General features: G+C 70.9%; 35 protein-coding genes (1 of these 35 running past the window's edge). 22 read left to right on the top strand and 13 right to left on the bottom strand.

Features of this window, described 5'->3' with window-relative positions; all coding sequences use genetic code 11:
- The 6 genes from AB0J58_RS17965 to AB0J58_RS17940 all read right to left on the bottom strand — a co-directional run.
- Positions 1-372, bottom strand: a 372-nt coding sequence (locus AB0J58_RS17965; RefSeq protein WP_364216745.1) for a hypothetical protein, incomplete at its 3' end; no start/stop codon positions are given.
- Between the two features lie 90 nt (positions 373-462).
- Positions 463-1,140 carry a uracil-DNA glycosylase gene (locus tag AB0J58_RS17960; RefSeq protein ID WP_343975768.1) on the bottom strand — a complete coding sequence of 226 codons (678 nt, stop codon included), beginning with the start codon at positions 1,138-1,140 and terminating at the stop codon, positions 463-465.
- Positions 1,141-1,222: 82 nt separating this feature from the next.
- Complete coding sequence (locus AB0J58_RS17955) at positions 1,223-2,101, bottom strand: carbohydrate ABC transporter permease (RefSeq protein WP_343975765.1); 879 nt, start codon at positions 2,099-2,101, stop codon at positions 1,223-1,225.
- Complete coding sequence (locus AB0J58_RS17950; RefSeq protein ID WP_364216742.1) at positions 2,098-3,558, bottom strand: ABC transporter permease subunit; 1,461 nt, start codon at positions 3,556-3,558, stop codon at positions 2,098-2,100. Before AB0J58_RS17950 ends, AB0J58_RS17955 begins: the two co-directional genes overlap by 4 nt.
- Before the next feature lie 12 nt (positions 3,559-3,570).
- Positions 3,571-4,881 (bottom strand): ABC transporter substrate-binding protein, encoded by a 1,311-nt coding sequence (locus AB0J58_RS17945; RefSeq protein WP_364216739.1) that lies wholly within the window; start codon positions 4,879-4,881, stop codon positions 3,571-3,573.
- A gap of 105 nt (positions 4,882-4,986) precedes the next feature.
- Positions 4,987-6,243 (bottom strand): ABC transporter substrate-binding protein, encoded by a 1,257-nt coding sequence (locus AB0J58_RS17940; protein WP_364216737.1) that lies wholly within the window; start codon positions 6,241-6,243, stop codon positions 4,987-4,989.
- Between the two features lie 140 nt (positions 6,244-6,383).
- Between AB0J58_RS17940 and AB0J58_RS17935 the strand changes: the two genes are divergently transcribed.
- Genes AB0J58_RS17935 through AB0J58_RS17925 form a run of 3 tightly spaced genes read left to right on the top strand, consistent with a single transcriptional unit; the run spans position 6,384 to position 9,996 of the window.
- The gene (locus AB0J58_RS17935; RefSeq protein ID WP_364216751.1) at positions 6,384-6,881 is read left to right on the top strand and encodes a PadR family transcriptional regulator; all 498 of its coding nucleotides are present in this window, start codon (positions 6,384-6,386) and stop codon (positions 6,879-6,881) included.
- A complete protein-coding gene (locus tag AB0J58_RS17930; protein WP_364216734.1) occupies positions 6,878-7,621 on the top strand; it encodes an ABC transporter ATP-binding protein in 744 nt (247 codons plus the stop codon). The genes AB0J58_RS17935 and AB0J58_RS17930 overlap by 4 nt, the downstream gene beginning before the upstream one ends.
- Entirely contained in the window at positions 7,618-9,996 is a 2,379-nt protein-coding gene (locus AB0J58_RS17925) for an FtsX-like permease family protein (RefSeq protein ID WP_364216731.1), read from the top strand. The genes AB0J58_RS17930 and AB0J58_RS17925 overlap by 4 nt, the downstream gene beginning before the upstream one ends.
- A gap of 42 nt (positions 9,997-10,038) precedes the next feature.
- Here the strand turns inward: AB0J58_RS17925 and treS are convergent, their stop codons facing one another.
- Together treS and AB0J58_RS17915 are read right to left on the bottom strand one after the other, a co-directional pair.
- On the bottom strand, positions 10,039-11,742 hold the full coding sequence (gene treS, locus AB0J58_RS17920; RefSeq protein ID WP_364216748.1) for a maltose alpha-D-glucosyltransferase: 1,704 nt from the start codon (positions 11,740-11,742) through the stop codon (positions 10,039-10,041).
- Positions 11,743-12,216: 474 nt separating this feature from the next.
- The gene (locus tag AB0J58_RS17915) at positions 12,217-13,887 is read right to left on the bottom strand and encodes an asparagine synthetase B family protein (protein WP_364216728.1); all 1,671 of its coding nucleotides are present in this window, start codon (positions 13,885-13,887) and stop codon (positions 12,217-12,219) included.
- A gap of 71 nt (positions 13,888-13,958) precedes the next feature.
- Between AB0J58_RS17915 and AB0J58_RS17910 the strand changes: the two genes are divergently transcribed.
- The 7 genes from AB0J58_RS17910 (at position 13,959) to AB0J58_RS17880 (ending at position 23,696) form a co-directional block, all read left to right on the top strand.
- Positions 13,959-15,866 (top strand): glycosyltransferase, encoded by a 1,908-nt coding sequence (locus tag AB0J58_RS17910; protein WP_343975744.1) that lies wholly within the window; start codon positions 13,959-13,961, stop codon positions 15,864-15,866.
- Between the two features lie 30 nt (positions 15,867-15,896).
- Positions 15,897-16,553 carry a DALR anticodon-binding domain-containing protein gene (locus AB0J58_RS17905; protein WP_364216725.1) on the top strand — a complete coding sequence of 219 codons (657 nt, stop codon included), beginning with the start codon at positions 15,897-15,899 and terminating at the stop codon, positions 16,551-16,553.
- Positions 16,554-16,596: 43 nt separating this feature from the next.
- Complete coding sequence (locus AB0J58_RS17900; protein ID WP_364216722.1) at positions 16,597-17,409, top strand: neutral zinc metallopeptidase; 813 nt, start codon at positions 16,597-16,599, stop codon at positions 17,407-17,409.
- Positions 17,410-17,548: 139 nt separating this feature from the next.
- Entirely contained in the window at positions 17,549-18,931 is a 1,383-nt protein-coding gene (lysA, locus tag AB0J58_RS17895) for a diaminopimelate decarboxylase (protein ID WP_364216719.1), read from the top strand.
- Between the two features lie 60 nt (positions 18,932-18,991).
- On the top strand, positions 18,992-20,284 hold the full coding sequence (locus AB0J58_RS17890) for a homoserine dehydrogenase (protein ID WP_364216716.1): 1,293 nt from the start codon (positions 18,992-18,994) through the stop codon (positions 20,282-20,284).
- 820 nt (positions 20,285-21,104) lie between these two features.
- Positions 21,105-22,553, top strand: coding sequence for a methyltransferase domain-containing protein (locus AB0J58_RS17885; protein WP_364216713.1), 1,449 nt, complete (start codon positions 21,105-21,107; stop codon positions 22,551-22,553).
- Between the two features lie 336 nt (positions 22,554-22,889).
- A complete protein-coding gene (locus AB0J58_RS17880; RefSeq protein WP_364216710.1) occupies positions 22,890-23,696 on the top strand; it encodes a polysaccharide deacetylase family protein in 807 nt (268 codons plus the stop codon).
- A gap of 115 nt (positions 23,697-23,811) precedes the next feature.
- Here AB0J58_RS17880 and AB0J58_RS17875 read toward each other — a convergent pair whose 3' ends face one another.
- The 4 genes from AB0J58_RS17875 to AB0J58_RS17860 are packed head-to-tail and all read right to left on the bottom strand — an operon-like array spanning position 23,812 to position 29,718.
- Positions 23,812-25,620, bottom strand: a complete 1,809-nt coding sequence (locus AB0J58_RS17875) for a glycosyltransferase (protein ID WP_364216707.1) — start codon at positions 25,618-25,620, stop codon at positions 23,812-23,814.
- On the bottom strand, positions 25,617-27,539 hold the full coding sequence (locus tag AB0J58_RS17870; protein ID WP_364216704.1) for a glycosyltransferase: 1,923 nt from the start codon (positions 27,537-27,539) through the stop codon (positions 25,617-25,619). Before AB0J58_RS17870 ends, AB0J58_RS17875 begins: the two co-directional genes overlap by 4 nt.
- A complete protein-coding gene (locus AB0J58_RS17865; RefSeq protein ID WP_364216701.1) occupies positions 27,539-29,248 on the bottom strand; it encodes a glycosyltransferase in 1,710 nt (569 codons plus the stop codon). Before AB0J58_RS17865 ends, AB0J58_RS17870 begins: the two co-directional genes overlap by 1 nt.
- Complete coding sequence (locus AB0J58_RS17860; RefSeq protein WP_364216698.1) at positions 29,245-29,718, bottom strand: hypothetical protein; 474 nt, start codon at positions 29,716-29,718, stop codon at positions 29,245-29,247. The genes AB0J58_RS17865 and AB0J58_RS17860 overlap by 4 nt, the downstream gene beginning before the upstream one ends.
- Positions 29,719-29,931: 213 nt before the next feature.
- Between AB0J58_RS17860 and AB0J58_RS17855 the strand changes: the two genes are divergently transcribed.
- Complete coding sequence (locus AB0J58_RS17855; RefSeq protein WP_364216695.1) at positions 29,932-31,068, top strand: glycosyltransferase family 2 protein; 1,137 nt, start codon at positions 29,932-29,934, stop codon at positions 31,066-31,068.
- Positions 31,065-32,804, top strand: coding sequence for a glycosyltransferase (locus tag AB0J58_RS17850; protein WP_364216692.1), 1,740 nt, complete (start codon positions 31,065-31,067; stop codon positions 32,802-32,804). Before AB0J58_RS17855 ends, AB0J58_RS17850 begins: the two co-directional genes overlap by 4 nt.
- Positions 32,805-33,332: 528 nt before the next feature.
- Here the strand turns inward: AB0J58_RS17850 and AB0J58_RS17845 are convergent.
- On the bottom strand, positions 33,333-34,892 hold the full coding sequence (locus AB0J58_RS17845) for a glycosyltransferase (protein ID WP_364216689.1): 1,560 nt from the start codon (positions 34,890-34,892) through the stop codon (positions 33,333-33,335).
- A 236-nt stretch (positions 34,893-35,128) separates the two neighbouring features.
- On the opposite strand from AB0J58_RS17845, the gene thrC reads away from it, so the two are divergent.
- The 10 genes from thrC to AB0J58_RS17795 all read left to right on the top strand — a co-directional run.
- On the top strand, positions 35,129-36,187 hold the full coding sequence (gene thrC, locus AB0J58_RS17840) for a threonine synthase (RefSeq protein ID WP_343975704.1): 1,059 nt from the start codon (positions 35,129-35,131) through the stop codon (positions 36,185-36,187).
- A 280-nt stretch (positions 36,188-36,467) separates the two neighbouring features.
- Complete coding sequence (locus AB0J58_RS17835) at positions 36,468-37,454, top strand: homoserine kinase (RefSeq protein WP_364216686.1); 987 nt, start codon at positions 36,468-36,470, stop codon at positions 37,452-37,454.
- Between the two features lie 466 nt (positions 37,455-37,920).
- On the top strand, positions 37,921-39,939 hold the full coding sequence (gene rho / locus AB0J58_RS17830) for a transcription termination factor Rho (RefSeq protein ID WP_364216683.1): 2,019 nt from the start codon (positions 37,921-37,923) through the stop codon (positions 39,937-39,939).
- Positions 39,940-40,069: 130 nt separating this feature from the next.
- Complete coding sequence (locus AB0J58_RS17825; RefSeq protein ID WP_364216680.1) at positions 40,070-41,389, top strand: sensor domain-containing protein; 1,320 nt, start codon at positions 40,070-40,072, stop codon at positions 41,387-41,389.
- Between the two features lie 12 nt (positions 41,390-41,401).
- Positions 41,402-42,046: a response regulator transcription factor gene (locus AB0J58_RS17820; protein ID WP_364216677.1), complete on the top strand. Its 645-nt coding sequence runs from the start codon at positions 41,402-41,404 to the stop codon at positions 42,044-42,046.
- A 195-nt stretch (positions 42,047-42,241) separates the two neighbouring features.
- Positions 42,242-42,460 carry a 50S ribosomal protein L31 gene (rpmE, locus tag AB0J58_RS17815; protein ID WP_343975689.1) on the top strand — a complete coding sequence of 73 codons (219 nt, stop codon included), beginning with the start codon at positions 42,242-42,244 and terminating at the stop codon, positions 42,458-42,460.
- 110 nt (positions 42,461-42,570) lie between these two features.
- Positions 42,571-43,623 carry a peptide chain release factor 1 gene (prfA, locus tag AB0J58_RS17810; protein ID WP_343975686.1) on the top strand — a complete coding sequence of 351 codons (1,053 nt, stop codon included), beginning with the start codon at positions 42,571-42,573 and terminating at the stop codon, positions 43,621-43,623.
- A 9-nt stretch (positions 43,624-43,632) separates the two neighbouring features.
- Positions 43,633-44,487, top strand: coding sequence for a peptide chain release factor N(5)-glutamine methyltransferase (gene prmC, locus AB0J58_RS17805; RefSeq protein WP_364216674.1), 855 nt, complete (start codon positions 43,633-43,635; stop codon positions 44,485-44,487).
- 98 nt (positions 44,488-44,585) lie between these two features.
- Positions 44,586-45,251 (top strand): L-threonylcarbamoyladenylate synthase, encoded by a 666-nt coding sequence (locus tag AB0J58_RS17800; RefSeq protein WP_364216671.1) that lies wholly within the window; start codon positions 44,586-44,588, stop codon positions 45,249-45,251.
- A 108-nt stretch (positions 45,252-45,359) separates the two neighbouring features.
- Positions 45,360-45,824 carry the 5' end (the start) of a hypothetical protein gene (locus AB0J58_RS17795; protein ID WP_364216668.1) on the top strand. The gene runs 1,602 nt beyond the window's last position, so only the first 465 of its 2,067 coding nucleotides appear in the window; the start codon lies at positions 45,360-45,362; its stop codon lies beyond the right edge, outside the window.

Raw genomic sequence — 45,824 nt, 5'->3', positions numbered from 1 at the left:
GGCGAGCATGAACATCTCGACCTTGTGCTCAACGGTGTTCGGCATCTCGGTTCTCCTCTGGGGGTAGGGGGTCAGGAGTCGTGCTGCGGGTGAATCGACGCCCAGCACGGCCTCGCGGGGCTCGATCTGCTCGACGTGCTCGATCAAACCCAGGACGTGGTCCGGCTCGATCAGCCACTGCAGCGCCGTGGCGCCGGTCTCGTCGGCCGAGACCAGTTCGGCCTGCTCCTTGCGCTCGTCGTCGTCCAGGTCGGCGTCAGGGTGGTTGATCTCCTTCAGCGCGGCGGCCTGCAGGGAGGCGATGTCCTGCACCTCCACGGTCAGCTCAACAGTCAGACGCAGATAGCGTTCAGTGCCCGATTCATCACTCATGGTGGAAATCCTAGTGCCTGGTAAGGGTCGGACAGGGCCTGCGCCCTGTCCGTTGGATCTTTTGCCCGCCGCGAGATCCGCGGGACGGGGCTAGGGGAGCTTCCACTCCACGGGGGTCGCACCCTGCTGCTGGAGAAGCTCGTTGGTCTTGCTGAACGGGCGGGAGCCGAAGAAGCCGCTGCGGGCCGACAGGGGGCTGGGGTGGGCCGACTCGATGGCCGGGATGTCGCCGAGCATCGGGCGCAGGTTGCGGGCGTCGCGCCCCCACAGGATCGCCACCATCGGCTGCTCGCGCGCGACGAGGGCCTTGATGGCCTGCTCGGTGACCTCCTCCCAGCCCTTGCCCCGGTGCGAGGCGGGCTTGCCCGGCATGACGGTGAGCACCCGGTTGAGCAGGAGCACGCCCTGCTCGGCCCAGGGGGTCAGGTCGCCGTTGCTCGGCATCGGCAGCCCGAGATCCTCGGTGAGCTCCTTGTAGATGTTGCGCAGGCTGGCCGGGATCGGGCGTACGTCCGCGGCGACGGAGAAGCTCAGACCGATGGGATGACCCGGTGTGGGGTACGGATCCTGTCCCACGATCAGCACTTTGACCTGGTCAAAGGGCTGTTGGAAGGCGCGGAGCACGTTGGCCCCGGACGGAAGGTACTGCCTGCCCTCCGCCACTTCCCTCCGGAGGAACTCGCCCATCTCGGCGATCTTCTCAGCAACGGGTTCCAGGGCCTTGGCCCACCCGGCTTCCACGACTTCGTTCAAGGGACGTGCGGCCATGTGCAGGACCCTATCGATGTTTTAGGCCCGGTACGGCGCGTGCCGGAAATCGGCGCGCGCCCTACCGGGCCTGCCCCTGTCGTTACTTCACCGAACCGGCCATCATTCCCTGCACGAAATACCTCTGGAAGGCGAAAAAGAGGATCAATGGGATGATCAGCGACAGGAAAGCGCCTGGCGCAAGAATGTCCACATTGGTTCCGAATTGCCGCATCTGGGACTGCAGGGCCTTGGTCATCGGCTGGTTCTCGGTGTTGGCGAAGACCAGGGCGACGAGCAGGTCGTTCCAGACCCAGAGGAACTGGAAGATGCCGAGCGAGGCGACCGCGGGCTTGGCCAGCGGGAACACCACGGTCGAGAAGATCTTCCACTCCCCGGCGCCGTCCATCCGCGCCGCCTCGAGCAGCGAGCGGGGGATGCCCGCGAAGAAGTTGCGGAGCAGGAAGATGGCGAACGGAAGCCCGAAGGCGACGTGGAAGAGGACGACGCCCGCGATGGAGCCGAAGATGCCGACCGTGCCGTAGAGCTTCGCGATCGGGATCAGCGCGATCTGGATCGGCACCACCAGCAGGGCGACCACCACGAGGAAGAGCGCGTCCCTGCCGGGGAACTCCATCCAGGCGAACGCGTACGCCGCCATGGCCGCGATGCCGATCACCAGGAGCGTCGCGGGCACCGTGATGAACACGGTGTTCCAGAACGACGCGGTGAACCCGCTCGCCAGCAGGTCGGTGTAGCTCTTGAGGGTGAACTCGGCGGGTTTGGTCAGGGCGGTCCACCAGCCGGTGGAGTTGTTGGCCGTCTCCTCGCGGAGCGAGACCACGAACAGCCCGAGGGTCGGGACCAGCCAGAAGACGCCGATCAGCACCAGCACCGCCTGGACCAGGCCGCCGCCGATCCGGTCGACGACGCGGCCCGCCACGCTGCGCGGTGGAGCGCCGAGGGTGGTGGAGGTGGTCACTGGTTGTCCCTCCTGAACCGGCGGATGTTGAGAATCATGAAGGGCAGCACGAGGACCAGCAGGAAGATGGAGAGCGCGCTGCCCAGCCCCTGGTCGCCTCCACCGCCGAAGGAGACGCGCCACATCTCCAGCGCGATCACGTTGGCCTGCGGCTGCACCGATCCCGGCGCGATGACGAAGACCAGGTCGAAGACCTTCAACGTGTTGATGATCATCGTGACGAACACGACGAGCAGCACCGGGGCGAGCAGCGGGACGGTGATCTTCCGGAACACCTGCCACTCGGTGGCGCCGTCGATGCGGGCCGCCTCGAGCGCGTCACGCGGGATGGCGGCCAGGCCCGCCGCGATCAGCACCATGGCGAATCCGGCCCACACCCAGATGAACGCCCCGATGATCGCCGGGGTGATCAGCGTCGGTCCCAGCCAGGAGATCCCGTTGAAGGGCGCCTGGAAGTTCGACGCCGGCAGCCGCACCTGGTAGTCGCCGGGGGCGAGGCCGGTGAAGCGGAAGGTGCCGTCGGCCTCGGTGTGGGCGGTGGCCTGGACGGCACCGTCCCTCACCGCCTCAACGGTCACCCCGACCAGACCTTTCTCCTGGGGGTCCACCTGGTTGACCGCTCCGCCGCCGCCCTGGGTGAAGTCCACCCACACCGTCCCGGCCAGCTCGCCGGGACCCGGCTGGGCCGCCTTCGCCGGCGCGGCCGAGGCGAGGGAGTCCGGTTTCACGCCCACCAGCGGGACGAGCACCGCCTTCCCCGGGGCGGCGGGCTGCCTGCTCACCACCGCGCCCTGCGAGGCGGCGACCGGTGCCTGGTCGTTCTCCCTGGGACGGGCGTCCGGGTAGCCCTGGTCGGAGCCGAAGAGGCCGCTCACCGAGGTGATCACGGCGTTGGCCACGCCCCGGTCGGGAGCCTGCTCGTACACCAGGCGGAAGATGACGCCGGAGGCCATCAGGGAGACGGCCATCGGCATGAACACGATCAGCTTGAAGGCCGTCGCCCAGCGGATCCGCTCGGTGAGCACGGCGAAGATCAGACCCATCGCGGTGACCAGGAGGGGGGCCACCACCACCCAGATCAGGTTGTTCCTGATCGTGATCAGGGTGGCGGAGTCACTGAAGATCGTGGCGTAGTTCCCCGCGCCGACGAAACCGTCACCGTTGGCGTCGTAGAGGCTGCGGAAGATCGAGTAGACGATCGGGTAGATCACCATCACGCCGAGCAGGAGCGCTCCCGGCAGCAGGAACCAGATCGCCATGCTCGGCGGCGGTCCCAGCCGGGCGGCCTTCTTCGCCGGCTTCAACGGCGCGGCGTCCCCGGCGGGGGCGTCGGGTGGGGGGGTGCGGACCTCGGGGCCGGCGTCGGGCGCCGGTCGCAGGGTGTCGTTCGGTCCGGGGGAGGACCCGCCGGCGGTGTCGCCGTGCGGGTCCTGCGGGCCGTCTAACCGGTTGGTCACGGCCTTGCTCCCTTACTTCCAGGCTTTCTTGGCCTCGGCCTCAAGCTTGGTCTGGATGCCCTTGATGTCCGAGGGATCGCGCACGAAGTCCTGCAGGAGCTTCCACTGGCCCTTGCCGTCCGTGCCGCCGAAGGCGCTCGGCGCCAGGTCGGACATGTCGTAGCGGACCGCGTCACCGGCGGAAATGATCGTCTGGGCGAGCTGCTTGGTCAGCTCGGCGGGGTAGTTGTCGGGGGAGACGTTGCGGTTGGGGGAGAGGTAGCCGGGAAGCTTCGCCCAGATCTCGCCGCCCTCCTTGGAGGCGAGGAACTCCAGCAGGGCCATCGCGCCCTTGGAGTCCTTCAGCACCACCGCGATGTCGCCGCCCAGCACGACCGGCTCGGTGTCACCGGCCTTCGGGAACGGGAAGTACTTGGCCTCCTCGCCCAGCTTGGCGCCCGACTCCTCGGCGGTGGTGCCCACGAAGTCGGCCTCGATGACCATGGCGGACTTGTCCTGGCCGTAGACCTGGGTCACGCAGGTCGGGAAGTCGGTCTGCAGGGCGCCGGAGGAACCGCCGAGCAGGAACTCCTTCTTGCCGACGAGCTGCCCGATCTTCTCCAGCGCGGTGGTCACGCTGGGGTCGGTCCACGGGATCTCGTGCTTGGAGAGCTTGGTGTAGTTCTCCGGGCCCGCGCTGGACAGGTAGACGTTCTCGAACAGGTCGGTCAGCGTCCAGCCGGAGGCGCCGCAGAGGGAGAACGGCGGGGTGCCGGAGTCGGCGATCGTCTGGGCGGCCTTGACCAGGTCGTCCCAGGTGGCCGGAGGCTGCACCCCGGCGTCCTGGAACGCCTGGTCGCGGTACCAGATGAGCGACTTGTGGGCCGCCTTCACCAGCACGCCGTAGGACTGGCCGCCCGCCGACCCGAGCTCCTTCCAGTACGGGGTGTAGTTGTCGTCGATCTGCTTCTGGACCTCGGCGGTGAGCGGCTTGAGCGCCTTCTGGTCCGCGTACTGCTGGACCAGGCCCGGCTGGGGCAGGATCGCGATGTCCGGCGGGTTGCCGCCCTCGATGCGGGGACCGAGGTAGGCGCCGGTGTCCTCACCGGTGGAGGCGTAGGTGACCTTGGCGCCGGTCTTCGCCTCGAACGCCTTGAGCACTTCCTGGAAGTTGGTCTGCTCGGCGCCGGTCCACTTGGCGGCGACCTCGATGGTCACCCCTTCGAGGGTCTTGGCGGCGGGCGCGGACGCGCCACCGGCCGGTGTGGTGGGGGTCGACTCGCCGCACGCGGCGAGTGCCAGGGCGAGTCCTGCCGTGGTCACCGCTGCAATGGTTTTACGCATGCCGGGTAGACCTCCTGAGGTATTGAGGTTTTGAAATGGGGATATATGGGGACTTGCCAGCACTTGAGGTGGGGATGACGGCTCGCTCCGAGGGGTGGCCCCGGGTCAACGAACCCGAATGATCTCGTCGAGCTGGCCTTTCATGGAGGCGACAACGTCGTCGCCGGCCTCCTCGAAAGGGGGAGTGAGCGCGTTGGAGACCGCGCTGGCGATCACCAGGCTCACCTGGTTGTAGTTGGCGCTCGCCGGTCTGGGGCGGGCGGAGAGGATGCTCTGCTTCAGAACCGGCAGGTAGGGGAAACGCTTGATCAGACCGGGGTCGTCGTACAGCTCGGCCCACACGGGCGGGAACGAGCCGTCGGCGAGCACCCGCCGCTGGTTCTCCAGGCTGGTGAAGTAGCGGATGAACTCGGTGGCCGACTTCTGCCGCTTGGAGAAGGCGCTCACCGCGAGGTTGTAGCCGCCGAGTGAGCCGGCTCCCGGGCCGTTCAGCCCGGGAAGCCTGGTGACCCCGAACTTGTCCGCGACGGACGAGAGGGTGGCCGGCCCGTACGCGTGCGGCCAGTTACGGGCGAAGGCCAGCTTGCCCTCCTGGAAGGCCATTCGCGACTCCTCCTCCTTGAAGGAGAGCGACTCGGGCGGAATCCAACCCTCTCTGAACCCGTTCACCAGAAAGTCCAGACCGGCCTTCGCCCTGGCCACGTCCATGGTCACCGAGGTGCCGTCCGGGCTGAGGATCTGCCCACCCGCCGACTGCACGGCCTCGGTGAAGTTGACGGTCAGGCCCTCGTAGGCCAGGAACTGCCCCGCGTAGCCGCCGATGTCGTACTTGGTGCGCAGGGTCCGCGCCTGCTTGCGCAGTTCGGCCCAGGTCTTCGGTGGTTCGAACCCCTCCTTGGCCAGCAGGTCCTTGCGGTAGTAGAGCAGCCCGGCGTTGCTGGTGTACGGCACCGCCCAGAGCTTGCCCCGGTAGAGTGCCGTGTCGACGACCGGTGGCAGGAACCGGTCGAGCGGGAACATCGCGCGGTCCAGCGGCAGGATCCAGCCCGCCTCGGCGAACTCCGCCGTCCAGACCACGTCCAGCCCGAGCACGTCGTAGCGGTCACTCCCCGCCTGCAGGTTGGCGACCATCTGAGCGCGCTGCTCGTCGGCCGCCTCGGGCAGTTCGAGCAGGCTCACCCGCTCCTCGGGGTGCGTCTGGTTCCACCGATCCAGCAGCGGTTGCAGATACGCCGTCGTGTCGCGGCCGATGACGAGGGTGAACGGGCCGGTCCCGCCGAACCGTTCGGTCTCCTGCGAGCCGGCCGCCGAGCACCCCGCCACAAGAAGCACGGCGAGCACGACGGGGATGAGTCGGCGCACCGTGACCTCCAGGTTTCCCGTTGATTACATACGTGTTAGGTAGATGCATGCATGTTATGCATAGCGATAACATCATCGTCAACGGATAAACCCGTAACGCTCACGTAACGAGCTCTCCGAGGAGGTGGGGCGTGCGGCCGATGCTGCTGGCGCTCCTCGCGAAGGAACCTGCCCACGGGTACGAGCTCAAACAGGCCCTTGAACAGATCTTCGGCAGCGCCTATCCTTCCCCGAACATCGGGCAGATCTACGTCACGCTCGGCCGTCTGGAGAAGGACGGCCTCGTGCGCGTCGTGGACGTCGAGCAGTCCAACCGGCCGAACAAGAAGGTCTACTACCTGACGGCCGCGGGCCGCGAGGCCCTCGAAACGTGGGTGGACGAGCCCACCGAGGGGCCCAGGGTCAGAGACGAGTTCTTCATGAAGCTCGTGCTGGCCCCGATGACCGGCATCGCCGACAGGATGGCGATGATCAACCGCCAGCGCCGTCACTACCTCGGACTCATGCGTGACCTCAACGAACTCGCCGGGCGGACCGACCGCGACAATCGCGCCGCGCTCCTGCTCATCGAGGGGGCCATGCTCCATCTCCAGGCTGATCTCGACTGGCTCGAACGTTGTCAGGAGGAGCTGAGTTGACGTCCCCCGTGGTTGACACCGTCAATCTTGTCAAGATCTACCAGGACGGCGAGGTGCCGGTGCCCGCCGTGCGAGGGGTCGACCTGCGGGTGGAGGCGGGAGAGTTCGTGGCGGTCATGGGACCGTCGGGCTCCGGCAAGTCCACCCTGATCCACATGATCGGCGGCCTTGAGGCCAGAACCAGCGGCGAGATCTGGCTCGACGGACAGCGGGCCGACATGCTGAAGGAGAGCGCCTGGGCGCTGCTCCGCCGCAAGAAGATCGGTTTCGTCTTCCAGTTCTTCAATCTCGTCGCCAACATGACCGTGGCCGACAACGTCGAGCTGCCCGCGCTGCTGGCCGGGGTCTCCGCGAAGGAGGCCCGCAGCCGCCGCGAACACCTCCTCGGTGAACTCGGCCTGACCGCCCGCGCCGACGCCGCGCCTGCCCAGCTCGCCGGCGGCGAGCAGCAGCGGGTCGCGCTGGCCCGCGCGCTGGCCAACAAACCGAGCCTGCTGCTCGCGGACGAGCCCACCGGCAACCTCGACAGCCGCAACACCCGCGACGTGCTGCGCCTGCTCGGCGAGGTCCACCGCGAGGGCCAGGCCATCGTCCTGGTCACCCACGACGCCCGGGTGGCGAGCCTGGCCGACCGGGTGGTCTCCCTGCTGGACGGCCAGATCGTCGACGACGGCGGCGCCGGCCTGGCCCGCCGCCGCCCCAGGGGCGGCCCCGGTGACGTCATCGAACTGAGAGGTTGACCGGTGCGACTCCCCCCTCCCCGGCCGACATCGCCGGGGATCGCCCGAACCATGCCTTCGCGGACCGTACGGCCTTCGCCGCCGGGAGCGTCGCGGTGAGCACGGTCCACGCCTCCGTCAGGTGGATCCGGGCCGACCTCAAAGCGCGCAGGGCGCAGGCACTGCTGACGGTGCTCGCCGTGGCCGGGATCGTCGCGGCGCTGATCACCTCCGCGACCCTGCTGGAAGACGGCACCAACCCCTGGCGCGGCCTCTTCGCCGAGTCCAGAGGCGCGCACGTGTGGATACACACCAGGGACGCCCCCGATCCGGTCGCGCTGACGAGGCTCCCCGGCGTGGTCCAGGTCGCCGGTCCCTACCGGTCGGCCCCGGTCACCCTCACGCTGGAGGGCAGGAAGTCGCCGGTGGCGCTGCGGGAGATCGCCGCGACACCGCAGCAGGTCGCCGTCCCGCTGGTCCGCGAGGGGCGCCCGCTCCGCTCCGGCGACACCGACGGCGTGGTCGTCGAGCGCTCCTTCGCCAAGGCGGTCGACCTGAAGGTGGGCGCCCCGTTCCCGGTGACCGGGCTCAACGGCGCCACCCACCCGCTCATCGTGGTCGGCCTGGCCGACAGCGCGGAGCAGGGCTTCTATCCCGAGTGGACGCCCGGCCTGGCCTGGACGCTCGCGCCGATCCTGGCCCGGGTCGAGCCCGCGCTGGGCCGCAGCGAGTCGGTCACCGGGCTGCGCCTGGCCGACGGCGAGGCCACGCTGCCCGCCGTGCACGGTGCCGTCACCCTCCTGGAGGGGCAGATCCAGCGGATGTCCACCTGGCGCGAGGTCCGCGCCTCGATGGAACTGGACAACCGGCTGCTCGGCCTGCTGCTCGCGCTGTTCGGCGTCACCGGGCTGGTCGCGGCCGCGCTCGCCATCGCCAACGCGGTGGGCGGCCGGGTGCTGGCCCAGACCCGCGACATCGCCACCCTCAAGTCCCTCGGCTACACCCGGGGCCAGGTCTTCGGCGTGCTCATGGCCGAGCATGGCGCGCTCGGGCTGCTCGGCATCGTCATCGGGCTCCTCTGCGGCCAGGTCGCCGCCTCGTTCGTGCTGGACGGGATGCCGATCCTGCCGCTCTCGCCGGGCCCGCTGCTCGCCATCGTCGGCGGTACCGCCGCGGTGGTCTGCGTGGCGGTGGCCCTGCCGGCCTGGCGCGGCGGGCGCACCCCTCCGATCCCCGCGGCCCCCGCGGCGCCGCTCCGGGGGCACCTGTCGCGCCTGGCGCGGCTGGCGCTCCTGCTGCGGCTGCCGCCCGCCCTGGTCCTGGGCACCCGCGACGCCTTCACCAGGCGGGTCCCGGCGTTCCTGAGCATCTTCGGCGTCGCGATCCCGATGATGATGATCACCATCGGGCTCGGCTGCTGGGCCACCCTGGACGACTTCCTCCGCCACCCCGAGCAGGTGGGCCAGGCGGCGGCGCTCACGGTGCGCCCGGACAAGCTTTCCGCGGACGAGGCCCTCAGGATCGCCAGGGCCGACCCCGAGGTGCTGGCCGCCTATCCCGGCGCCGAGGTGCTCGCCCTGGAGCCCGAGCAGACCAGGAGCGTGCTGGCCCGCGCCGCGGGCACCTCGGCCGAGCCGTACCCGTTCTCGGTGGTCGAGGGCCGGATGTACGCCGCCAGGGGAGAGGCGGTCGCCGGGCAGGGGCTGCTCGACCTGCTGGGGGTGCGGATCGGCGACCGGGTCCGGCTGACCGTGGGCGGCACCCCGCTGATCGTGCACCTGGTGGGCCGGGTGGTGGAGCCGGACCAGGACGGGGAGGTGCTCTCCTTCGGCATCGACAGCCTCGCGGCCAAGGACGCGGTACCGCCGCAGTTCTACAGCCTGGTGCTCAAGCCGGGCGCGGACCCGGCCGAGGTGCGGGCGCGGCTGCTGGCCGCCTCGGGAGAGGCCCTCGAGGTGCACCGGGTGGTCAATCCGGCCGAAAGGCTCGCGATCATCCGGGTGGTGATCGTGGCGCTGATCGGCGTGCTCGCCCTGCTGGGCCTGGCCAACCTCCTCACGGCCGCCGCCCTGGGCCTGCGCGACCACGCCTTCGACCTCGCGGTGCTCAAGGCCATGGGCCTCACCCCCAGGCAGGTGGCCGCCACCCTGGTCACCGGGACCGGCCTGCTGATCGTGCTGGGCGTGGTCGCGGGCACCGCGGCCGGGGCCTCGCTGGTCGGCGGGCTGATCGACCTGCAGGGCCACACCAGCGGCGTCGGCGCCGGCATCGGCCGTACGCCCTCGGCCCTGACACTCGCCGTCGCGATGCTCGTCGCGGTCGGCTCCGCCCTGCTGGTGACGCTGATCCCGGCGGGCCGCGCGGCCCGCGCCCAGGTCCCGGTAACGGCCAGATAGCCCCGGGACACGTGTCCCGGGGCCATCCCTCGAAAGCCGTTCTCAGGGCCTGAGCGAGAACCAGTAGAAGCCGTGACCCGGCAGGGTCAGCAGGTACGGCAGGGTGCCCACCGCGGGGAAGTGCACCCCGCCCCTGGCCTCGACCGGGGTCATCCCCGCGAAGCGGCGCAGATCGAGCTCGACCGGCTGGGGGTACTTCGACAGGTTGTTGACGCAGAGCATCAGGTCGTCCCCGTCCTCACGGACGAAGCTGAGCACCGCGGGGTTGCTGGACCACAGTTCGTTGTAGACGCCGGTGCCGAAGACCGGGTGTTCACGGCGGATCGCCAGCATGTTCCTGGTGAAGTGGAGCAGCGACGCGGGGTTCCGCTGCTGCGCCTCCACGTTGACCGCCTGGTAGCCGTAGATCGGGTCCATCACGGCGGGCAGGTAGAGGCGTCCGGGGTCGGCCGTGGAGAAGCCCGCGTTGCGGTCCGGGCTCCACTGCATCGGGGTGCGGACCGCGTCGCGGTCCTCCAGCCAGATGTTGTCCCCCATGCCGATCTCGTCGCCGTAGTACATGACCGGGGAGCCGGGCAGCGAGAGCAGCAGCGCGGTGAACAGCTCGATCTGGTCGCGGTCGTTCTCCAGCAGCGGGGCGAGGCGGCGCCGGATGCCGAGGTAGGCCCGCATGCGCGGGTCCTTGGCGTACTCGGCGTGCATGTAGTCGCGCTCCTCCTCGGTGACCGTCTCAAGCGTGAGCTCGTCGTGGTTACGGAGGAAGATGCCCCACTGGCCGCTCTCGGGGAGCTTCGGAGTCCGCGACATGATCTCGGAGATCGGCTCGCGGCTGCCCCGCCGCACGCCCATGAAGATGCGCGGCATGAGCGGGAAGTGGAAGGCCATGTGGCACTCGTCGCCGCCGGCCGCGGGGTCGCCGAAGTACTCGACCACGTCCTCGGGCCAGCCGTTGGCCTCGGCCAGCAGCACCCGGTCGGGGTAGAGGCGGTCGACCTCGGCGCGGACCTTCTTCAGGTAGGCGTGGGTCTCCGGCAGGCCGGAGCAGTCGGTGCCCTCGCGTTCGAAGAGGTAGGGCACCGCGTCGAGGCGGAAGCCGTCGATGCCCAGGTCCAGCCAGAAGCGCAGGACCTCCAGCATGGCCTCCTGGACCGCCGGGTTCTCGTAGTTCAGGTCCGGCTGGTGGTGGAAGAAGCGGTGCCAGTAGTACTGCTTGCGGATCGGGTCGTAGGTCCAGTTGGACTCCTCGGCGCCGATGAAGATGATCGGCGCGTCGGGGTAGCCGGTCGGGCTGTCCGACCAGACGTAGAAGTCGCCGTACGGGCCCTCGGGGTCGTGCCGGGACGCCTGGAACCAGGGGTGCTTGTCGCTGGTGTGGTTCATCACCAGGTCGGTGATGATGCGCAGGCCCCGCTGGTGCGCCGACTCGATCAGCTTCACGAAGTCTCCGAGGTCGCCGAAGTCCGGGAGGATCTTCATGTAGTCGGAGATGTCGTAACCGCCGTCACGCAGGGGGGACTCGTACAGCGGGAGCAGCCACAGGCAGTCGACGCCGAGCCACTGGACGTAGTCCAGCTTCTCGATGAGGCCGCGCAGATCGCCCGTGCCGTCGCCGTTGGAGTCCTTGAACCCGCGGACCAGCACTTCGTAGAAGACGGCGCGCTTGTACCACTGGGGGTCGGCCGAGACGAAGTCCTCGGCGACGGACTCGTGCGCGGGGGAGGGGGAGGGGGAGGGGGATGAGGTCATCGTGTTCTCGCTCACGGTGATGAAGGGCAGGACGAAGTCACCGGATGCTCCGGCTGATGATGTGTGGTGACCGCGCCGGCTGGAGTCGTCATCCCCATGAGCTCCATGCCCTCGGACAACCGAATTTGTGATTCGGGGCCATCCGTTGTGGCGCTTTCTGGGCCGAACACTACCAGCCGAGTGAACCCGTCGAAGCCCTCTTGGCAGGGGAGGTCGCCTCTGTCACACGGAATCGGGGCGCGCATCGCGCCATGCCCGCGTAATCGCCGCGTCGCTTACTGTTTTCCTGCCTGAAACACGACACGCCCCAACGGGGTGACCTCGGCTTATGGCGGCGGCCCCGGCCGGGGCGCGCGCGGTGCGGCGGGGACGCGCTCCGGCGTTCCCGCAGGGGGGCCGAGCCCGATTCCGGGGGCGCAGGAAAACTCCGCGGGGCCGTGTGGTAGGGCCCCGGCGGGCGGAGGCGTCAGGAGGTCAGCTCCAGGGCGGGGTGAGGTCGGGCAGCCGGTCCTGGTAGTCGCCGAGCCAGGCGCCGAACAGCACCAGGCCGCGCACCCAGAAACGGTCGTTCCAGCCGTTGAACCGCGTCAGGCCGTCGGGGCCCTCGGCGATCACGGTGTGCAACTGCTCGGAGAGCAGCGAGGGCACGGCGTCGGCGACGAGGGTGAGCATCCGGTGGCCGTACTCCCTGGCGGGTGCGGCGGCCGAGCGGAGCGGGACCCGCGCCAGCGGCTGCTTGACCACGTTGGTGGAGGGCAGCGCGGCCACCCGCGGGTTGGCCGCGTACAGCAGCTCGCGGTAGAAGCGCCCCTGGTCCTTGCGGTTCACCCCGACGGAGAGCGCCGCGTCGAAGAAGTCGGGGTGCATGAACGGCGCCGTGAACGAGACCTCGGGGCCGACCAGGTTGACCGGGGAGCGGGCGATGCCCCGCGCCGTCCTGGTGTGCAGGACCGACAGCGGCAGCTCCGCCCGGTGGCCGTTGAGCATGGAGGTCGACTGGGTGAAGGCGTGCCCGACGCTGTCGGTGATCCACTCTTGCGCCCGCTCCGACAGGAAGGACGTGGAGGGGGAGCCGAGCGCCAGCGAGCCGAGCAGCGCGGCCTTGCGCCCGGCCTGGTCGGAGGCCTCCAGCGCGGCCCCGCTGACCATGAAGTTCTTCAGCAGCGGCCCCCCGGCCAGCCCGTCGACCAGGGTCCGCCCGGCCCGGTGCACCTCGCGGGCGAAGGGGGTGTACCAGGCGTGGTGCGGGGTGAGGAACTCCAGCCGTCGTGCCGCGGCCAGCGCGTCGTCGGGATAGGCGGCGGCGTCCTGGGGGATCACCCGGTGGCGCACGCCCAGCTCGCGGGTTATCGCCTTGGCGAAGACGATGTCGGTGTCGGTGCCGTCGTCGGGACTGGTCGTCCACGACTCCACGTCGGCGCCGCGGGCCACCGCCACCGAGCAGAGCAGCCGCGAGTCGTAGCCGCCGCTGACCGGTACGAGCAGCGGGCGCCCGTCGAGCTCCTTGTAGACCTCGTGCAGGATCTCCAGGATCTCCCCGGCGGTCCTTCCCGCCTCGTACGGCTCCTCGCGCAGCCACCGGGGCAGCATCCGCTCGACGGAGATCCGGCCCGACGCCCGGTCGAAGACCAGCGCGCTCGCCCCGGCCAGCCGCTTCACCTGCGTGTAGGGGGTGTCGTCGCGCAGCGGGAAGGTGAGCTGGATGATCGAGGCCCAGGCGTCCCAGTTGATCTCGTACGGGGTGCGCGCCAGGGAGAGCAGCGGTTCGAGCAGCGAGGAGAAGTAGAGCGCCCCGCCGCGGAACAGGTAGTAGACGTCCACGAGGCCGAGGCCGCCGGCGTGCAGGGTGATCCGCTCGCCGTCGTCGATCAGGCCGGGCGTCTCGTAGGTCTCGGCCACGGTGATCCACCGCGCCTTCCCCGCTGCCGCCCCGCCGGGTTTGCGCTCCCCCCAGGCGAAGGCCCAGCTGTGCTCGTCCCGCCGGTAGGGCGGCAGCGGGGAGGAGCTGAACAGGGTCGCGTGCCGGTTCTGGACGGCGGGCCCGACCCGCGGTCCCGCCCCGCGCAGCGTCTCCAGGACCGCCTCGTCGAGGTGCCCGATGCCGCCGCAGACGTACGGCCTCACATTGAACGTCGGCCACTGCACCGTGCTGACTCCTCTATGTCGCGATTGAGCAAAGGGTATCCTTTCGCCCGGCTGAGGAAACGGAGGACGGCGTGACGGGCGACCAACTCGAAAGCACACGACAGGCGTTACGGGAGGCGGTGGCCCACGCGGAAAGGGCTTCCGAGCTGGCCCGTCTGCTTGACGCGGCACAGGCCAAGATCGCTGACGCGGAGCGGGTGACCGAAGAACTACGCGGGGTGCGAGAACTGCTCAGCGAGACCGAGGAGCGGCTGGAGGCGGCGAACGCGGCCGAGGAGAAGCTCCGCAAGGACCTGGCGGAGCAGCGCTACCAGGCCGAGGTGGCCAGGTGGAAGCTCTCCTCGGTGCAGGTGGCCCGCTGGTCCCGGCTCGGCGACGCGATCAAGACGGGCAAGAGCAACCCGGTGCGGCTGGCACGTGGCCTGCGCGGGGCGGCCAAGCCCGCCAAACGCCCGACCGCTCCCAAGCGCCAGCCGGTGCCGCGCAAGAGCGGCGACAAGGCGGTGGTGCCCGGCGCGTCCTTCCAGGCCACCAGCTCCGTCAGGACCGTCGGCGGCAGGTCGGTCAAGCTCAAGCCGTTTCGCGTCCCGACCGGGCCGAACACCCGCCCGCACCTGACCGCCGCCGTGATCGCCACGCCGCACGGCGAGGCACTGCTGCGCTACGAGTGGCGCCAGAGCACCGGCTTCACGCCCAAGGACTTCGCCCGGGTGCTGGCGGCGGAGGTCCCGCACCTGCTGCTGGTCGAGTCGGTGACCGAGGGGCCGTGGGCACCGGAGCTGCGCGAGCCGGGCCAGGGGCTGCGCGCCCTGCTGTCCTGGTGCGCGGAGCGGGGCATCCGCACGGTCTTCTGGCATACCGGGGGCGAGGTCGCCGGATTCGTCGCCGCGGCCAGGCTGTTCGAGCACGTGGTGACCGCGCTGCCCAAGTCCGTGGGGGCCTGGGGCGCCGCGCTGGCGGCCCAGGAGCCCGAGCCCGGCCGCCGGGCGCCCTCGCTGGGAATCCTGCCCTTCGCGATCCAGCCGCGCGTGCACAACCCGCTGCCGCTGGCCGGGGACCGGTTCGAGCGGGTGCTCTCGCTGGAGGAACTGCTCCCCGGGCACCTGTCGTATCCGGACGTGCTCACCTCCTACCGCTGGCCTGTCGCGGTCGACTGCCCGCCGGGCACCGAGCCCTGGCGGATGGCCGAGCTGGCCGCCTGCGGAACCTCCATCGGCAGCGAGCCCGACCCACGCCGGGCCCACCTGGCGCTCCGCCAGGCGTACGCCTCGGGCACGATGACCAACAAGGTCGACGATCTGCTGGACGCGATCGGCCTGCCCAGCGGCCGGGCCACCCTGAACATCTCGGTGATCATGATCGACCGGGGCGACCTGGACTACACGCTGGCCCAGGTCGCGCCGCAGAAGGGCGTCGTCCAGCTGGTGCTGCTCTCGGACGTCCCGGACGCCGCCGCGCGGGCCCGTGCCGCGCTGCCCGACCAGGTGCACGTCACGGTACGCCGCCCCGACCCCGGCCTCACCACGGGCGGCATGCTCAACCGCGCCCTCGACCTGTGCCAGGGGGACCTGGTGGCGGTCATGGACGCCCGTGACCGGTACGGAGAGCACTACCTGACCGATCTCAGCCGGGCGTTCCTGTTCGCGAGCGCCGACATCGTCGGCAAGGCGGCCTACTACGCCCACCTGCGCGACGTCGCGGCGACGGTGCTGCGCCAGCCCTCGGCGGAGTACTCCTACCTTCCCGACGTCGCGGGGGCCACCCTGCTGGCCCGCCGTGCGGTGCTGCGCGGCATCGGCTTCGCCGACGTCTCGGAGAACTGGGCCGACGTGCTGATGCGCCAGTGCCGCGCGGACGGGATCAAGGTCTTCTCCGCGGACCGCTTCGGCTACGTCTGCCTCCGTGACCGCGACCGCTGGCTGCTCGGCTCGGCCCAGCTCGTCGACTACGGCCCGGCCGACCCGCACGCGCTGATCTGAGCGCGTACGTCCGGACCCTAGGCTGATCCGATGAGGCCAGGCGCGCTCGGTGAGGTCCTCGGCCTGCCGCCGATCCCCAAGGGGACGTGGGCCGGGGAGGCGATCTACCTCTCCCCGGCCGCGCTGCGCCGGGGAGAGGACCCGGAGAGGACGGCCGGCCGGCTCCGCGCGCTGCCGGGCATCGCGGCCGTCCGGGTGCTGGCCGGCGGTTTCCTGGAGATCGCGGTGTCCGTGCCCGGCGAGCTCGTCACGGAGATCGGCGGGCCCGTTCCACCCGTCACGGGCACGTCCCCGTGGGACGACCTCCCCAGGACGTGGGCCAACCCCGGGTTCGTCGTCAGGTACGCGCACGCGCGGGCGGTCGCCGTGCAGCGCTGGGCGGCGGAGCTGGGTGTCGGCGGGAACTTCAGGCCCGAACTGCTCGACGACCGCAGGGACAGGGCGGTGCTCAGGTCGCTGGCCGAGGTGCACGGCAGGCGGGTGAGCCGGGATCCCGGATGGGCCGCCTACGCCGAGCACCTGGCCCTGGCCTACCACGACGCCTTCGAGGGGGCCGCCGCGCTCCCCGCCGGTGACGAGGAGCCGTCGGAGTTGCACACCGCCCGCGTACGCCTGGCGCGGGCGGTACGGGACGTGCTGGCCGAGGCGCTGGCGGCGCTTGGCGAGACGGCCCCTGACAGGTTGTGATAAACCCTCTCAAAGAAGATCAAAAGGATCAGGAGAGCGGCGAATGGGCGGTCCTCGCGACTGGGAGGCGTACGAGCCGCGCCGCCCCGGGATGATCCGTCGGGTGCTGCCGATGTTCCTCGCCTTCGCGGTGATCCTCGGCGGGCTCGCCTATCTGGGAGGCGACCTGCGCGAGCTCCTCGGAACCGCGCCGGGCTCGCCCCGCTCGGCCGCGGCGACGCATCGCCTGTACGAGGAGACGGGACCGATCGACGCCCGCTGCGGCACGCTCCCGCGAGACCTCGACGCCGACGCCCGCACGTCGCTGAAGGCCCTCGCCGGATGCCTGGACCGGATGTGGGCGGACACCCTGGCGAAGGCGGGCATCGACTACGCACCGCCGGAGGAGGTACGGCTGATCGCCGCCCCCGAGGCGGCCGCGTGCGGGATCGACGACTACGACTGGGCCGGGATCTACTGTCCCGACTCTCGCGTCGTCAACGTGCTGGTCGAGGACGAACGGGCCTTCCCGATGATGTTCACGCTCGCCCACGAGTACGCCCACCACGTCCAGGAGGTCAGCGGGATCGCCGACCAGAGAGGTTCCGAGGCCTTCGACGAGGCGTGGTCGCGGCGGCTGGAACTCCAGGCGGACTGCCTGGCGGCGGCGACGCTGCGCGTCGCCACGCCGCGCCGGCTGGAGAGCCTGCGCGGCTTCGCCGGACGCGACTCCGGCGTCGAGGACGGCACGGAGGCGGGCTACCGGCAGTCGCACGGCTCGGGCGCCAGCAGCGCCGAGTGGATGCGGCGCGGCCAGGAGGGCGGCACGGTGGCGTCCTGTAACACCTGGGGAGCTCCCGCCGAGCGGGTCTCCTGAGATCTTGTCGCGACGCGACATTAAAATATGTCGCCAAAGTGGTCAATAACGTAAAAAGTTCGCGTGTTCGAGGGCGATCGCGTCTCGATAGGTGGGCAATCGTCTCAGGGGGATCACCGGGTCCGATAGCCTCGATCGGGTGAGTCGATTCGCCCATCCCGCCGGTGACCGGCATGCCGAAGTGCTGCCCGAGGAGCGCCCTCCGCACGCACCCGCCGACCTGAACACGCTCGACCCGACCATCTGGCCGCGAACGTCGGGCCGAGCCGACGGCTCGATCACGATCGGTGGCGTGGACGTCAGGGACCTGGTCGCCGAGCACGGCACCCCGCTCTACGTGGTGGACGAGGAGGATTTCCGCTCCCGCTGCCGCGACTACGCCGGCGCGTTCTCCGGGGGCGAGGTCCACTACGCGGGCAAGGCGTTCCTGTGCCGCGAGGTCGCCCGCTGGATCATGCAGGAGGGCCTCGGCCTCGACGTGTGCAGCGCCGGCGAGCTCGCCGTCGCGCTCAGCGTCGGATTCCCGCCCGAGCGGATCACCATGCACGGCAACAACAAGTCGTTCGCCGAGCTGGAGAGGGCCGTCGAGGCCGGTGTCGGGCACATCGTGGCCGACTCCTTCGAGGAGATCGCCCGCCTGGGCTTCCTCGCGGACAAGTACGGCAGGCGCCCCCAGGTGATGATCCGGGTCACCGTGGGCGTCGAGGCCCACACCCACGAGTTCATCGCGACCGCCCACGACGACCAGAAGTTCGGCTTCTCGCTGAGCTCCGGCGCGGCGGCGGAGGCGGCCAGGCGGATCCTCGCCCTGCCCCAGCTGGAACTCGTCGGCCTGCACTCCCACATCGGTTCCCAGATCACCGACACCGCGGGGTTCGAGGTGGCCGCGGGCCGCCTGGCCAAGCTCCTGGTGCAGATCAAGGACGAGCACGACGTCGTGCTGCCCGAGCTCGACCTCGGCGGTGGCTACGGCATCCCCTACGTCGACGGTGACGTCGCGCTCGACGTCAAGGAGATCGCCGACAGCCTGCGGGAGATCGTCAGCAAGGTGGCCGGGAACGCCGGCCTGCCGGTGCCCAAGCTCACCGTCGAACCCGGCAGGGGCATCGCCGGGCTCGCCGGGGTGACGCTCTACGAGGTCGGCACGATCAAGGACGTCGAGGGGCTGCGCACCTACGTCAGCGTCGACGGCGGCATGAGCGACAACCTCCGCACCGCCCTCTACGGGGCCGAGTACACCGCGCGCCTGGCCTCCAGGGAGAGCGCCGCGGAGCCGATGCTCTCCCGGATGGTCGGCAAGCACTGCGAGAGCGGCGACATCGTCGTGCGCGACCTGTGGCTCCCCGGCGACCTGGCTCCCGGCGACCTGGTCGCCGTCGCGGGCACCGGCGCCTACTGCCGCTCGCTCGCCAACAACTACAACTACCTCCCCAAGCCCGCCGTGGTCGCGGTCAAGGACGGGGCGTCCCGCGTGATCGTCCGCAGGGAGACCGAGGACGACCTGCTGAGAGGACAGCTGTGAAACGACCAGGAGCGGACGAGAAACCCGTGCGTGGCGTGGGCGAGAGGGGGGCGTGATCGTATGGCGCTGAAAGTCGCACTTCTGGGGTGCGGAGTCGTCGGCTCCCAGGTGGTCAGGCTCCTGCACGAGCAGGCCGACGACCTCGCCGCACGCATCGGGGCACCGCTGGAGCTCGCCGGGGTGGCCGTGCGGCGCCTGGGCCGCAGGCGGGACGCCGAGGTGGACCCCGCCCTGCTCACCACCGACGCCGAGGCCCTGGTCACCCGGGACGACATCGACATCGTCATCGAGGTGATCGGCGGGATCGAGCCGGCCAGGGCGCTCATCCTGGCCGCGCTGAACAGCGGCAAGTCCGTCGTCACGGCCAACAAGGCGCTGCTCGCCGAGGACGGCGCGACGGTCCACGCCGCGGCCAGGGCCGGCAACGCCGACCTCTACTTCGAGGCCGCCGTCGCGGGCGCGATCCCGCTGGTCCGCCCGTTGCGCGAGTCGCTCGCCGGGGATCACGTCCACCGCGTGCTCGGCATCGTCAACGGCACCACCAACTACATCCTCGACAAGATGGACTCCACCGGGGCCTCGTTCTCCGACGCGCTGGGGGAGGCCCAGGCGCTGGGCTACGCCGAGGCGGACCCCACCGCCGACGTGGAGGGCTTCGACGCCGCGGCCAAGGCCGCGATCCTCGCCGGGATCGCCTTCCACAGCCGGGTGACGGCCGCCGACGTGCACCGCGAGGGCATCACCGAGATCACCGCGGCGGACGTGGCCAGCGCCAAGGCCATGGGCTACGTCATCAAGCTGCTGGCGATCTGCGCCCGCTCGGAGGACGGCAGGTCGTTCGGCGTACGGGTGCACCCGGCGATGATCCCCCGGACGCATCCGCTGGCGGGGGTCCGCGAGGCGTACAACGCCGTGTTCGTCGAGGCGCAGTCCGCCGGCCAGCTCATGTTCTACGGCGCGGGCGCCGGCGGCGCGCCGACCGCGAGCGCGGTGCTGGGCGACATCGTGGCCGTGGCCCGCAACGTGCTGGCGGGCACCCGGGGTTCGGAGGAGTCCACCTACGCGGACCTGACCGTGCACCCGATGGGCGAGACCGTCACGCGCTACCACGTCTCGCTGGACGTCGCCGACAAGCCCGGCGTGCTCGCCAGGGTCGCCGACATGTTCGCCAAGCAGGACGTCTCCATCCAGACCGTCCGCCAGGAGGGCCACGGCGCGGACGCCCAGCTCGTGCTGGTCACCCACCGGGCCAGCGACGCCGCGCTCTCGGCCACCATCGAGGGCCTGCGCGAGCTGGACATCGTCCGCGACGTGGTGAGCGTCATGCGCGTCGAGGGAGAGGACGCTTCCTAGTGCTCCATTCCTTTTCGAGCGGTCAGACGAGACGTACCGTCAAGGCCCGGTGGGGCAGTGTCGTGGCCTCCGTCCGGGCGGACGCCGCACGAAACGGTTGATGAGCGCGAGATCCGTGAACCGGCCGGCGCGCGACATGCCCCGGCCGGCTGGATCCGCAGAGCCCAGATCATCGCGCTGAGCCGGAAGCGGTTGCGGGTGCCGTAGGAAACGGCTCCCGGCCCGGCGGTTCGACAAGGACACGCCTGGCCGTGAACACGGCGTACCCGACGAGGTGAGGCCGCCGCGGCCGGTCACCGTCCTCGCCTCGCCCGCGATCCGCGCCGTCTCGAAGTTCGTCGGCGGGTAGCGTGCCTCCAGCGCCGACTGGACGCCTCGCGCCCTCATACGACATGTGCCGAGTGGGTCTCCGCCCTTTCTCCGGCCAAGATCGTGAATCTCGGCGCGACACAGGTCCATATACGCCCCCCGGCTCTTCGCCGTGTCCAGGGAGATCGGGACGACCGGCAGGGCGTTGAGTGCCGGATCGTTGAGTTGCAAGTCAGCCGCAAGTAGCCGTTCGTAACGTCGTGATCATAGCGGGCTGATCATGGACCGAGAGGTCAAGTACCTGCTGGAGGCGCGGCGGGTCACGGCGGCCCGGATAGGCCACGCCCACCCGAAGTTCGGGCGGGGGGTTTGAATGAGTGCTCGCCGAGGCCGGGCGTCCGGCTCGCTGAAAGAGGCGAACGCGCCGGCCGGTCCCCGATCCGCGACCGGTCGGCTTTGAAAAACCATGGAATTTCTGTGAATCGGCCATGAATTCACTAGGAGGCGTTCGGTGACCGGAAACAGCAGTGAGATCCAAGCGCGCTGGCTGAATTGGAACGACTACAGCGAGATGATTCTCGGGCTCCGGCGGCATGTGTTCGCGACCGAACAAGGCTGGGGAGAGGAGATGGTGAACCACGAGAAGGACCCGGAGGGCCTTCACCTGGGCGCCATGCTCAACGGAGAGATCATCGCCGTGATATCGGCTTATCTTTATGAGCCGGGGGCGCCTGAGCTGTCCGCTCTGGAACTGCAGAAAGTGGACGGGCTGACGGTTCGGATCGGCAAGCGAGTTGAACTCGCCGAGCATCGGGGGCGTCATGTCAGTGAACGCATAGGTACCTCGATGCTGCGCCAGATCTGCGAGTCGCTGCGGCCGGACCGCTTTTTCCTTCTCGTCAGGGGGCAGCACCGTAACCTTATCGATCGGTACACCAGGCGGAATTTCGTCAGGCACGCCGACATCGGTTCCGCTGACGATGTGCGCACGGTGATGACAGTGGAAGGAGAAGAGGCCGTAGAGGATTTCTATTTCAAGAACCGGGCCCTGGACAAGGAACCGGCGCCCAGCGGCAGTCGGATCTCCGTCCCTTCGCTCGTCCGGTTTCTGGTGGAGAGCGGGCGCGGCGACGTGCTGGCGGCCGAACGCCTCGGGGCCGAGAACCACTATCTGGAGCCGCTGTCCATTGAGGCCGAGATGCCGCGCCTGACCGCGCAGGGCCGGCTGATGGCTGCCGAGCAGCGGTCGCGTCTGGCGTCGACGCCGTTCCCGTCCGCGCCCGCCTCGTTGCTCGACATCGGCACCGGGCCCGGGGAGTACCTGGCGGCGGTCGCGCGGGAGGAGCCGCTCGCCGGGTATCGCGTGCGGGGGGTGGAGCCCTCACCTCAGCTGCTCGCCAGGGCCCGGTCGAGCTTTCCGGAAATCACGTTCCGCGAGGGCACCGCTTACGCCACGGGTGAAGCCGATTCGTCACACGACGTGATAACGGCGAACTTCGTGTTCGTTCACCTTCGTAGTCCGGACCTGGCCCTGCTTGAGATGCGGCGGGTGCTGCGGCCGGGCGGACTCCTGTACGTGGTCGATGTCAACGATGACAGCTTCCGTGGTCCCGACGTGATCCGTAGGATGATCGAGACGCACAACCGCAACTACGCCGGCGATCGCACGTTCCTGACCGACCTGCCGGGACGTGCCGAGCAGTTCGGCTTCGAACCTGTCCGCCGTTTCTCGACGACGGTGCGCAACACGGGAGGCTCGCAACCGGCCTTCGGCCCGGATGAGATCCGTATCGGGCGGGCGGACGCCTGGGGACTCCTGTCCTTTGTGCGTGCGCAGAGAGGTGTCGAGGAGGTCTTCAAGGAGGCGCAGGACTTCTACTTCGGCGCGGAATGCGAGATGAGTTTGAACATCGAGACCCAGGTCTATCGCAGCCGTCCTTCCCGTGAGAACGGGCGCTGACCTCGAGAGCGCCGGCAGGGCCCGCCCGTCTGTCCGATCCCGAACCAATGATCTTTCCGGTGGCGGGAACGGCGCGCCGGCCGTCGCGTGCCATGGGGACCGATCCGACCGGCGGACTCGGCCGGCGTCCGGAAGAGGGCCGGGCCATGCCGGGTCGGCATCGGCTTCCTGGGAGTTTGCTGGTAGATCATTTAGTTGGCCCGATGGGCTTATATAGTGATTTCCCGTGTGCCTGGTTCGCTGAATGACTTCGCCGTCCTCCTCGCGGTGATCGTCCGCGCCCGTACGACTCCCAGCCTCCTGGGGCGCCCACGCCTCCCGGAAGGAGAGTTCACCGTGAAGATCGTTCGCCTGGTGGTGGTGCCGGCGGTGGCGCTGGCCATCGCGATGGCGCCGGGACAGGTCGGTCAGGCGAAGTCCGCGAAACCCGTCAAGAAGGTGGAGACCGTCGTCTCGCTCACCTTCGACGACGGTGACTCCACGCACCTGGCCGTGGCCCGCATGCTGGAGAGACGCGGGATGCGTGGAACGTTCTACATCAACACCGACACCATCGGCGACGAGCTCAAGCTGACCCGTCGCCACCTCGCCGCGATAGCCGGGAAGGGCCACGAGATCGGCGGTCACACGCTGACCCACGTCCGCCTCACCGAGCTGACCCAGAGCGAGCAGGAGGGGCAGATCTGCGACGACCGCAGGAGGCTGGTGGCGTGGGGGTACCGGCCGGCCACCCTCGCCTACCCGTTCGGCGCGGTCGACTCCGACGCCAAGGCGGTGGCGAGGCGGTGCGGCTACGACGCGGCCCGCTCGGTCGGCGGGCTCAGGGAGTGGAAGTGCCCCGGCTGCCCGGCGAGCGAGACCACCCGCCCGAAGGACCGCTACGAGATCCGCACGCCGAGCTCCGTCCGCGAGGACACCCTGCTGCGGCACATGAAACAGCAGGTGCTCAACGCGGAGAAGAGCGGTGGCGGCCTGGTCCCGCTGGTGTTCCACCGGGTCTGCGACCGCTGCGGGCTCTACTCGGTGACTCCCGAGCGGCTGAACCCCTTCCTCGACTGGCTGGCGGCGCGCAAGTCCCGCGGCACCGTGGTGAAGACGCTGCAGAGTGCCGTCGGCGCCCGCTACCGCCCCGTGCCCGGCTGAGAACGGCCCCCTCGGGACCTTCCCGCGATCCGCGCAGGGCCGCCTGGACCGTGATCTTCACGGATCCGGTCCAGGCGATCCGGGCAGGCCGGGGTCCCGGTGCGGGGGAAGGCCGTCAGGAGCCCTCGGTGAGCCTGCGGAGACCGCGGGCGGCGCGGCCGAGCAGGGAGCGTTGCCGGGCCTGGCGCAGGGCGACGGCCTCCAGGCGGCGCTGTTCGGCCTTCTCCTTCCACCTGGCGGTGTCGCGGCGGCCCTTGGCGGCCACCGCGCGCAACTCCTTGAGCTCGGCCTTGAGCGCGGCGATCTGCCGCTGGGCCCGCTCGGCCTCCCGGGCCCGCGACTCGGCCGCCGCACGCCAGCGCACGGCCTCCCGGTTGCGGTTCGTGGCCCAGTAGGGGTAGGCGTGCGCCGCCGGCCGCAGCCGCCAGGACTCCGCGTCCAGCCAGGTCGCGCCGTGCAGTTCGGCGATCACGTCGTCGAGCGGCTCGTCCTCGCGGGCCACCCGCCTCGCCCTCGCCACGGCGGAGGTCCGCTCCAGGCGGGCGGCCAGGACCCCTGACTCGTCCTCGTCCAGCGCCACCAGCAGCAGGCCCTCGTCGTCCTGCTCCGCCCGCTCGACCAGCATGGCCAGCGACTCGGTCCCGGGCACCCAGCCGGCCGGGCAGACGAGCCGGAACGGCGCGGGAGCCGAGGTCGGCGGGACCCGCTCGACGAAGGAGACGCGGCCGTCGTGGGCGTACTGGCCGCGCAACAGCCGCAGGTCGAGCAGCGGGTCGTCCAGCGGCCCGCCCGCGGCTCCATGACGCTCGCCCGCGGGTGACGCCCACGGCCCGGCCAGGGTGACGCGCACGTCGGGCAGGCTGCTGGCCAGTGCCCCGTCGACGCTCGCCCTGACGTCCTCGAAGGAGGCGCCTCGGGCGTCCACCACGACGTCGACGTAGGGGACCAGCCACTGCCGGCCCGCGTCGGTGCGCAGGTGGCGCCGGTAGGGGACCCGGTCGGCGATGAACGGGTCGTTGTGCCGCCTGACGTCCGCGGGCCTGCGCATGGCGGTCGTCGTGCCCAGGTGCCAGCTCAGCGCCTCGGCGTCGGGGACGAACACCGCGCCCGTCTGGGTGAGCCGGTAGCCCAGCTCGGTGTCCTCGCCGAGCCGCAGGGAGGTGTCCAGCCCTCCCGCCTCCTTCAGCAGGGCGGCCGGCAGCGAGACCGTCGCGCCCACGTGGACGCGGTGCAGCAGTGAGTTGGGCGCGTCGCGGAAGCCGCGGTGCGCGGCGACGAGCTCGGCGATCCAGTCGTGCCCATGCTCGGGATCCTCGGTGAAGAGGGAGTCCGCTTTGTCCTTGGCCACGGCGATCTGGACCTCGGCGGGGGTGGGCGGGGTGCCCGTCATGGCGGTGAAGCGCAGCGTCCCCAGCACCACCAGGTAGCCGGCCAGGTGGTGCCAGCGCATGTGCGCCTCGACGTGCTCCCGGTAGGAGACGATGTCGGCGTCCATCCGGTGGATCACCTCGCCGTCCGCGACGGCGGTGCCGGTCTCCAGGGCCCAGGCGATGCCCCGGCGGCCGGGGGCGCCGGGAACGATCCGGGTGCGTTCGGGGGCGATCTCGGGAAGCCGGAGCGGGGGCGCGCTGCCGTCGTCCACGACGATCACCTCAAGGAGGTGAGCGGGGTAGGTCTGGGCGGCGAGCCCGGCCAGGGTGAGGTCGAGCCTGTCCTGCCCTCCCCTGGCGGGGATCACCACGCTCACCGGCAGGCGCGGCTCCCACGCGCCGAGGGCGGGCGCCGGCAGCACCCCGTAGTCGTTGCCGGGAATCCGCGGCGCGGCGGCCTGGGCCGGAACCGGCGGTGCGTCCGGTGCGTCCGGTGTGTTCGGTGTGTCCGTGGGCTCCCCGGCCGGGACCCGCGGTGCGCGCGGCGTGTTCACGGGGCCTCCGGGGGGAGTTCCATGAGCGCGCTGGGCCGGAAGCCGCGCCACTGGCGCTTGTTCCGTCGCAGGAACGTGCCGATCGGCTCGCGCCAGGTGTGGTCGGCGACGTTGCCGCGCCGCAGGATGTAGCCCAGGCCCTGGGTGCGGTAGATCTGCCCGCCCGCGGCCTGTACGGCGTGCTGGAACTGGGCGTCGACCGTGCCGGGCAGGGGACGGAAGCCGCCCACGGCCTCGAAGGCGGAGCGTTCGGCGAAGATGGTCCCTCCGGCGATGAAGTTGGTGATCTGCTCGGTGACCTGCTCGCGGTGGACGGTCACCCCGATCGAGGCGAGGTAGACGAACTCCGGGACCATGCCCACCACCTGGGCCCCCGAGTAGGAGTGGGCCAGCAGCAGGTCGGAGACGAAGTCGGGCCCGTACCAGTCGTCGTCGTCCATCTTCAGCAGGAACGATCCCGACGCCCTGGCCGCGGCCTCGTTCAGCACGGCCCCGAACACGCTCTCCTCGCTCGCCTCGAACACGGTGACCGGCCGCTCGAAGGAGGCCAGCGCCCCGGCCACGCCGGGATGCGTCGCCGGGATGCCGTGCAGGGCGAGGATCACCTCGAACTCGGCGCCGCGCTGCCTGGCCAGCTGCTCCAACGCGAAGCCCACCATCTCCGGGCGGCGGGTGGCGAGCAGCACCGAGACCGGCTGCGAGGGCCTCGCGGGGGCACCGAGCTGTTCCCAGCGGGCGCGGACGCCGTGGCCGCGCAGCGCCTCGCGGCGCAGCCGGATGCTGTGTTCCTCGCGCTCCAGGTCGTCCTTGAGCACGGGCTCGTCGACCGAGGTGATCAGTCTGGCCAGCTCGGGGCCGAGGGCGCCCGCCCAGCGCGGCACGGCCTCGGAGACCAGCGGCACCCCGGCCGCCGCCAGCCCGGTGACGACGCGGAGCGCGGCCACCGGGCCGCTGTGGCCGCGCCGCCAGTCCACCCGTACCCCTCTGACCTGCCTGATCCGGTTGACGTCCACGTCCGTGACGGCGCCGGAGGCCGCGAAGGCGGTGAGGGTCCGGCCATCGCAGGTGATCGCCCAGCGGCCGGATTCCACGGACAGATCGGCGGTGCCGAGGGACGGTACGGTGACGAAGCCCATGGGGTTGACCGAGCGGTCGTCGACCGGTGGGACGGTCCGGGGTTCTGACAGGTCGCCGAGACCGGCCTGGAGGATCCTGCCGCCGCCGGGGCGGCCGAGCCGCTCCCAGCTCATCAGCTCGGCGACCGGGCGGTCCGCCGGGTCCTCGTCGCCGGACCAGGGCGGCGGCGCCTCGCCGACCGCGCGCACGACCAGGTCGGCGCCGCGGGCGCCGAACCTGTCGGGGACCGGCCCTTCGGGCGGAGCCGCGGCCGCGTTCGGGTCGCCGGGACGCCAGTGGGCCGCCCCGGGGCCGGCCAGACCGGCGACGGGCGCGGCGACGGCGTCCATCCGGTGTCCCGCGAACGCCCTGGCGGCCGCGGCGAGCGTCCGCCCGGCGGGCGCCGGTTTGGAGAACCGCGCCTCGATCACCCAGGCGGGCGTTTCCGGCTGGTGGACCCGGAGCTCGACGAGCGACCGCCAGCGGTGGGCGGGAGTGGGCGAGGGCACCGGCGCGGTGTACCAGTGCGGTGTCTCCTCCACGGCGACGACCACCCGGGTGGCCATGGCCAGCAGTGACTGCAGGCTCGCGGCCCTGCGGAGGTCCGTCGGGGTGCGGGCGAGCACCAGGATCTCCGCGGCGCCCTCCTCCGGACGCGGGATGCCGTCGAGGTCGCCGTCGAGGTCCATCGCCCCGTACGACTCCAGCTCGCCGAGTGTCTCGAAGCCCGCGCAGTAGACGAGTACGCGTCGCTTGCCGTTCCGTTCCCCGGCGGCCCGGACGAGATCGATCAGCAGGGACATCAGCCGCTCTTCCCCCGGCGCGGAGCCGTCTGCCGCCTGGTCGTCGGGATGATCCCCCCCAGGGGGCCACGCCGCCGCTCGTTCCGGGCGCGCCCGGCCTCCGTCCGCAGCCGCTCGGTCTCGGCGCGCAGGCTCTCCACCTCGCCCCGCAGCCGTTCCGCCTCGCGCTTCCACCGGGTGCTCTCGGCCCGCCACTTCGCGGGGTCCCCGGCGACGGGCTCCGCCTCCCCGGCGGTCGTCACGCCGAACTCGGCGGCACTCACCCACAGGGAGCCGAAAAGCCTGTGGACGGCATCGTCGATGTCACCGTCGATGTCACCGCCGATGTCACCGCCGATGTCACCCTCTGGAGTGCCTCCGGTCACCAGCGCCGCCCTGGCGAAGGCGGCGGTGCGCTCCAACCTGGCCGCCCTGACCCCGTCGGCCCCCTCGTCGAGCACCGCGCTCAGCAGCCCGTACCCCTCGCTCTCGGCGAGTTTCACCAGCTCGGCCAGGCTGTCGGCGCCGAGTGCCCACCCGGCGGGGAAGGTGAGGCGGAACGGCGCGGGTGCCGAGCCGGCGGGCGCCTCCTCGGCGAAGGAGACCCGTGGCTCATGCGCGTACAGGTTGTGCACCAGACGCAGATCGAGCAGCGGCTCGTCGAGGGAGGGGTGGCGGCCGGCGGGGAGCCGGGCCCAGGGCCCGACCACGGTGACGGCGACGTCGACGAGGGTGCCCGCGAGCGCGCTGTCCACGCTCGCCCGCACGTCCTCGTAGCGGGCGCCGCCGACGTCGACGACGACGTGCACGTACGGCACCAGCCAGGTCCTGCGCGGGTGGGTGCGCAGCCAGCGCAGATCGGGGATGAGGTCGGGCAGCACCGACCAGTTGTGCCGGTGCACCTCCTTCTCCCTGAGCATGACCGTGGACGGGCCGAGGTGCCAGCCGCGGGCCTGCGGGTCGGGGATGAAGACCGCGCCCGCCTGCGCGAGGCGGAAGCCGAGATCGGTGTCCTCGCCCATGTTCAACGCGGTGTTCACGCCGCCGGCCGAGCGGAGCAGTGCCACCGGGACCGATGTGCTGGCCCCCGAGTGGAGCCGGTAGGCCCCGGTGCCCGCGTCCCGCAGCCACCGGGTCTCCGCCAGCACGCCCGCCCGCCACTCGTGTGGCGCGGACCCGTCGAACAGCCTCTCCGCGTCCCCGGCCTCCACGGCCGAGAGGACCTCCCCGGCACGAGGCCGGGTCCCGTCGGGGGTGAAGCGGACGTCGCCCATCACGACGGCGTAGGGGAGGAGGTGGTGCCAGCGCATGTGCGCCTCGACGTGCTCCCGGTCGAGGATCATGTCGGAGTCGACCCAGTGCAGGATGTCGCCGGCCGCCGCCTCGGCGCCGGTCTGACGGGCCCAGCCCCGCCCCCAGCGGCCTTCCGGTACCCGGACGAGGAGGGTGCCCGCCGGGGTGATCTCGGGGACGCGCAGCGGCGGTTCGCTGCCGTCATCGACCACGACCACCCCCATCAGATGCGCGGGGTAGGTCTGCGCGGCAAGGGAGGCGAGCGTGCGGTCCAGGGCGTCCTGGCAGTCGTACGCCGGTATCACCACGCTCACCCTGAGCCGGGGCTCCCACCGGCCCAGGTCGGGTGGGAGCAGCGGCCCGTAGTCGTTCTGCCCGACCTCGGCGCGAGGGACGCCGCTCCGGCCGGCCAGGCCGCCGCGCCCGGCCCCGCTCACGCCTCTCCCTCCGGGGTGGCCTGTCCGGTCCGCGCCTCCACGGCGGCCAGTCGCGGCAGCAGGTCGTTGACCACCTCCGCCATCTCCTGGCGCTGCGGTATGGAGACCAGCCGGTCCTCGCCCAGCGAGACCAGGATCGTCTGCAGGTCCTCGTCCCGCTTCCGCTCGTGCTCCCTGAGCAGTTCGACGATCTCGTCCAGCCGCCGGTCCAGCCGCTCGGTGGCGGCCTTGACCGTGGTCAGCTCCGCTTCGTAGCGCTTGACGCGGGCGTCGATCCGCAGGGCCTTGCCGTCGACCCTGCGCACTGTCGCGATCGCCAGCAGCTGGACGGCGAACACCGTCGCGATCGCGCCGAGTACGACGGCCGCCGTGACCGAGATGACATCGGTGCCCGCGAGCAGCGTCAGCGCGATCAGTACCACCGGACCGATGGTCGCCGCCAGAAGCGTCAGTTTTCGGGGCGTGGGCATCCGCGCTTACCTTCCATGCCGCTCTGTCATTACCTGTTCATTGACGGGGAGATAAATGAGGCTATCCGCTCTTCAAGTGCAAATATGGCTGGAAATGGGAAATTCCAAGGTTTCTGTGACCTGTGTGACAGCTGTGAGTGATTAATGGTGATCACCCGGGTCAAGTGTGAGGTGTGGTGAGAAGGGATCTTCCTACCTCGCTATCCTTCGGTCGTGCCCGCGCAGTCGATCTCCCTTCCCCCGTCCCTTCTCGCCACACCGGCGGGCTTCCTGCGGTCGGCGGCCGGGGAGACGGCCGAGCTGTCCTGGACCGGTGAGGGCTGGCTGGCGGCCGGTTCGCCGCTCGGCGACCGGCCGGACGCCGAGGAGGTGGCCCGCCTGCGCCCGCTGCGGGGACTGGTCGTCCGGTGGCCCGCCTCCGAGGTTCCGGTCGGCGCGGTCACCGGCCTGGCCGCGGCCGGGGTGCCGCTGCACGCCGCCGTCTCGCCGGACTGGGTGGATCCCGAGCTGGCCCGCCTGCTCGCGGCCTGGGCACCCGAGGAGGACGACGGCTCAGGCCTCCGGTCGGTCACCGCTCTGCGCAGGGAGGAACACAGCGTGCGACTACGCCGCCACGGGCTCCGCGACCGGATGGGGACGGGCAGGGCGGAGACGCCGCCCACGGTCAGCGTCGTGATGTCCAGCATGCGGCCGCACCTGCTGGGCGCCGCGCTCGGCCAGATCGCCGGGCAGCGCCGGGTACGGGTCGAGGTCCTGCTCGGCCTGCACGGCGTGCCCGCCGCGCACGAGGAGGTCAGGCGGGCGCTGCGCGGGTGCGCCCTGCCCGTCACGGTGGTCGAGGCCGCGAAGGAGACCCCCTTCGGGGAGGTGCTCAACCTGGCCGCCTCCAGGGCGGAGGGCGACTATCTGGCCAAGTGGGACGACGATGACTGGTACGGCCCCGAGCATCTGGCCGACCTGCTGCTCGCCCGCGCCTACTCCGGGGCGGACATCGTCGGCACCGCGGCCGAGTTCTTCCACCTGGAGCCGCTGAACGCCACGGTCCGCCGTACCGACTACGCCAGCGAGGTCTGGTCCGAGCACGTCGCCGGGGGCACGATCCTGCTCCCCGCCGACACCTTCGGGGACGCGGGCGGCTTCCCCCCGCTGCCCCGGGGCGTCGACGCCGGGCTGCTGAAGGCCGCGCACGCCGCGGGGGCGCGCATCTACCGCACCCACGGCCTGGGCTACGTACTGCGGCGTTCGGTCGGTGCCGAGCACACCTGGCGGCTCTCCCTGGCTCACTTCCTGCGCGTCGCGTCGAACCAGTGGCGCGGTTTCCGCCCGAGTCTGATGCTGGAAGCGCGATGACGGCACGGATAGCCGGTAACGACTACCGGAGCCTCACACCGCCCGCCCTGGGGGCCTGGACGCCCTCGCTCCGGGTGAGCGTCGTCATTCCCGCCTACGGCGACCAGGAGAAACTCGACCTGGCACTCGCCGGGCTGGCCGTGCAGACCTACCCGGCCGCGCTGACCGAGGTCATCGTGGTCGACAACGGCAGCAGCCCGCCGCTGCGCCTGCCCGAACTCCGCCCGGAGGGCACCGGCCTGATCGTCTGCCCGGCCCCCGGCCGGGCCCACGCCCGCAACGCCGGTCTGTCGGCCGCCACCGGTGACGTGATCCACTGGCTCGACTCCGACGTGGTTCTCGACCGCAGGTCGGTCGAGGCGCACATGCGCTGGCACCATGCCGCCCCGTATCTGGCGGTCACCGGTTACCTGCGTTTCACGCCGGCCCGGCTGCCCGCTCCCGAGGTGGTGGCCGCCGCCGACGACCTGGCCAAGCTCTTCGAGCCCGCCGAGCCGCATGCCTGGCTGGTCGATCTCGTCGAGCGCACCGACGGCCTCACCGCCAACCCGCACCGCGCGTTCAGCCTGCACGTCGGCGGCGCGACCTCGGTCAACGCGGCGCTGTTCGCCGCCGCCGGGCCGATGGACACCGACCTGATCCTCGGCCAGGACACCGAGATGGGCTACCGGCTCGCCCAGGCGGGTGCCGTCTTCGTCCCCGAGCCACTGTCGCGCGCCTTCCACCTGGGCCCGACCATGCGCATGCGCGGCAAGGCCCCGATCGACCGGGTCAGCCACGCGTTCGTGGCCGACCGGATCCCCTCCTACCGCTGGCTCCGCTCCCATCCGAGCAGGCAGTGGAAGGTGCCGTACCTGGAGGTGGTCGTCGAGCCCGGGGAGGGGACGGGACGGGAAGGTCCCGGATACTCCTATGACGAGGTCCGCGCCACGGTCGACGCCGTCCTCGCGGGCACCCTGCCCGACGTCGCGGTCACCCTCACCGGTCCGTGGGACCGCATCGGCACGGAGGGGCGCGCCCCCCTGAAGGATCCGGACCTGGACCTGGTGCTGATCCGCGGCCACTACGCCCACGAGGCCAGGGTCCGCTTCGTCGACGAGGCCTCCGCCGCCTCCGCCGTCACCTCCGCCCCGTCCGCGGCCTCCCGGCAGCCCCGCGCCGGTGGTCCCGCCGCCCCCTACCGGCTCAGGTTGCCCGCCGGGTGGGTGCCCGGTGACGACACCCTGGCCCGCCTGCTCGACCTGGCCGGGGACGGCGGCTACGGCCTGGTCGCGGTGCTCCTGGCCGAGGGGGGACAGGACGGCGAGGGCGGAGCGGGCTCGGAGCGGATGATCGTCGCGGCGCGGCTGGAGCGCGCCGCCGCGTTCGCGCGCGCCGCGATCGTGCTGGAGGAGGGAGAGGACCTTGACGACGCCGTGGAGGACACCTTCGGCGTGGTCTGGGTGGACGGCGAGACCTACGGGTTCGCGTCCGAGCCCCGCCCCATCGTCGGCCGCCGGGGCGCCCACCGGGCCAGGATCGAGGCCGAGGCTCAGGTGGCCCGCCTCACCGGGGAGAACGAGCGGCTCCGCGGTCAGGTGACCAGGTGGCGTGACGAGGCGGGCCGCTGGCGGAAAAGCGCGGTCGAGCTGCGGCGCGAGGTCGGCACCCTGCGCAAGGAACTGGCCGCCGCCAGGAAGGTCGTCCAGTACGGGCTGCTCTCCTCGGTCAAACGGGCCATCACCCGCCGCCGCTGACCTTCCCGCGCCGACCTTCCCGTGCGGCGCCGGTCAGCGCTCGTTCCCGGCGGCGCCGGCGCCGCGCGGGAGGTAGGAGCCGATATCCCGGTACGGCACGGTGGTGCCAGGCTCGGCCGTGTTCGACTGAATATCAGTGGTGCATACGTGCGGCGTTAGGAATGTGAGCTTGAACACCCTTTGGTGTCCAGCCGATCACACACCGCTCCCTCATGGAGATATTTCGTGAATTGTATTGATCGCGGTCGTTTGCGCCATTAGGGAAGCTGCACTGGGACCGGTGGGATCGCGCCGTGGCCGTCTCCCCGGAGCCCTGTCATCGGTCTCCGGCTCGCCGACCGTCGACGGCGCCCAGGCTCGACCATGATCCTCTCTTCTCGTCCGCCGCGCGGTGGTCCCCGGGCGGTGCGTCACGCCGCCGGCGAAGCGGCCTGAACCGTCGAATCCGCCGGCGATGGGAGTCCCTTCGGGGCGGGGGCGACCCTGTCGAAGAGTGACCCTGAGCGCCCTCCACGGCGACGGTACGGGTCAGTTCCTGAGGGAGGTGCGGAGCCTGCCGAGGAGCGTGCTCCACCCGCCCCGGGCCTGGTGCCGCCGGGCCTGCCCGGTGCCCTGTCTCGCCGCCTGCGGCGCGCTCTTCCGTTCGGGGGCCGGAGCCTGCGGGCGGGGCGAGGGCGGAACGGGGGGCGCCGCCTCGGCGGGCCAGAACTCCGGCCGCGCGCCGCGCCGCACACCGTGGGTGGCCCTGACCGCGGCGGCGACGGCGGCGTCGTCGTCCGCGCCGAGCAGTCTCGCCCGGCCCAGCGCCTCGGTCCGCTCCAGCGTCGCCTCGCCGTCGGCGCCGAGATCGACGACGAGCATGCCGGAACGGTCGTCCTGCATCGCGGCGATCATCCGCTCCAGCGAGTCACGCCCCAGCGGGACCGAGGCCGGACCGGTGTAGCGGAACGGGATCGGGGCGGGGGTCGCGGAGACCTCGTCGGCGAACCGCACCCGCTCGTCGTGGGCGAAGTGCTCACGCAGCAGCCGCAGGTCGAACAGGGGGTCGTCCAGCACCGGCCGGCGCTCCGCGGACAGCTTCGACCAGGGGGCGACCAGGGTGACGACCACGTCGCCGAGCGACCCGTCGAGCGCCGCGCCCACCGCCTCGCGCACCTGCTCCTCCGGCCCCTCGGCACCGAGCACCACCTCCACGTACGGGACCAGCCAGTGGCGGCCGCGGTCCTTGCGCAGGTCGCGGCGGAGCGGTACCCGGTGGGCCAGATAGGGGGCGACGACCCGTACCGCCCGCTGCCGGTCGCGGCGCTGGGCGGGGAGTCCCAGATGCACGGCCTGGGCCTTCATGTCGGGGATGAAGACCACGCCGTGCGCGGCCAGCCGATAGGCGAACTCGGTGTCCTCGCCCCGCAACACCTCCGCGTCCACCCCGCCCACGGCGCGGAAGATCTCGCGCCGCATGGACACCGTCGGCCCGGTGCACACGTGGTAGGGGTTGCGGCTGGCCCGCAGGCCGTTGGTCCGGGAGATCGTCTGCTCGGTGGAGCTGGGCAGGGCGCCCGCCAGGTCGAAGACGGCCTCCAGCCGGCCCGCGCGCACACCGTCGTGCACCTGGGCCGCCGTCAGCGACGGCTCCTCGACGAACTTCTTCGCGCCGATCGCGACCAGGTAACCGGCCAGATGGTGCCACCGGGCCAGCGCCTCGATGTGCTCGCGGCAGACGACCATGTCGGCGTCGAGGCGCTGGATGATCCGCCCGCCGGCGAGGGCGGCGCCGGTGTTCACCGCGTGGGCGATGCCCCAGCCCGAGGGGTCGGTGGGCACGAGCCTGGTGTGCCGCGGAACGATCTCCGGCAGCCGCAGCGGAGGTTCGCTGCCGTCGTCGACCACGATCACCTCCATGAGGTGATCCGGATAGGTCTGCGCCGCCAGGGAGGCGAGGGCCAGATCGAGCCTGTGCTGTCCGCCGCGGGCCGGGATGATCACGCTGACCGAGAGTTCCGGATCCCACGCGCCGAGCGCGGGCGGGTCCAGGGGGGAGTAGTCGTTGTGCCGGATCGGTGGCAGGTCCGCCGCCGCGCCGCCCGTCATGATGTGGCACCCCTTGTCTGGTTCGTCGCCCGTCAAGTGTCCGGCCCATCGCTTGTCAAGGCCTGTCAAGCTCCGCAGACCCTATCGGCCCATTCTTAGGGTTTCCTGTAGGCAGGACGCCCCAGGTGTCCATTCGGTGGACAGCGCATCCCAAGGCTGAACAGGTTGCCCGTAGACTCCTTTTCAACACCGCAGGTAGCACGCGCACGGATCGGCCGCGCGCGGGAGGAGCAATCATGACCAGGGCGTGGCGTGGCCTCATCGAGGAGTACCGTGACCGACTTCCGGTGACCACGGCGACGCCCGTCGTCACGCTCCTGGAGGGCGGCACCCCGCTCGTCCCGGCGAACCGGGTGTCGGCGCTGACCGGCTGCGAGGTCTACCTGAAGGTCGAGGGCCTCAACCCGACGGGAAGCTTCAAGGACCGTGGCATGACCATGGCCATCAGCAAGGCCGTCGAGGACGGGGCGAAGGCGGTCATCTGCGCCTCCACCGGCAACACCAGCGCCTCCGCCGCCGCCTACGCGGTCCGCGCGGGCCTGACCTGCGCCGTGCTGGTGCCCCGGGGTAAGATCGCGATGGGCAAGCTGGCCCAGGCGCTGGTCCACGGGGCCAGGCTGCTCCAGGTCGAGGGCTCCTTCGACGACTGCCTGGAGATGACCAGGAAGCTCTCCGAGAACTACCCGATCGCTCTGGTCAACTCGGTGAACCCGTTCCGGCTCCAGGGCCAGAAGACCGCCGCCTTCGAGATCGTCGACACGCTCGGAGACGCCCCCGACATCCATTGCATCCCGGTCGGCAACGCGGGCAACATCTCGGCGTACTGGATGGGGTACACCGAGTACGCGGGTGACGGCGTCGCGACGAGGACGCCCCGCATGTTCGGCTTCCAGGCCAGCGGCTCCGCGCCGATCGTCAACGGTGCGCCGGTGACCCACCCGCACACGATCGCCACCGCGATCCGGATCGGCAACCCCGCCTCGTGGCGGCTCGCCGAGGCCGCCCGTGACGAGTCCGGCGGCGTCATCCAGGCCGTCACCGACCGCCAGATCGCCGCCGCGTACAAGCTGCTCGCCCAGGAGGAGGGCGTCTTCGTCGAGCTCGCCTCCGCCGCCAGCGTGGCGGGCCTCCTCCAGGCCCACAGTCAGGGCCTGGTCGAGCCGGGGCAGCGCGTCGTGTGCACGGTGACCGGAAACGGCCTCAAGGACCCCGACTGGGCCATCTCCGGCGCTCCCGCCCCGGTGACGATCCCGATCGACGCGCACGCCGCGGCCGTCGCCCTCGAACTCGCCTAGATCCGGTGCCGCGGAGCCTGCCGTGACAGGGGGCGGTCAGCCGGTCAGGCGGTGCCCCGCGGGACGGCGCGGGGAGCCGTGGCGCTCCGCGGCGACCGGCGACAACACGACGAGGAACCGCCCGGCCACGATGGGCGGAAGATCCAGGGGGCAGGGCCCGGTGAACCCGGCACGCCGCGACCGCCCCGGCATCGCACTTGGAAATCCCGCAGAACCGGGCAGATAGGAGAAGCCACTTGTCCGCCATGGCCACGCCATCGAGCCGTGCCCCGGGAGATCTATGATCAGCGGCAAGGTGACCGTCCAGGTCCCCGCGACCTCGGCGAATCTCGGCCCGGGATTCGACACGCTGGGGCTGGCACTCGGCCTCCACGACGAGGTCGAGGCCGAGCTGTTCGAGCCTCCGGAGGGCCCCGGCTCCCGGAGCGTGGTCATCGAGGTCGAGGGAGAGGGCGCCGGCGAGCTTGACGGGGGCGAGGGGCACCTCATCGTCACCACGATGCGCACGACCTTCGAGCGGATGGGGCTCCGGCAGCCGCCCGGGATCCGGTTGCGCTGCCTCAATCGCATCCCGCACGCCCGCGGCCTCGGGTCGTCCTCCGCCGCGATCTGCGCCGGGATCATCGCCGCCCGAGCACTGGCCGGCACCCCGTGTCAGGACGGCTCCGCCCTCGCGCACCGGTCGAGGGCACGGCCCGGGCTCCCCGAGCTCACCGACGACGAGGTCTTCGCGCTGGCCACCGAGATCGAGGGCCACCCCGACAACGTGGCGCCGTGCCTGGCGGGCGGGCTCACCGTCGCGTGGACGGACGAAACGGGGGCGCCGCACCTGGTACGGCTGCTCCCGCACTCCGACGTCAGGCCCGTGGTCCTCGTCCCCGGGTACCGGCTGTCCACCGAGGTCGCCCGCGGGCTGCTGCCCAAGGAGGTCCCGCACGCCGACGCCGCCGCGAACGCGGGGCGGGCCGCGCTGCTGGTCGCGGCGTTGACGGCCAGGCCGGAACCGGAACTTCTGCTGGCCGCCACCGAGGATCGCCTCCATCAGGACTACCGCGCGCCCGCGATGCCGCTCACCGCCGACCTGGTACGGCGGCTGCGCGGGGCGGGCGTCGCCGCGGTCGTTTCGGGAGCGGGGCCCACGGTTCTTGCGTTTTCGACCGTGAATACGCAGGATTTGATCGCAACGGAAGTGGGTAATGACTGGCACATCCGGCCACTGGATGTCGAAACCCGGGGTGCCCGCGTTGTTTCTCTTGAGACACGCTGACATCTCTCGACCTTCAGGGAATAGCTGTGTGCGCTGGTGATGTTAGGCTGATAGCCGCACCAGGTGCCCCGCGTTGGGTGCGTGCTTGTCAGCCACACATCGCTGCATCATGTCTCACTCCGTGAGGCGTGATCGCCGCAGTGGCCTCCCCGAATCCGTCGCCTCCGAATGCTCCACATTCGGCTGGGGCAACGAAGAGGCGGCGTTTTAGGGGACATGCGCGTTCGATCTACCTCGACATCTGGTTGCCGGTAGCAATCCGGGGGGGTGTCCTCCAAGTCCCACCGTCGGCGATTCTCGATGGTGACGGCCTGGATCAGCCCTTCTCCGACAGTGGCGGCGGCTCTCCATGGGCCGTCGAGGATCGCAACGTGCAACCCGACCCGGTCTGTCCCACCGGGTCGATCGCACCACCGGGACGATTGGCTGATCATGGCCACGCCCGACCCCTGGGAAGGACCCATTAGTGAGCGACACCACCGAACTCCTCTCCGACGTCACCGGCACGGCGCCGACGTCCGGCGACACCCCCACCCGCCCCGCGGCCAAGCCGCGCCGTCGCTCCGGCACCGGCCTGTCCGCCATGGTGCTGCCCGAACTGCAGGCCATGGCCTCCGGTCTCGGCATCAGCGGGACAGGGCGGATGCGCAAGAGCCAGCTCATCGCGGCCATCCAGGAGAAGCAGGGCGTCTCCGCCGAGAGTGCCCAGGCTCCCGCCACCGCCAAGGAGACTCCGGCCGTGGCCGTCCCCGCAGCCGCGGCCGAGCCGGTCGTCGAGCGTCCGGCGCGCACCCGCAGGGAACGTTCCCGTCCCGTCGTGGCCGCCGAGCCCGCTGTGGAGCAGGCGCCGCCCGCTCCCGAGCCCGTGGCCGTCGTCGCTGCCGAGCCTGTCGTGGAGCAGCAGACCATCGACACCGTCCCGGCCGAGGGCCGCGGCGAGCGTGGCGAGAGCCGCCGTGAGCGCGGCGAGCGTCGCGGCCGTGGCGGCGAGCGCGGCGAGCGCGGCGAGCGCGGCGAGCGCACCAACGACCGCCGTGAGCGCGGCGACAACCGCAGCGACCAGCGCGGAGACCAGCGCACCGACTCCCGCGCCGCCGACGCCGGCCAGAACCGTGGCGAGCGGATCAACGACCGCGGTGAGCGCGGTGACCGTGGCGAGCGCGGTGACCGTGGCGAGCGCGGTGACCGTGGTGACCGTGGCCCGCAGAACCGGGGGCCGCAGGACCGCAGCGACCAGCACGGCGTGGGCGACGACGACGACCGTCGCGGCCGCCGCGGCCGGTTCCGCGAGCGCAACCGCCGTGGCCGCGACCGCTTCGACAGCAACGAGCCCGTGGTGGGCGACGACGACGTTCTGATCCCGATCGCCGGAATCCTCGACATCCTCGACAACTACGCGTTCGTCAGGACCAGTGGTTACCTGCCGGGTTCCAACGACGTCTACGTCTCGCTGGCCCAGATCCGCCGCAACGGCCTGCGCAAGGGCGACGTCGTCACCGGCGCCGTCCGCCAGCCCCGCGACGGCGAGCGCCGCGAGAAGTTCAACGCGCTCGTCCGCCTGGACACGGTCAACGGCATGGACCCGGAGCAGGCGCGGCAGCGCCCCGATTTCAATAAGCTCGTCCCGCTCTACCCGCAGGAGCGCCTGCGCCTGGAGACCGAGCCGAACATCCTGACCACCCGGATCATCGACATGGTGGCGCCGATCGGCAAGGGCCAGCGCGGTCTCATCGTCTCCCCGCCCAAGGCGGGCAAGACGATGGTGCTTCAGGCGATCGCCAACGCGATCACCCACAACAACCCCGAGTGCCACCTGATGGTCGTCCTGGTGGACGAGCGTCCGGAAGAGGTCACCGACATGCAGCGGTCGGTGAAGGGCGAGGTCATCCACTCGACCTTCGACCGCCCGGCCGAGGACCACACCACGGTCGCGGAGCTCGCCATCGAGCGCGCCAAGCGACTGGTGGAGCTGGGCCACGACGTGGTCGTGCTGCTCGACTCGATCACCCGTCTGGGCCGTGCCTACAACCTGGCGGCCCCGGCCTCCGGCCGCATCCTGTCCGGTGGTGTCGACTCCACCGCGCTCTACCCGCCGAAGCGTTTCTTCGGTGCCGCCCGCAACATCGAGAACGGCGGCTCGCTGACGATCCTCGCCACCGCGCTGGTCGAGACCGGCTCCAAGATGGACGAGGTCATCTTCGAGGAGTTCAAGGGCACGGGCAACCTGGAGCTCAAGCTCAACCGGCAGCTTGCCGACAAGCGGATCTTCCCCGCGGTGGACGTCGACGCGTCCGGTACCCGCAAGGAGGAGATCCTCATGGGCAAGGACGAGCTCCAGATCATCTGGAAGCTCCGCCGCGTGCTGCACGCCCTTGACATGCAGCAGGCTCTCGAGCTTCTCCTGGAGAAGATGAGGGAGACCAAGTCCAACGCGGAGTTCCTGCTCCAGGTGCAGAAGACGACCGTCAGCTCCGAGCGCGACTGACCGCTCACCGCACGTTGAACGCCTCGGCCCCTCGGGCCGGGGCGTTCGGCGTCTCCAAAGCGCTTGTCTGGCCCAGGCCTTCGGGATATCCCTACTTCAGGACGCATTTCCGCGGATGACAGGGGGGCGCGTGACTGCCGAGACAGTGGTGAGCAGGCCCGTGGTCAGGACGCCGCTCCGGCGGCGCGTGCCCTTGGGGCCGAACGGCCCCTTCGGCATGTTCGTCGACCCGATGACCTGGCGGGCCGTTCCCTACCTGTTGGTCAGCCTGTTCCACGGCCTCGCCTGGTTCGCGTTCCTCGCCTCGGTGATCCCGCTCTCCCTGGCGCTGGTGATCGTGTGGATCGGGCTGCCGCTCCTCGCCCTGACCATGCTGGCCTGGCGGGGGGTGGCGATGCTGGAGCGCCGGTTCCTCCGGCTGGCCTTCGGCGTCGACATCCCCACCCCCTACCGGCCGTCGGAGGGCGACAACCTGTTCCTGCGCTGGAAGGACATGTTCGTCGATCCCGCCACCTGGAAGGATCTGCTCTACCTGCTGTTGCTGCTGCCGATCGGGATCGCGGAGTTCACGGTCTCGGCGGTGCTGTGGACGCTCGGGCTCGGCCTGACCGTGGCGCCACTGCCCCTGCTGCTGGTGGGGGAGCCGATGACACCCATCGGCGAGCTGCCGATCGACAGCGGGCCGAAGGCGCTGCTGTGCACGCTGATCGGGATGGGGTTCCTGCTCGCGGCCCTGTACGCGACCCGGGGGATGGCCTGGCTGCACGGCCTGTTCGGCGCCGCCCTGCTGGGCGCGGGGGAGAAGAACCTGCTGGCGGCCCGCGCTGCGCACCTGCGGGCCAGCCGGGCCCGCGGGGTGGACGCGGCCGAGGCCGAGCGGCGGCGGATCGAGCGTGACCTGCACGACGGCGCACAGCAGCGGCTGCTGTCGGTGGCCATGGACCTGGGCCGGGCGCAGGCCAAGCTGGACTCCGACCCCGAGGCGGCCCGGGAGCTCCTGGACCAGGCGCATCGGGGCACCAAAGCCGCCATCGCCGAGCTGCGTGACCTCGCCAGGGGCATCCATCCGGCGATCCTCACCGACAGGGGGCTGAACGCCGCCCTGTCGTCGCTCGCCGCGCGCGCGCCCGTACGGGTGGATCTGGCGGTGGAGGTCTCGCACCGGCCCCCGCCGGCGGTGGAGAGCATCGCGTACTTCGTCGTGGCCGAGTGTCTGACCAATCTGGCCAAGCACTCCGAGGCCACCGAGGCGTCCATCCGGGTCAGCCGGCAGGAGCAGCGGGTGATCGTCGAGATCTACGACAACGGGGTCGGCGCCGCGGTGCCGCGGCCCGGAGGCGGCCTCGCCGGGCTGGCCGACCGGGCGGCGACCATCGACGGCACCCTGAGCGTCGACAGCCCGCTCGGCGGCCCCACGGTGATCAGAGCCGAACTGCCCTGCGAATGGTGAGGGCCTGAACACATGCGGGTGGTGATCGCCGAAGACTCGGTGCTGTTGCGCGAGGGGCTGGCCAGGCTGCTGGCCGACGGGGGCATCGATACCGTCGGGGCCGTGGGCGACGGCCCAGGGCTGGTGGCCGCGGTCGTCGAGCACGATCCGGACCTGGCGATCGTCGACGTCAGGATGCCGCCGACGCACACCGACGAGGGACTGCGCGCGGCCCTGGAGGCCAGGAGCCGGCGGCCGAGGCTGCCGATCCTCGTGCTGTCGCAGTACGTCGAGGAGCAGTACGCCACGGAACTGATCGGCGGTGGCGCCGCGGCGGTCGGCTACCTGCTCAAGGAGCGGATAGCGGACGTGGCCGAGTTCCTCGACGCGGTGCGCCGGGTGGCCGCCGGGGGAACGGTCATCGACCCGGAGGTGATCGGGCAGCTGCTGGGCCGCCGGCGCAGGGGAGATCCCCTGGAGTCGCTGACCGCGAAGGAACGCGAGGTTCTGGCCCTGATGGCGGAGGGCCGTTCCAACGCCGCGGTCGCCGGGCGCATGCTCGTCACCGAGGGCGCCGTGGAGAAACACATCTCCGGCATCTTCGGCAAGCTCGGCCTGGAGCCCGCCACCGACGACCACCGCCGGGTTCTCGCCGTGCTCGCGTATCTGGGCAGGTGAAAGCCCGCGGCCCCGGTCTCTCCGGGGCGGGGAATGTCTTGTGGCCTGGGATGGTTGCAGGATCTGGCACACTGGTAGCCGAACCGCAGCGGTTCCGGTTCCCGCCCGCGCGCACCTCGGTGTGCCAGCGCGCAAGCCTCATCGGCGAGAGACAGTGGCGACCCGGCGACCGCGTTTTGGAGAGGAAAAGACGACATGAAGCCCGACATCCACCCGGAGTACGTCGCCACTCAGGTGACGTGCACCTGTGGTAACTCCTTCACCACCCGCAGCACCGCCAAGAACGGCGTGATCCACGCCGACGTGTGCTCCGCCTGCCACCCCTTCTACACGGGCAAGCAGAAGATCCTGGACACCGGCGGCCGGGTGGCGCGCTTCGAGAAGCGCTTCGGCAAGAAGTCCACGGGCCAGTAGCCCCCATCCCGACGCCGGCTCGGAACAACCCTCCCGGGAAAGGGGGGTGCCCGGGTCGGCGTTCGTGGTGATGAGGCAGGCTTGGCAGGGCTTTAAAGGAAGGACGCACGGTGAACCTCGACGAGTTGCTCAGTGAGTACGCCGAGCTGGAACTCAAGCTCGCCGACCCCTCCGTGCACGCCGACCAGAAGCAGGCGCGCACCTTCGGCAGGCGCTACGCCGAGCTGACTCCGATCATCAACACCTACCGTGAGCTTGAGGGCGTCCAGGCGGACCTCGGGACGGCGAGGGAGCTGGCCTCGGAGGACGAGGCGTTCGCGGAGGAGGCCAAGGAGCTCGAAGCGCGGGTTCCCGAGCTGGAGGAGAAGCTCAGGCACCTGCTCGTCCCGCGTGATCCCAATGATGACAAGGACATCATCATGGAGATCAAGGCGGGCGAGGGCGGCGAGGAGTCCGCGCTGTTCGCCGGGGACCTCCTGCGGATGTATCTGCGGTATGCCGAGCGGATCGGCTGGAAGACCGAGCTCATCGACGCCACCCACTCCGACCTCGGCGGTTACAAGGATGTCACGATCGCCCTGAAGGCCAGGGGTGACGAGGGCGTCTGGTCGAGGCTCAAGTTCGAGGGCGGTGTGCACCGCGTCCAGCGGGTGCCGGTCACCGAGTCCCAGGGACGCATCCACACCAGCGCCGCCGGGGTGCTCGTCTACCCGGAGGCCGAGGACGTCGACGTCCAGATCGACCCGAACGACCTCCGCATCGACGTCTACCGCTCCAGCGGTCCCGGTGGCCAGAGTGTCAACACCACCGACTCGGCCGTGCGGATCACGCACCTGCCGACCGGGGTGGTCGCCTCCTGCCAGAACGAGAAGAGCCAGCTCCAGAACAAGGAGTCGGCCATGCGCATCCTGCGGGCCCGCCTGCAGGCGATCGCCGAGGAGGAGGCCAACGCCGCCGCCATGGCCGAGCGCAAGTCCCAGATCCGCACCGTCGACCGCTCCGAGCGCATCCGCACCTACAACTTTCCCGAGAACCGCATCTCCGATCACCGTGTCGGTTTCAAGGCGTACAACCTCGACCAGGTGCTCGACGGGGATCTCACGGCCGTCATCCAGTCCCTGCTCAACGCTGAGATGGCGGAGAAGCTCGCCAACCATTCATAGAACGCGCCCATGACCTTTCTGCTGGACGAGATCGCCCTCGCCACCGCCCGGCTCGCCGAGGCAGGTGTGCCGTCGCCGCGCACCGACGCCGAGGAGATCGCCGCATGTGTGCACGGCGTACGGCGCAGCGAGCTGCACACCGTGAAGGACTCCGACTTCGACGCCCTGTTCTGGGAGGGCGTCGCCCGCAGGGAGTCCCGCGAGCCGCTTCAGCACATCACCGGGCGGGCCTACTTCCGCTACCTGTCCCTGGAGGTCGGGCCGGGAGTGTTCGTGCCGCGCCCGGAGACCGAGGTCGTGGTGGGCTGGGCGATCGACAGGTTGCGGGAGATGGACGTCGCCTCGCCCGTGGTCGTGGATCTCGGCACCGGGTCCGGTGCCATCGCGCTGTCCATCGCCCAGGAGGTCGCGCTGGCCACCGTGCACGCGGTCGAGGTCGACCCGGACGCCTACGGCTGGGCCAAGCGCAACATCATCGAGCACGGTCAGGGCCGCGTCCACCTGCACCCGGAGGATCTGGCCGACGCCCTCTCCGAACTGGACGGCCAGGTCGACCTGGTGGTCTCCAACCCGCCGTACATCCCGCCCGGCGCGATCCCCCGTGACCCCGAGGTCCGCGACTACGACCCGCACCGCGCGCTGTACGGGTCGGGCAGCGACGGCCTCGACGAGGTCAGGGCCGTCGAAAGGACCGCCAGGCGCCTGCTGCGCCCCGGTGGCTTCGTCGCCGTGGAACACGCCGATCAGCAGGGCACGCCGGTCTATCTGATCTTCTCTGAGGAGAACGGCTGGCGCGACGTCCGCAGCCGCCAGGACCTGACGCGCAGGGACCGCTTCGTCACCGCCCGCTTCGGCCGGGAATAGGATGCACGCCGTGAGCGAGGGGGTCCTGGCCGCCGGCGAGGCGCCGGCGGGCGAGGAGGCGCGCGAATGCGCGTAGCGATCGATCGACAGGAGGCACAGTGAGCCGACGTTTTGACTGCATCGATGCCGAGCAGCGCGCCACGGGCCTGGTAGAGGCCGCGTCCGTCCTGGGGCGGGGGGAGCTCGTGGTGCTGCCGACCGACACCGTCTACGGTATCGGCGCCGACGCCTTCACACCCGCCGCGGTCACCGCCCTGCTGGATGCCAAGGGCCGCGGCCGTGACATGCCGGTGCCGGTACTGGTCGGGACCGTCCGGGCGGCCAACGCCCTGGTGGAGAACCTCGGTCCGTACGGCCAGGATCTCGTCGACGCCTTCTGGCCGGGGCCGCTCACGCTGATCTGCCGCGCGAACAGGTCCCTCTCGTGGGACCTGGGGGACGCCAAGGGCACCGTCGCCATCCGGATGCCGCTGCACGCGGTCGCCCTCGACCTGCTCAAGGAGACCGGCCCGCTGGCCGTCTCCAGCGCCAACCGCTCCGGCGCCCCCGCCGCGACCAGCGCCGCCGACGCGGAGAAGCAGCTCGGCGACTCGGTGTCGGTCTATCTCGACGCCGGGCCGTGTGAGAGCGGCACCCCTTCGACGATCCTGGATCTGACCACCGCGGTGCCCAGGTTGCTGCGGCGCGGGGCGGTCACGGTGGAGAGGCTGCGCGGCGTGATCGGCTACGTGGCGACGGACGCGGGGCCGGAGTCCGACGACTGACCAGCGCGTCCACGGCATATGCCGTGATCCATGCCATCTGATTATCACCGTGACGCGGAGCGCTCTCCCCGGTACCTTGAAGTGGGCCGACACTTCCGGGAGACGTCCATGGGCAAGTTCGAAGGAATGGACCCCAAGCTGGTCCGCGACCTGTTGTCCGAGGTGCGGCGGGCGGCCGACCAGATGCGGAACGTCGAGGGCAAGGTCACCCAGCTGATGAGCGGGGCCGGCCTGTCCTCGCAGTCGACCCACAGACCCGTCCAGATCGCCGACGCGTGCGACGTGATGGTCCGTGACGTCTCCGCTCGCGTGACGTTGCTGGAGAAGAGGATCAACCAGAACGCGACGGCGCCTCCCGCCGAGCCCAAGGCCGGGGACACGAAGCCTGACAGCGGCGCGGCGGGCGACGACGCGAAGCCTGAGGGTTCCCAGAACGGCGCGAAGCCCGGGACCGGCGCGGCGGGTGATGGCACGAAGCCCGAGACCTCGGGGGCCGATGGTCTCAAACCGGACGACAAGCCCCGCGTCGGTGACCAGTCGGCCGAGAGCACTCAGCGCGACGATCCGAAGGAC

It is taken from the genome of Streptosporangium sp. NPDC049644, from assembly GCF_040675205.1.
In the GTDB taxonomy this organism is placed as follows: Bacteria; Actinomycetota; Actinomycetes; order Streptosporangiales; family Streptosporangiaceae; genus Streptosporangium; species Streptosporangium fukuiense.
Note: the sequence above shows the minus strand (reverse complement) of the source record. Positions and strands in the feature narration are given on the sequence as shown.

Coding starts and splice junctions, on each gene's coding strand:
- AB0J58_RS17960 (WP_343975768.1), bottom strand. CDS start 1,140: ATGGCCGCACGTCCCTTGAACGAAGTCGTGGAAGCCGGGTGGGCCAAG.
- AB0J58_RS17945 (WP_364216739.1), bottom strand. CDS start 4,881: ATGCGTAAAACCATTGCAGCGGTGACCACGGCAGGACTCGCCCTGGCA.
- AB0J58_RS17935 (WP_364216751.1), top strand. CDS start 6,384: ATGCTGCTGGCGCTCCTCGCGAAGGAACCTGCCCACGGGTACGAGCTC.
- treS (WP_364216748.1), bottom strand. CDS start 11,742: ATGACCTCATCCCCCTCCCCCTCCCCCTCCCCCGCGCACGAGTCCGTC.
- AB0J58_RS17905 (WP_364216725.1), top strand. CDS start 15,897: ATGAGGCCAGGCGCGCTCGGTGAGGTCCTCGGCCTGCCGCCGATCCCC.
- AB0J58_RS17900 (WP_364216722.1), top strand. CDS start 16,597: ATGGGCGGTCCTCGCGACTGGGAGGCGTACGAGCCGCGCCGCCCCGGG.
- AB0J58_RS17890 (WP_364216716.1), top strand. CDS start 18,992: ATGGCGCTGAAAGTCGCACTTCTGGGGTGCGGAGTCGTCGGCTCCCAG.
- AB0J58_RS17870 (WP_364216704.1), bottom strand. CDS start 27,539: ATGTCCCTGCTGATCGATCTCGTCCGGGCCGCCGGGGAACGGAACGGC.
- AB0J58_RS17860 (WP_364216698.1), bottom strand. CDS start 29,718: ATGCCCACGCCCCGAAAACTGACGCTTCTGGCGGCGACCATCGGTCCG.
- AB0J58_RS17850 (WP_364216692.1), top strand. CDS start 31,065: ATGACGGCACGGATAGCCGGTAACGACTACCGGAGCCTCACACCGCCC.
- AB0J58_RS17845 (WP_364216689.1), bottom strand. CDS start 34,892: ATGACGGGCGGCGCGGCGGCGGACCTGCCACCGATCCGGCACAACGAC.
- thrC (WP_343975704.1), top strand. CDS start 35,129: ATGACCAGGGCGTGGCGTGGCCTCATCGAGGAGTACCGTGACCGACTT.
- AB0J58_RS17835 (WP_364216686.1), top strand. CDS start 36,468: ATGATCAGCGGCAAGGTGACCGTCCAGGTCCCCGCGACCTCGGCGAAT.
- AB0J58_RS17820 (WP_364216677.1), top strand. CDS start 41,402: ATGCGGGTGGTGATCGCCGAAGACTCGGTGCTGTTGCGCGAGGGGCTG.
- rpmE (WP_343975689.1), top strand. CDS start 42,242: ATGAAGCCCGACATCCACCCGGAGTACGTCGCCACTCAGGTGACGTGC.
- prmC (WP_364216674.1), top strand. CDS start 43,633: ATGACCTTTCTGCTGGACGAGATCGCCCTCGCCACCGCCCGGCTCGCC.